The following is a 57,671-nucleotide window of genomic DNA, read 5'->3' on the forward strand; positions in this document are numbered from 1 at the left end:
CGGGAAAACCATCCGGAAATCACCGACACCACCAGAATAGCCCCGCAAAACTACGTCCAGATGAACGCCATCCGAACAACAAACGGCGTGTCGCACACATCGTAAGGCAAAACGCCAAAGCCAACCGACGCCAATCGCAAATGAAAGCAATGAACTCATAAGCGCCGCGAAGCCCGAAACGAGCCTTTTCCGATTACACAAGGCGCAAGGGCGGCGAACGAAGAACTTCCGATATGAAAAAAGCCGGAAGCAACTGCACGAACAGCTGACTTCCGGCTTGATCATTCACTGATCATTCAGTTATGGGATACGGAAACGAGATTACTCGGCCTTATCGGGTTCGACCGTAGCCACGGTCTTCCTGCGGGCCATGTAGCGCTTGATGGTCAGAGCCTCGAGCGCAAGGGCCAGCACCGCGGTCACGCCCCAAGCCACATACATGGCGGTCTTCCAGACCGGGGTCGCCACCTTCGGCTCGCCATCCGCATACTGCCAGCTGTTGGCTGCGGTGTACAGGATGTTGTGAGCAGCCTGACGCATTGCCTTCACGGAAGTCGCGGACTTGTCGGTGATGTGGTTGGTGATCTTAGTGGTGGCGAGCATCGCATCGTTGCCCGCACGCACTTCCTGATCAGCGTTCTGGTAGCCATAACCGCCGAAGTAATCAGTCAGGACGAAGCCCTTGAAACCCCACTCGTCGCGTAGGACGGTCTTCAACAGAGCGGCATCGCCACCGGCATAAGTGTTACCGATGTAGTTGAAGGCGCTCATGACGGCCTGTGCACCGCCTTCCTTCACACTCATCTCGAACGGCTTGAGATAGATCTCACGCATGGCCTGCTCATTGGACCAGGTGCAGAGCATCTCGGTACGCTTAGTCTCCTGATCATTCATGGCGAAGTGCTTCATGAAGGAGTACACACCCTTTTCCTTGGCGCCGGCAATCTGATTGGACGCCATGGCACCGGAGAGCAGGGCATCTTCCGAGAAGTACTCGAAGGTACGACCGGAGAAGGCATTGCGATGGATGTTCATAGCCGGCGCATACCAACCAGCCACATGCATGTCATGAGCCATGTCTCCAATCATCTCTCCGAACTGCTTGGCCAAATCCTTGTTCCAGGTGCAGGCGAATGCAGTGGAGGCAGGGAAACCGATGGAACCGACGCCGGTGAAGTTGTTGTTCAGCGATGCCGGGCCGTCAGCGTCGGTCAGTTGGACCTTGCCGACGGACTTCACAGCCTGAGTGCCATAGCCGCCGTTGGCGATGAGGTTGTCCATATCATCGAAGGTGAGCTGGTCAAGAAGCTTGTCCCAATCGGCATCGTCATAGTCCTTGCCATACATATCGGCTAGCTTCAGACCATTCTTGGCGCCGGTGGTCGGCATTTCGTCGGAATCGTCGTCGAACTTGGTCGGATCGTAATTCGAATTGTTGTAGAAGGTCTCCTTGGCCTTGTCGGACATTTCGAAATTGGTCGGAGCCGCAGTGGCTTCCTTGTAGTTCGCGAAGTGGTTCGCACGACTCAGGTAGGTCACATCGCCCGCGACGTCATCGAACTGGTTCGTGGCCACGGTCTGGTCACCGCTATGCGTGTTCGAATCGGAATCATAGGTGATGGTGTCATCCACGGTGACCTTCTGATCGGCGATCACGGTATGCGAGTCGGACTGGATGGAGATGTCGTAGTCGCCCTTCTCCAGCACGTATGCCTTCGCGTCCTTGTAGTCATAGGAGGCCATGTCGTCACCATCGAATTCGACTTTCACCGTCTCGGAGGCACCAGGCTTGAGTTCCTTGGTCTTCTCGAACGCCACCAGGTTCGTGCTGGCCTTCTCGATGCCGCCATCGGTGTATGGCGGGTTGTAGTAGACCTCGACCACGTCCTTGCCGGCCTTGTCGCCGGTATTGGTCACGGTCACGTCCACGGTGACCTTGCCATCCTTATAGGTCACATCATTGAGCTTCTGCTCGAACGAGGTGTACGACAGACCATAGCCGAACGGGAACGCGACCATGGAATCATAATCGATGGCCCCCTCGGCCGCAGCGGTCTCGTAGAACTTATAGCCCACATAGATGCCCTCGGAATAATTCACGAAAGCCGGGATGGCAGTGATGTCATCGCCAGTGAAGCCCTTATACTTTGCGGCCTTGTCCGCCATGTTGGTGTACTCGAACTTGCCGAAGTTGTTGTACGACACGGAAGTGGCCAGGTCCTTGAGGAAGGTATCGGAGGTCTTTCCGGAAGGATTGGTTTTGCCGGCGAGCACGTCGCCCAAGGCGGAGAAGCCGGTCTGACCTGCCGGCGGACACCATACCACGGACTTGATCTGCGGATAGTTGGACAGGAAGTCAAACTGGAAGGTGTTGGCACCGTTGTAGACAAGCGTGACCTTATCGAAGTTCTTGGTGACCAGGTCGATCATGTCGCGCTCGGTCTGGGAAAGCTGCAGGAAGCTTTCACCATCCTTAAAGTCCTCATAATCCTTGGAATTGTTGATATAGGTGATACCGTCAGCCTTCATGTTCGTGGGAAGATCGGCACCCTCGCCGCCGACGCGGGTGATGGTGATGACGGCTTCATCGGAAAAGCTCTTGGCGTCGGAGATCAGCTTGTCGGAATACTGCTTGGCCGGAACCTCAGGCAGGGTCCAGTCCTGCGCCCACATGCCGACTTCCGGACGATCCGAACGATAATCGGTGTACAGCTTGGACAATTCGGAATTGGTCTCGATTCCGGCTTCCTTCATGCCATCGAGCAGGGAGGTGGTGGCATACTGCTTGCTCATCGAACCGGAGCCGGTGCCGCCATAGACCGGATTGGTGGAGCCCCAGCCGAACACGTTGACCTTCTTGTTGGACAACGGCAGGTTGGAGTCGTCGTTCTTGAGCAGGGTAATCGCTTCCGACTGCACCTCCTTGGCCAGCTCGTTGGCCTTGGATACCGTGGTGTCGGAAAGCTCGTACTTGGTGATGGTCGCATTGTTCAGCAATGTCGACAACGGACCGGACATCATCATGGACACGGCGACGACGATGCCGACCAGTGCCACGATCCAAGATTCGGAATGGATGATTTTACGGGTTGCGATTTCCTTGACCGTCTTCCTGTTGACGGCGAAGGTGATGATCAGCGCGAGCACGAACAACACGCCAATCGCAATCAGATACGACGTCAGCGAACCGAGAACGTTCATGACGTCAGCCATGTTGATCTGCAGCATGGTATGTCTCCTCCTTGATTCTCATAACCAAACGACATGCAGCCTCGATACCGTTGTCGAAGCCAAGCGACTACACGGCACTGCCCCGCGCCGCTGCGTCACCAAGAAGTGAGGACACCTCTTCATGCCGATGTTTTGATTTCATCAAACCCCGTCCGAAAAGGGTCAGTCATTCTCCCAGCCTGTCGATTCGCGTGCATAATCTGCATGTATTCCGTGCATGATTTGCATGGAAAATACACCCTTTCAGCGCGTGAGAGACAAGAATAAGATGCCGCAAAGTACGATGGTTGCCATGAGCGACTTAAGCGCATTGAATCTGGAAGAGGGCAGCCTCGTAGGCGGCTATACGCTGATCGCCCGACTTGGCTCGGGCGCGATGGGATCGGTATGGCGTGTGCGGGACGATGGCGGTCACCAGTATGCGATGAAGATTCTGCGCGACTCCCTGACCGAAGACGGCACCTCGGCGGAGGCCTCCCGCGATCAGATGACGGCCCGCGAACGACTGCGTCGTGAGGCGATGTCGCTGCAGAAAGTACGTCATCCCGGCGTATGCGGCATCGTCGACATGGAACTCGACGACGCCCTGGCATTCATCGTCACCGAGCTGATCGAGGGGAAGAACCTGCGCGAAGACGTACGCATCAACGGCCGTTACGTCGGCGATGATCTGGAGCGACTGTCCCGCAAGCTCATCGCAGCAGTGAAGGCGGTGCATGCGGCCGGCATCGTGCACCGCGACATCAAACCGACGAACGTGATGGTATCCACCACCGGCCCGGTATTGGTGGATTTCGGCATCGCCATGGGCGAGGGTGAAAGCCATGTGACCCGCACTGGCCTAGTGATGGGTACACCGGGCTTCATCGCGCCGGAAATCATTGACGGTACCGAATCGGATGAGATGACCGACTGGTGGTCGGTGGCGTCGGTATTGGCGTTCGCCGCGACCGGCGAGCCGGTATTCGGTACGAAACCGATGATGGCGGTGCTGGAACGTGCGGCCGCCGGTAATGCGAACCTGTCCGGATTGCCTGCCGGCACCATGGCAGCGCTTCGATCGGCGCTCGATCCGGACCGTTCGAAGCGCTGCACACCGGATGCGTTGCTGCAGGCGATTGCGTTGGATGCACTCAACCCGCTGGTTTGGCAACAGGCACAACAGTCTGCACAAACCCCGCCCGCAGGTGACGCGACGGAGATGATGCCCCCTTTTGATGAATCCGCCCAAGGAGACGTCTCCAACCCGCGCGCATTATGGTATTTGCAGGACGACGTCGGAGGAGAAGACGCCATCGGTACGCAGACCATGCCGCGAATCGGAGAGGCCACGCAGGTCATCGCCGCCGACACGGACGCACCTACCAGGACGCTTGGAACCATGGATGCAGGCACCGACGTCATACCGACACAAGGTGGCACGCGACCACTTCCGCGGACTTTGCGGGGCGAACAAACGCAAACGATGCCGACCATGCCGATGCAGGATGCCTGGAATCCGCAAATCGCACCGACGCAGGTTGACCCGACCATCAAACCGGCCTTGCAACGCGTGGTGAATCAATCAACGGCACAGGCCGCACCGCAACCGTTGCCGCCGTCCGTAATTCCGCACGCCGACATCGCGCAAAGCCAACAACTACCGATGCAGCAGCCGTCGCAGCCATACGTAGTCGCCGGCCAGCCATCGCAATTCGCGTCGGCCATGCCGCAGAACGCAATCGACCCGAACGTGCCGCAACCGCCGAATCCCGCGGATGTCAAACGCGGTGAATATCTGTCGCGGGGCGTGCTGCCCTGCGCTCTGCTCTCCATACCGGTGGCGATCTGCGCATTGCTCTCCCCTTGGATGGCGCTCGGCGTGGCCTTGGCACTCAGCTGGGTGCTGTTCACCATCGGATGCAATGTGGAGTCACAGCTTGAACGCGAAGGCCGCCGAGGCGGCGAACGACGGAAATCCGATTGGGCCATCCGCGTGGCCAGCCTGCCTTGGCACATGCTCAAAGGCTTTGGCTACGCCTGTGCCCGCATGCTGATCATGGTGATCATCATGGCATTGGGATTGGCTATATCCACGCTTGCCTTGCATCTGCCATATGCGCTGCTCGATGTCGACCTTTTCGGTCTGACCGTTCCCCTGCCGACATTCACCGAGGGACCGCTTTCGCAAAGTGGACTCGTACAGGCGGGATTCGGCGTAATCGGCTGGCTGGTGGCAGCCATCGCGCCGGGCGCGATGGTGATGCGGCTCGGCGCCGGGTCATTACGCGGCGCACGGTAGACGGCCGAGCATTATCGGGCGAACGCCCTCGAAACCGTGCGACGTACCGCTCCGAATCTCCCTTACGTATCGATAAGGTCTCGCCGTTACTATGGTGCACAGCAACATGGTGCCGCAATCACTGGGAAAGGAATGGGATGGCCCAGAGCAACAAGAACGCGCAGAAGCGCGAGAGCCGCGCCGAGCGGAGGGCCGCCGAAGCCGCGGCCATCAAGGCGCGTGCCGAACAGGCGGAAAAGGAACGCAAGCAGCAGACGATGATCGGCGCCATCGTGGTGGCGGTATTGGTGATTCTCGTCGCCATCGGCGCGTTCACCGTCTATCACAACATACACAAGACAAGCGATGCGCAGGATGAGCTCACGGTCGAGCAGGCCTATGACAAACTGCAGGAAGTCAAGAACACGCCGACTTTGGTCGACAAGAAGGGCGGCCTGCTGATTTCCAAGAACGGTTACGGCAAATCCGTGGAAGGCGCGCCGACCATCGCCATCTATATGGACTTCCTGTGCCCCGGTTGCGGCAATCTGCATCGTCAGCTGGATGAGGATCTGCAGAAAATGATCGATGCGGGTCAGATTAACCTGGATCTGCATTTCATGGCGTTCATGGACCGCTGGTCCACCGACGAATATTCCAGCCGTGCAGCCAACGCCGCCATGTATCTGGCCGAGCATGACAGCAATCCGGAGCATCTGATCTCCTTCTTGGAGAAGATGTATGCCGAAGACTTCCAGCCGGAGGAAGGCTCGAACTACAAGTCGGTGAGCGACGCCAAGATCAAGAAGCAGATGATTGCGGCCGGCGTTTCCAAGGATGTCGCCGACAAGGCGTTCAACCGCGAATATCAGGATTGGCTCGACGCCATTGACACGTATACGCCGAAGCGTTCCGAATTGTGGAATGTAAGCGGCAACTACAAGGGCAGCATGACCACGCCTACGGTGACCATCAACGGCAAGTTCTGGGATATGAACCAGCTGTCGACCGCCAAGATGACCACCGCTGAAGGCCTGCTCGAAGCCATCGGACTCAAGGCGGATCAGGTCGGCGTCGCCGGCGACATGCCGTCCATCGGTTCCAAGAAAGGTCCGATTTCCGTCACCACCGGCGAGTAGTGACCAGCCACCAGCGCGCCCTAAGGCGCACAAGTCGAGTTGACTGCTTTGGGTGCGCTGGTTATGCTATTCAAGCGTTCCACTTTTCGAAAATCCATTTCGGCAGGTGACAACAAGCCTCCTTAGCTCAGATGGCCAGAGCGGCCGCCTTGTAAGCGGCAGGTCGTCGGTTCGATCCCGACAGGAGGCTCGAACCCGATTTCTCTCGGGAATAATTCTTACCATGGGTAAGTAATCCAGAAGCCTTCCCCCAACTTGTGGCTTCTGGAAATCGGGCGAGGCGTCCCCCAACCTGTCTCGCCCGATATAGGGGGCAGGACATCCCCTTCTCTCCTGCCCCCTTTTTCTTTTTCTAATCCCCGAAAATGTGGCGGTATGGCCAATGCGCCGGAAAAACCGGTCTCTCATTCTGCACCGACCATTAGAATGGCGACGTTATATGCCTGTATCGGAAAGAGGAGCTATGGCGAGAAGATGGACCCCTCAGAGGTTTGTGATGCTACGCCGTGTACGTGTTGTCATCTGCGTCACGACGGTCACCCTCGCTTCGGTGCTGGCATTCGGAGTAGGGGCACGCAAGACGGTGGCGTTGACGGTGAACGGCGAGACCACCACCGTGACCACGTATGCGATGAGCGTTGACCGTCTGTTGCAGGAACAGCAGGTGAAGGTGAAGACCCACGATCTGGTGGAATCCACATCATCCGGCACCCTGCAAAACCATTCTGTAGTGACAGTACGCAGCGCCTATCAGACCACCGTCACCATCGACGGCCAAGAAGTGCCGTTCTGGACGGTGGCGACCAGCGCCGATCAGCTGCTTGGATTCTTCGAGGCGAACGAAGCGGAGGCGTCGAAGATCACCGTCAACATCGATAACGTTTATAACAAGCTCACCGGAGGCCTGGTCATCAATCAGAACGGCCCGGTGACCGTCATCGCCGACGGTAAAAGTTCCGTATCGCCCAACGGCAAGCTGCCGGCGGCCTCCATTCTCGATTCCAAAGGAATCATCCTGAACAAGGAGGATCGCGTCAGCGTCGAAAAAAACAATGGCGAGACCATTCTGCGCGTGCAACGCGTAACGCATGACGAGCAGACACGTACGAAAACCGTGCCGCACGGCACCCAGACCATCATCGACGCGAGTCTGCAGCCCGGCGAAGCCGTGGTAAGGCAGGAAGGCGAGGATGGCGAAATCCAGCAGACCTATGACGTCACCTATGTGGACGGCGTTGAGGAAAGCGAAAAGCTGATCAACGAGGTGACCACGAAAATCGCCATCGATCAGATCATCGCCGTCGGTCCGGAAAAGACCGAGAGCTCCGATGCCGACAACGGCCAGGCCGATTCCGGAAGCAACGACAGTGATTCGAGCAAGTCCGACAAGAAAGACGAGTCGGACAAGAAAGATTCGGATTCGACCGACAAGAAGAACGATTCCTCCGAGAAGAACGATTCGACGTCCACTCCGACCACTGAGCCAACGCAAACACCGACCCCAACGCCGACGCCGACACAGCAACAACAACAGCAACAACAACAGCAACAGCAACAGACACAGACGACAACGAACCCTTCGGACGGCTGTCGACTCTACCATCCATCGGCTGCCCAGGCACAGACCTATGCGGCCGGCGCGGCAGCCCAGTATGGCTGGACCGGACAGCATTGGACCAATCTGGTCAAACTATGGAATCGTGAATCCAGCTGGCTGTGGTATTCGGAGAACGCGTCATCCGGAGCGTACGGCATTCCGCAATCCCTGCCAGGCAGCAAGATGGCCTCTTTCGGCGCGAACTGGCGTGATGACGCAGCCGTGCAGATCGATTGGGGCCTGAATTACATTGCGCAACGCTACGGCAATCCGACGAAGGCCTGGGAGCATTCCGAACAATATGGCTGGTACTGATGGAAAACGGAAACAACGAACACATGACTGAACACACGACCAATAACGCCATGCAGGGCCATCTGCTGGGAGCCGCTGACATTCGCCGCATTGCCGACGAGGCCGGCATAAGCCCCACCAAGAAATTCGGGCAGAATTTCGTCATCGACCCCGGTACCGTACGTCGCATCGTGCGCGAAGCCGCAGTGACGGCCGACGATCATGTGCTGGAGGTCGGGCCGGGTCTCGGCTCGCTGACCTTGGCGATTCTGGAAACCGGCGCGTCAATGACCGCCGTGGAGATCGACCCGTCATTGGCCGAGCGTCTGCCGAACACCATCGCCGAATTCATGCCGGATGCCGTGGAACGCTTCCGTGTGATCAATCGTGACGCATTGACCGTCTCACCGGAGAACCTGCCGGATTTCAGCGGCGACGATACCTTCACGTTGGTGGCCAACCTGCCGTATAACGTGGCCACGCCGATTCTGCTCACCTTGTTGGAACGATTTGACAATCTGCATTCCTTCCTGGTGATGGTGCAAAAGGAGGTGGCCGACCGTCTGGCCGCGAAACCGGGGTCGAAGATCTACGGCACCCCAAGCGTGAAGCTCGCCTGGTACGGTACGGCCGAACGTGCGGGCATCATCGGTCGTAACGTGTTCTGGCCGGCACCGAACGTGGATTCCGCATTGGTATTGTTCAAGCGTTACGAAGGCGGGCATACGCCAGCCGCCGATAGCGCCGATGGCCCGGCGGCAAAGCGTGAGACGGTATTCCGCCTGATTGACGCCGCCTTCGGCCAGCGCAGAAAGACCTTACATGCCGCGTTGAGAAGATTCGTGCCCGATGAGGCGTTCGATATGGCCGGCATCGACCCGACCCGTCGTGGCGAAACGCTCACCATCGACGAATTCGTAGCGCTGGCGCGGGCACTTGACGCCATTCCCGGCGAGGTGAACGCAGCATGACCGCCCTGCCTTCAGCCGTGAGCGTCGACTGCCCGGCGAAAACCAATCTGACCTTGCATGTGGGCGCGCCTCGCGCCGAATGGAATGGCCGCCACGAGCTCGACACCATCTATTGCGCAGTCGGCGTATACGATACTGTCACTGTCGCACGTAAGGCGCCAGGAACCGGGTTCTCGCTCAATCTCGAAGGCGCGCATCTGGGTGACCTGGCATCATCCGGCAGCGATATGCGCCGTAATCATGCCGTACTCGCCCTGTTCGCCCTGGCCGAAGCCAGCGGCAATGAACCGGATGTGGCGTTGAGCATCGACAAGCGCATTCCGGTCGGGGCCGGACTTGCCGGCGGTTCTGCCGATGCGGCTGCCACATTGCTGGCGTTGAACAAGCTGTGGAATCTTGATTGGCCGCTGGCCCGACTCCAACAGGTCGCCGCCACCTTGGGCGCCGATATGCCGTTCTGCCTATCGGGAGGGTATGCGCACGGCACGGGATTCGGCGAACGAATCGAGGAGCTGCCATCGGACGGTGATACCGTACGCGATCTGACCGACCGAGGTTTTGCCGGACGCTTGCTGGTGGGTGCCTATCGTGCGGAATTACGCACGCCGGAAGTATATGCGGCATTCGATCGGATCGGCGCCGGAGAAGGTGATGACAATCATCTGCAGCAGGCTGCGATCTCACTGCATCCCCGTAGCGGGCAGGCCATCGAAGTGGCGCTTGAGGCTGGTGCAAGCCACGCATTCGTCTCGGGCTCGGGACCGTCCGTCATCGCTTTCGTACCGGATGACAGGACATCCGAATCCGTAAGTCTCGCATGGCGGGAGCGGCACGCGGTCGACCGCATCATCGCGGCCCAGGCACCGGCCGTCCCGATTGTGCATATCATTGCGTGACAGTAAGGTTGGTACCAATTGACGTTGGAAAAAGGAACTCGCAAATGACTCAAGCTATCGACGAGCGCGAAGCACGCAAACAGTATGTACGCCGCCGTCAGAAGGTGGTGTTCTCCATCATCGGCGCCATCATGGCCGTGGTCATGGTGATCTCCCTGTTGTTCTTCTTCCACGTCGGTGGCCTGGGCACCGTCAAAACGGCCACGGTGCAACCGAATTACGGCCAACAGGTGCCCTGTGCGGTGAACGAGCAGGACGGTTCCAAAGGCAAGTATGTGGAGAACCGCAACATTACGGTCCGCGTGCTTAACGGCACGAAATTCATCGGCTTCGCCAAAGCGGTCAGCGGCGCGCTGGAAAATCGCGAGTTCAATACCCAGACACCTGACAACTACACCAGCTCCAAGGTGGAACGCACGATAATCTTCTTCGGTAAGAACGCCATCAATCAGGCATATACGGTGAATAGCAATTTCACCGATGCCATGATGGTCATGGACGATCGCACCGACCAACTGATCGACATCGTGGTGGGAGCCACCTTCGATAATCTGCAGGACACCAAGAAGGTGCCGGCCGCAGGCAAGCAGATCGAGAGCTTCGAAGGCTGCGTGGCCGCGGATAAGCTGACGGATCTGCCGAAGGCAGATCAACACGATCCGGTGAACCCGCCGGAGGGCTGAGTGCCGACCGCGGCGTGAAATGAATGCCCGCCTTCCCAATCAGGGGAAGGCGGGCATTCATTTCACTGTTCGGCGTACCAACGATTCAGTTCGGCCACAGCGACATCATGCTCGACCGGACCGTTATCAAGACGATATTCAAGCATGTGCTTGTAGGCCCTGCCTACCATCGGACCAGGTTCGATGCCCAACAGCTGCATAATCTCGTCACCATTGAGATCCGGCCTGATCGCGTCGAAATCCTCCTTTTTCTTAAGGTCCCGTACACGCTGTTCCATCTCATCCATGGCCGACGAGAAAATCATGGCCTTGCGGCGGTTCTGTGTGGTCGCATCGGCACGTGTCAGACGATTCAGACGCTCATAAAGCGGGCCGGCGTCCTTGACGTAGCGTCGTACCGCGGAATCGGTCCACGGCTCCTCCACATACCCATGGAAGCGTAGATGCAGATTGACCAACTCGCTGACGTCTTCGATCATATGATGGTCGAAACGTAAGGCTTTCAGACGTTTGCGCGTCATTTTCGCGCCGACGGCATCATGATGATGGAAGCTCACCTTGCCGCCCGGTTCGAAACGTCGGGTCTTCGGCTTGCCGATGTCGTGCATGAGCGCCGCCAGACGCAAGGTGAGGTCCGGGGCCGGCACCGGACCGTCGGGGCCGGTTTCCAACGCCACTGCACGGTCAACAACGATCATGGTGTGCTCGAATACATCCTTATGGCGATGATGTTCGTCGATCTCCAGCTGCAACGCCGGGATTTCCGGAAAGACGATATCGGCAAGACCGGAATCGACCAACGCCTCGATACCCGCACGCGGACGATCTGACAACAGCAGTTTCGTCAGCTCGTCGCGAACACGTTCCGCGGAGACGATATCGATGCGTTCGACCATATCTGAGAGTGCCTCGGCGGTTTCCGGCTCGATGCGGAAGCCGAGTTGCGCCACGAAACGCACCGCGCGCATCATACGCAGCGGATCGTCATCGAATGACTGACGGGGATTGACCGGCGTACGCAGCACACCCTTGACCAAGTCGTTCGCGCCGCCGAACGGATCGACGAATTCCAGATCCGGCACACGCAACGCCATCGCGTTCACCGTGAAATCACGACGGGACAGGTCTCCCTCCAACGTGTCGCCATAATTGACTTCCGGTTTGCGTGAATCCGGATCATAGGTATCAGAACGATAGGTGGTGACCTCCACCTTCACCTCGGTGCCATCCTCACGGCGGCGCATTGCGCCCAGCGTGCCGAACTTGCGGCCCATGTCCCAGAATCCGTCACGGCCAAAACGTCGCAGGATGTGCTCGAATTGTTCGGGACGCGCCGACGTGCAGAAATCAAGATCATGTGATTTGCGGTGCAGCAGCAGGTCACGCACAGGACCTCCCACCAATGCCAATTCATAACCCTCTTCGGCAAACATACGCCCTAATTCAACGGCTTCAGGCCATACTTCGAAGTTCACGCCATCCCTTTCCGGCAACCACAAGTCCCTGTGTACTTTCTGCGTACCAGCATAGCGTGGGCGCGGTATGGGCTCCCGTGAAGCAGAATGCAACTTCACGCGAATACGACCCTGGCACACCGAGACGCGATGGGAGATCCAACGGACTGATGCCGAGACCGGCATTCGGTCACGCATGCATTTCCCCATTCCCTGCATGCCAGCATCTTGTCGCCGGCTTGCGTAGGTTTCGCAACACTGCCTCTAGGAATAAGGTGTCGGGTTTCTGTTTTCAACATTGGGTGAGTATGGTTAAAACCATGATTACGCCCGCAGACCTTGCACGCATGCTTGCCCATGCTGCGGACGAGCATACCCAAAATCCGATGGAACCGGACGAATTGCTCTACACGTCACAGTCCGTTTCCTTGGAACGGCAGACCATCATCACGCCCAGCACGCCCACACCGGCGATGATGCCGCAGCGACGGACCGGCGACGGACCGACCACCTTCGCCTCGCTGGATGCGCAGGAACTCCCGGTGGTGCGAGAATACTCCGCAGGCGGACTGGTCTTCGATGACCGTGGGCGCGTGGCCATCATCGCCAGACATTCGCGCAGCGGACATTTGGAGTGGTGTCTGCCGAAGGGCCATATCGAAAAAGGCGAGACCCCGCAGCAGACCGCAGTGCGCGAAGTGCATGAGGAGACCGGAATCCTAGGCGAAGTGGTCGATTCCATTGCCACCATCGACTATTGGTTCACCGGTACCAGCCAGCGCGTGCATAAGCTCGTGCACCATTTTGCGCTGCGCCAAATCGGCGGTGAACTGACGGTGGAAGGCGACCCCGACCATGAGGCCGAGGATGCCATCTGGGTGGATTTCAATGATTTGGATGACGTGCTGAGCTATCCGAACGAACGGAAGATCGCATGGCTGTACGCAAGGAAACTCAACAGACAGGCTTAATGGTGAATCACTCCGCATATCGGAACGTTTCGCGTGCCCTGCGCGCGCTATCGGCAATCCTCGCCATGGTGCTGACCATGGCGTTACTGCTGTTATACGTTCCCACGCATACGGCCTTCGCCGAGGACGGGCAACAGGATACGCTGACCATCGACTCCTCGACGGCAGTGATGACGGATTCCTCCGGATACCACGTGACGGCCACGGTGACCAACACCACTGACCATGACCTGCCTGAGGGCACGCTCACGTTGGCGTTGAACGCCTTTTACACATTCGTGTCGCGCAATGACATTCAGGAATGGTCCGAAGGCACCGCGCGCATCCCCACGCCGAATACCGTCGGACAGGTACAGGTGCCCGCCCTGCAGCCGGGCGCATCAGCAAGCGTCTCCATCGACGCGGATGCCACGCAGCAATCGTTGCAGGCCATCAACACGTGGGGCCCGAAGCCCGTTCTGCTCAGCTATCAGGCCGACAACACACCAATTGATGAAGTGCACACGTTCGTGACCCGTTCCGGCACCGGACTCAATACGCCCTCCACCCCGGCGATGAACATCACCGTGGTCCAGCCACTTTCATCGGACGGGTGGACCACGGATACCAATGTGCTGGAACAGCTGGTCGATAAGGGCGGTCTCAAGTCGGGTACCGTAGCGAAAATCGTGACGCTCGGCAAGGATGACGCCAAACCCAAGGAGCTGGAGCAGGTCATCGCCAAGCATGACGGCCTGCAGACAATCGCCGATCCCACCTATCTCCAAGCCATGACGATGCCAACGCAAGTGGACGGCATCATGCAACCGGCATCGTTCGACATCACCGCATATTCGTCCATGGACAATGCGGAAGGCTACAGCAGGGCCGGTGTGAAACGATCCTCCTGGAATGCCAAAAAGGCCGTTTCAACTTATCGTTCGGCATTGGGAGACGCACGTGCGCAGGCTCGCATCTATGCTTGGCAAGGAACGGGCAATTGGACCAGTAAGGCACTGACGCAGGCCAAACAGCAGGGATACGATACGGTCATCGCCACTCACGACTTCGATGAAAGCGACGCCGCCACCGTGGAAACCGGCAAAACCGTAGTTTCCACCGATGCAGGCGATGTCACGGTACTGTCGGCGCAAAACGTGTTGACCGATCTGGCGCAAGGCAAGGCAACCAGCACACAGGCCGAGGCCGACGGCGAAGGCTCCTCAGCAGGCAGACTGGCCCGTTTCGCCGCACAAAGCGCGTTCTACCAGATGGAACAGCCGTATTCGGACCGTAACCTTTTGGTCTGCCTGTCCGCCAACGGCAATCCTGCCGATGTGGACGCCCTGATGTCCGTCATCGAACAATCCTCTTGGCTGAATATCACCGACCTCAACACGTTGGCCGACGCCGACGCACATCTGACCGGTGACGATGCGACCGCAGCGGTACCCGACACCGACGGTTTGAGCGCCGACAGGCGCACCGGCATCGAGCAGACGCTGAACACCCTGACCGACACGTCCAATGACGTCGCCAGATTCAATGCGTTCATCCTGACGGATGATGACAAACTCAACGACAACGACGCTATCGTCGAATGGCGCAAGCAACTCGTCCGCGCGCAATCCACGCTGGCCCTGCATGCCTTGAGCAACGACTCCGCTCACAGCGACACGATGGTCAAGGGCGCCCAACAGCTCGCTTCGCTACTGACCGACGGCGTGGCCATTACTCCGACGGACAACGTGACCGTGGTGAGCGAAACGGCGAAAATGCCGGTGACCATCAGCAACAGCCACCCTTACCCGGTGACGGTAAAGGTTTCATCGAGGACCAATTCCATGGAAATCGTCACGTCGCGCATGGATACCGTAGAGGTGCCGGCCCATGGTGAAGCCCAGGTCGCGTTCACCATTCGCGTGGCCACTTCCGGCAACGCCGACGCCACACTGTCTCTGATGGACCGACAGGGCACCGTGTTCGGTGCGGTGCAGACTACGCATATCACCAGCGCCCTGCAGATCAGCGACAAAAGCGGTTTCGTAATCATCGGCATTGCCGTGCTGCTTGCAGCGCTGGGCCTTTGGCGACAATTCAACCGTAAGAAGGATCCCGACGAATGAGTTCTTCCGTTGGCCGTAATTCACTGATCATGGCCTCCGGCACCGCGGCTTCCCGCGTGACCGGGCAGATTCGCACCATTTTGCTGGCGTGGGCGCTTGGCACCACCGGCTACGCCGCGAACGCCTACCAAGCCGGATCGATGATTCCGCAGGTCATCTACACGCTGGTTTCCGGTGGCATCTTCAACGCGGTACTCGTACCTCAGATCGTGCGCACGCTGAAGGACAAGGACGCTGAGACCAAACTCAACAAGCTGATCACGTTGTCCATCACCATGCTGCTCGGCGTGACGCTGCTGATGGCCGTCTGCACACCGTTGCTGACGAAGCTGTATGTGAACGGCGGTCCGGACACGATGGCTCTCGCCAACGCATTTACGTTATGGTGCATGCCGCAGATTTTCTTCTATGGCCTTTATACGGTGATCGGGCAGATTCTGGCGGCCAAGGACCATTTCGTCACCTACGCATGGAGCTCGGTGGGTGCGAATGTCATCAGCTGCATCGGCTTCGGCGCGTTCATCGCGCTGTTCGGCCGCGCTTCGGAACAGCCCGTCGGTTTCTGGTCCTCCGATAAGATTCTGCTTACCGCCGGTACATGGACGATCGGCGTAGCATTCCAAGCGTTGATCCTGTTCGTTCCGTTGACTCGTATCGGATTGCGATACCGCCCGAAATTCGGCATTCGCGGCATCGGATTGCGTTCGATGGGACCGGTGGCCGCCTGGAGTCTTGGCATCGTAGGCGTCGATCAGATCGTCAACGTGATCCTTACGCGCATCGCCACCAGCGCCCCATATCGCGCCCATCAGCTTTATGGCATGAATCAGCTCGATGTCGCCGGCAACGCGACCTATCAGAACGCCTATACGATCTACATGCTGCCTTACTCACTGATCGCGGTATCGATCGCTACGGCCATCTTCCCGAAGATTTCCAAGGCCGTTGCAGACGGCAATATCGGTGAGGCCCGCAACGATCTGAGCTCCGCATTGCGCAATCTCAACCTCATCATGTGCTTTCTGGCGACGGCATTCATCGTGCTGCCGCTGCCGATCGTGCTTGCGCTGCTGCCTTCCGTATCCGTACGTGAGGCATTGCTGATCAGCGCACCGTTGATGGCATTGGGCATCGGCCTGCCCTATGCCAGCTCATACCTAGTGATCCAGCGCACGTTCTACGCCTTCGAAGACGGCAAACATCCGTTCATCTTCATGGCGATCACCATGGGCTTTCAAGCACTCGCCCTGATCGTCGGAGCCGCATTGCTGCCTCCCACGCAATGGATCGTTCTGATCGGCGCGGTCATCACGGTGAGTTTCATCCTCCCCTACCCTCTGCTGATGCGCATGCTGCGAACCCGTTTCGCCGGCAATATCGATGGCTCGCGTATTCTGCGCGCCTATGCCAAGGCAACATTGGCGGAAATCGTCGCGGCGGCCGTCGGCCTGCTGTGCCGTAACGCCGTCTATACGCTGGTCGGCGCGCATATCGGACGGGATGATGGTTCCATGAACTGGGGGCAGGCCGTACTTGCGGCGATACTGCTGACCATCATCATCACCGTGGTCTATCTGGCCGCGCTGTGGGCGTTGCGTTCCGAGGAACTGACCTCTGTCATCGCCATGGTGACAAGCCGTATTCCGGGAATGCGCACGACCAGCCCGGACGGTAGAATATCCCCAGTGCCGGCAACTGGCAGCACTCGAACGAACACACCTATTACAGAGCCGAAGGAACCTATGAAACCTCAGCTGGGAGATACCGTCAGCAACCGTTATGTGCTGGTCTCGCCGCTTCGCGAAGAAACGGGTCTACAGGTATGGAAAGCCAGCGACCACGTGCTCGCACGAGACTGCCAGCTTTTCATCGTCAATAGCAAGAAGGCGCTGGCCGACGTCAATGCGGCCGCCTCCATGCTGGCCATCTCGCATGATTCGCATTTCACGCCGGTGCTGCAACTGCAGCATGTCGATGACGTCGCTCTGGTGATCACACAGCTTGATTCCGGCATCTCACTTAGCGATTACCTGTCCAGTCCCGCAGTGCAGCCGTTGAGCTATGAAGCGATGCGATCCATACTGGGCGAAGTGCTGGAGGCTCTGCGTGTATTGCAGCAGAACAATCTCACGCATTTCTCCATCAGCACCGACACCGTGCGTCTGACTCGCAACGGCGTGCAGATTGCCGACGCTCCCGTCAGCATCATGCTCGCCGACATGTCCCGCGTCCAATCCGCGGATGGCAGGGAGCAGCTTGCGATTCGCCAAATCGCCGCACTGTTGTATGCCATGCTGACCCGTAAGCCGTCGACGCTTGCCACTGATTTCAATCTATCGGCACTGTCACAGGACACTCCCATGGAATTCCGCGTCATCTGCAAGCGCGGCCTTGAGTTGCAGGAAGAGGACGGAGTCCCGACCATTCCGATGGCAACGCTTGCCGAGCTGGATGCGTTGCTCGACCACTATCAGCCGCTGCAGGAGCTGACGGGATCCGACATCGCGTTGCCTTCCACGGATTCGCAGTGTTCCATCGTCAACGTTCCGGTGTTGCAGATCCTCGACGAAGACACCATTGCACTGCCGGATAAGCTGGTCAGTTCCGGCAGTATTCCCGAACTGAATTTCGAAGCTCCGGAACCACACACCGATCTGTCCGACAGCAAGGAGGCCATCGCCAAGGGCATGGCCGCGACCAGCGGTGCCGTCAAAGCGCTATGGGCCAACAGCAAAGCCGTACTCAGCGAAGAGGACATCGACGGCGTAGTGGATGACGCCGCGACCCAATTCTCATTCCCCATCACGGTGACCGCCGATTCCATATCAGATGACACCGATGCGGAATCCCAATTGGAAAAGACCGGGCGCATTCCGGTCATCGGCGCCGACGGTCAGATCATTCAACCCGGCGAGGAATCCCAACGCGCATTGGAAGCCGAACGTGCCGCCATTGACGCGGCCTACGCAGCCGGCAACGCACCGGTACCACCAAGTTTCGCACCGAAGAATCCGCCGACTGAAGATGATTCCTCCGACGTGGCGGATGCCACATTGTTCGGCAAGGTCAAGACCAAGGTCGTGGCCATCATCATCGCCGTCATCGTTGTGGCGGTAGCCTTGGGATTCGCCATCCACGGACTGACCAAGAACACTTCCACGGGCACTTCCGCCGGCACTTCCGCAAGCGCCTGGCCGGAGATGAATCTTGACGATGTCCCGTTCGGCACCGAGACTACGCAGCCCTCCGATGACTCCAGCTCGGCGGCGAACGCCGACGCCAGCCCCTCCGCTACGAAGAAGGCCACCAAGCAGGCGGAAGATAATGTCATTACCACTGATAAGAAGGCCAAGAAGGTACCGGACCCGAAGCAGCCGGAGAACAACACCCCGTATGAGATCGACAATCGTCAGTTCGTGTCCAATCCCGACGGGCAGCAGGGCTACGGCTACTATGTGCATCTGAGTCAGCCGCATGATGTCTACCGTCTGGTCATCAAGATCCGCTCTTCGGGCGGTCAGGGCTATGTGCGTGTCAATACCACGTCGAACCCCACTCAAGGAGAGCAGGTGGCACAGTTCGAGTTCGATGCCAGCGGCACCACCGATGTGAAGTTCGATAGGACCGTGAACACGCAGGACATCCTGCTGTGGGTGCCTTTGGACAGTCTGCCGGGCAACCAGCTGTATATCGACAGCTTCCAAGTGTTCTAAGCGCCGTATTTCTTGTTGGTGTTCCTCCGGGCCCCGTATTACTCGACGAAGAACGAATGATACGGGGCCTTCGCATGTTTTCGTTTGCATGGCGGTGCGGAACGTTACCGCATTCGTTACATGACACTCGTTAGTATGTGACCTCGTGAACCAAGAGAACACCGTTGAAATCACTATCGAAAACGCTTCGGAACATACTCCGGAGGCCACCCACCACGAACATGTGCGCAATGTCGCAGACCTGTTCGTCGAATGCCTGGTCAACGAAGGCGTACACGTCATTTATGGCATTCCCGGCGAAGAGAACATCCCGCTGATGGAAGCCCTGGAACGCGATGGACGCATACGTTTCGTATTGACCCGCCATGAGCAGGGAGCGGGCTTCATGGCCTCCACGCAAGGCCATCTCACCGGCAAACCGGGTGTCTGCCTGGCCACGCTCGGACCGGGCGCATTGAATCTCACCCTGCCGGTGGCGCAAGCCAACGCCAGTACCATTCCGATGGTCGCCATCTGCGCACAAGGCAATGTGAGCCGTCTATACAAGGAATCACATCAGATCGTGGATCTGGTGTCGGTGTTCCGCCCACTGACGCAATGGACCAGTATGATCGCCACACCAAGTTCGGTGCCGGAAATCATCCGTAAGGCCTTCTCCGTAGCACAGCGGAAACGCCCCGGTGCAACCTGTCTGATTCTGCCCGAAGACGTGGCCGAGATGCCCGTTCCAGCCGGAATCAGGCCACTGCCGTTGCCGGATACTATGCATATCCGCCCGACGGACGGTACCATCGCCCGCGCGGCTGACATCATCAGTCAGGCGCAGCATCCGATCATTCTGGCCGGTAACGGCGTGGCCCGCGCCCATGCTGAGAATCGTCTGCTGGCACTGGCCGAACAGCTGAATGTGCCGGTGGCCACCACCTTCGAAGGCAAGGGCGTGATTTCGGATCATATTCCGAACGCACTTGGCGTAGTCGGTTTCATGAAACATGATTATGAAAATTTTGCTTTTGATGAAGCTGATTTAATTATCTCTGTCGGCTTTTCCATTCAACAGTTCGACCCAAAGAAAATTAACCCAAATGATGATAAGACTATCATTCATATCAATACCTTTATTGAAGATACCGATGCGCACTATTCAACCGCATTGAATATCATGGGTGACATCGACCAGACTTTGGAGGCGTTGATCACCCGTCTTCAAGTGAAAGGCATTCGCTTCGACGAATCGCACCCGTTGATTCACGAGTTGTTGAATTCGGAATTCCGCTCGTATGCAAGCGATGATTCTTTCCCGATGAAACCGCAACGTATCGTATATGACACCCGTCGCGCCATGGCGGATGACGATATCACGCTGGTAGACACCGGCGCATTGAAGATGTGGATGGCCCGCCTGTACCCGACGTACTATTCCAACACCTGCGTGATCGACAATTCGTTGTCTACCATGGCATGGACATTGCCCGGCGCCGTGGCCGCATCACTGGAAAATCCTGGCCGACCAGTATTGGCGGTAATGGGCGATGGCAGTTTCCTGATGAACGTGCAGGAAATAGAGACGGCCGTTCGCGTAGGTGCGCGTATGGTGGTGCTGGTGTGGGTCGACAAGGCCTATGGCCTGATCAAATGGAAGATGAACATTCACAATGGCTCGTACGAGGATGTCGATTTCGATAATCCGGATGTGCTGGAGTTGGCCCATAGTTTTGGAGCGTGTGGTCATGTGATAGAGGCGGCCGACGAGCTCTACCCCACCCTATGCGAGGCGTTAAAGAACCAGTCCGGCGTCGACATCATCGCCTGCCCTGTCGATTACAGTGAGAACATGAAGCTCATCGAAAAACTCGGCGAAGTCGATTTCGGCAACTGATTTTCACTGATGTGCCAACGATATGATGCTGGCTGTTTCACGTGAAACAGCCAGCATCCGTCATGTTCATTCCCTCTTCCAACCTTCGTGATGACCGGTTATCGCAAAATACGATAACGGGTGGAATACGCCCTGAGCTCATACGGCATGGCTCGGCGGAAGTGCTCGTATGGTGGGACCATGAGCGATTTGCGAGATGTAGTTATTATCGGATCCGGCCCGGCAGGATACACTGCAGCCATCTATCTAGGCCGTGCGGGATACAGACCACTGGTCATCGCCGGGGCACTGACTCCCGGCGGACAGCTGGTCAACACCACTGAGGTGGAAAATTTTCCGGGATTTCCCGATGGCATTCTCGGTCCCGACCTTATGGACAACATGAGGAAGCAGGCTGAAAAGTTCGGCGCCGAAATCATCTGGGACGATGTCATATCCGTTACCGTCGATGTCGAATCCGATACGAAGACCGTAACCCTTGACCAAGGCGACATATATCAGACTAGGGCCGTGGTAGTAGCCACCGGTTCCCAGTATCGCAAACTCGGCGTACCAGGCGAATCCGAATTCTCCGGCAAGGGCGTCTCCTACTGCGCAACCTGCGATGGATTCTTCTTCCGAGATAAGCCGATTGTTGTAATAGGTGGCGGAGATAGCGCCTTCGAAGAAGCCGATTTCCTATCCCGTTTTGGATCCTCCGTTACGCTGATTCATCGCCGTGATTCGTTCCGCGCCTCTCAAATTATGGTTGAACGAGCCAAGAACAATCCGAAGATTGATTTCGTTCTTAATTCCGTAATTGAAGAGATTAATGGAAATGATAATGGAGTTAATTCAATTTCTATACGTAACTTGAAAAACGAATCTGTGGAAGTTATTTCTGCAAATGGGGTTTTTGTCGCTATTGGACACACTCCCGCCACCACTTTCCTTGATGGTGTGGTAGATCGTGATGAGGCCGGATATATCCGAGTGGAAGGTGCCAGTACCAGAACCAGCACTCCGGGAATTTTCGCCGCCGGCGACTGCGTCGATAGTGTTTATCGCCAGGCCATCAGCGCCGCCGGAATGGGTTGCCGCGCCGCTCTCGACGCCCAATCCTATCTGCAGTAGTCTGCCCGGTTTTCTGCCGCATTCCCGCAGCAAGTCCCGTATTACGCGCTTGTTTTTGTCATGTGTCCACAGAGGGGGGAGGTGTGGCATATCCTATTTAAGACCGTAGAGACTCGGCCTGAGCGGCCCGGAGTGCGCCGTAATAGGATATGTCATTCCCTCCCACGGACATATCGATGAAGCGGACATATCAATCACTGCTGCTGCATGAGCAGATCGACGATTCGGTTCATGTCGTCTTCGGATTTGAACACGATTTCGATGCGGCCATGCTTCTTGGATCCCTTGATTGACACCTTGGTACCGAAACGTTGTTCAAGACCCATTTGCACCGGAGTACCAGCCCAGGGATTCAGCTTATTCGCCTTGGGTTTCTTCGGCTGATCGCTTTCGGAAACCTTCATCGACACGATTTCTTCGGTGCTACGCACTGACAATCCTTCGGAAATAATGCGAGTCGCCAGCTGTTCCATGTCAGATTCGGCAGGCAGGCCCAACAATGCGCGGGCATGTCCGGCGGAAAGCAGTCCCGAAGCGACTTTTTTCTGTACGACCGCCGGCAGATGCAGCAACCGCAGGGTATTGGCAATCTGCGGGCGTGACTTCGAAACAGATTTGGAAAGCTGCGCCTGCGTTAAACCGAAATCATCGATCATCTGCTGATATGCGGCCGCCTCTTCCAGTGGATTCAATGCAACACGATGCAGATTCTCCAGCAAAGCATCGCGCAGCATATCGTCATCCGCAGTGGTTTTGACGATTGCCGGTATCGTCTTCAGACCGGCAATCTGCGAAGCGCGCCAACGACGCTCACCCATGATGAGCTCGTACATGCTGTCCATGCGGCCCTCGAACATATTATGGGCCTCAGACGCATTCTTTGCGCTCTCCTGCGCCTGTTCAGGCTGTTCCTTACGTGCGGCCTCGATCTGCTCGCTTGGGCGCTTACGCACAACGATTGGCTGAAGCACGCCGACTTCCTGAATGGAGTCAGCCAACTCACGCAAATCATCCTCATCAAAGATGGTACGTGGCTGATGCAGATTCGGACCAACGTCACTGAGTCGTAATTCGACAAGATAGCCGCCTTGAACCGGCAACAATTCCAGCTCTTCGCTCTTCTTGTCAGATGATTCGGTTTCACGTGAAACACTTGTTTGTTTCTCAACCGACTGTTGCGACGATTCCACCCCCAGACCGGAACCACCGAAGAACATATCCGCAGGATGGGCGGTTTCATTCAAGGCAATGGAGGGCATTGCATTCCGTCGACTTGAAGTTTTTTTCACAGTTTCACGTGAAACACTCTTTTTGCCGGACTGTTTCATGCCATGCACGGCATCGACGGAGGCCTGTGCAGTAGCAACGGAAGTCTTGCTATCCTGCGGTTTCTCGGCAGTGGCTTGAGGCTCCTGCACAACATCTTCGTGCTTCTGGCTCTCCCCCGGCAAAGCGGGGAACAACGCTCCAAGACCCTTGCCCAAACGCGACTTCGTAGCCATAATCAGTTCTCGTTTCTTCTCGCATCAATAGCCTGCAGCACCGTCGGGGAACGACGTGCGATTTCCAATGCAGCCTCGCAATAGGAAATCGCTCCCATACCTTTCGGATCGTAGGCGATCACACTCTGATTGAAACTCGGAGCTTCGGAGATTTTCACCGTACGCGGAATGGTGGTGTCAAGCACGATGGTCGGATAGTGCTTTTTGACCTCCTCATGCACTTCACGGCTCAACAGCGTACGCTTATCAAACATCGTAACCAGCATGGTGGATACCAGCAGGGCGGGATTGAAATGCTCCTGCACCAAACCGATGGTGTTAATCAGTTGTCCAAGTCCCTCCAGTGCGTAATACTCCGCCTGAATTGGGATCAACATCTCCGTAACCGCGCACATGGCATTGATGACCAACAGTCCCAAACTCGGAGGGCAGTCGATGATCACATAGTCATAGTGCTGTTCGCTGGTGTTCAGGAATTCATCGACCGCACGTTTGAGCAATACATTGCGGTCAGTCATATCGGCGACTTCCAGCTCGGCACCACTCAAATCGATGGAGGCCGGCACCACGTCGAGCAATTCACAATCAGGACAGGTCTGCTTGACTTCGGCAATGCTCATACGCCCTTCAAGCACGTCATACACGGAAGGTTCCCCCGAGGTATGCCGCGCTCCAAGAGCGGTGGAAGCGTTTCCTTGCGGATCCATATCAATCAGTAATACTCGGGCACCATACTGTGCCAGCGCGGAGGAAACGTTCACCGCGGTCGTCGTTTTGCCGACGCCACCTTTCTGATTGGCTACGGCAATCATGCGAGTACGTTCCGGTTTAGGGAACGTCACCTTCTGCAGAGCACGATATCGCGATGATTCATCAGCTATCTGTGCGCCTAACGGGGAGGAGCTTCCTCCGAAAATACGTTTAATGGTATCCGTGGCGGATTCCATAGACGTCAGGTTGTCTGGTCCTTCAGGTCCAGTCATGAACTAGCCCTCCTCGATTACTTACAGTATGTTCAAGTTTCTTCATTTGGGTGGACATGTAGTACATTGTGCATAAATGTGGATAACTGTGTATAGTTGGTGGATAACTTACATGGCGCTTAAAAAATTATCCACAGGATAAACGTTGCAATATAGCGAAAATTTTTTCATCCCAAATCATAACGTCTACAAGTGTGGACAAAGTGGATAACTTCGCCAAATTGTGGATAACTTATCTCTTGTCGACCATCAGAATATGCGTTGATTCCAGTCCCGGCCCCACCTCGGCATCAACCACCCGAGGACGGACTCCCCCGCTCTTGGCAATCTCCTTCGAGGCCTTATCGATCTCATCTTGTGCAGATTGTCCTTTCAAGGCGACTAGACGACCTCCCGTCTCAAGCAAGGGCAACGTCCATCCGGAAAGTTTGGTCATAGGTGCTACGGCACGGCAGGTCACCACGGCAAACGGATGACTTATGGCAATTGGATTACCATCCAGGTCGAGTACGGGAGTGGTATGCGATATTGCTCCCCTGTTCTTCCTGCTGGTTTTGGAACCGCGGATGGCATCGATCATTGCATTGGCGCGTGACCGTACCACCGTGACATTGTCAAGGCCCATGTCGTTGACACATTCATTGAGCCATTCGACGCGACGTTCCATGGGCTCCACCAACGTGAACCGATGATCCGGCAGACATGCGGCCGCGACGATTCCAGGGAATCCACCGCCACTACCAATATCAGCCACCGTCTTGAATTGCCTGCGTACCGTTGCTTCACGTACAAATGGCACGATCGCCGCAGAATTCAGGATATGTCGTTCCCAGATAATACCGACGTCACGCGGTCCGATAAGTCCGCGGGGCTCTCCCTCCTGTGCTAGTTTGTCATGAAAAATACGCAACTTCACGAGCGCATCCCCAAGTACTTCTTCCAAAATCGGCGAATTATCAAGTTCGTCAGTCACTTCAGTCATGCTCTCTATCCTATAACCACAGGGATATCAACCACCTCCATGAATAACACGACGGCAGTGTCGTAGTAGAGAGAGGGGACGATGTTCTTCCGTGATGCACTCACAGGTCTAAGACGCAACCGGAATATTGACCTTCGAAGCTGTCACACATAAAAAAACGCCGCACAATAGCGGCGTTATGTTTCACGTGAAACGAATCAGATTTCGACGATATCTTCGAAATCATCCTCTTCGGTGGTCGTTCCGGTAGATCCCGACTTGAGGTACACCGTCACATAACGATGCGGCTCTTCACCGTGGGAGCGGGACTTCAGTCCTTCCTCACGAACTACATCATGCACGATCTTGCGCTCAAAAGAATTCATCGGCTTGAGATCCACCGGCTCACCGGTTTCACGCGCTTCGTCGATGGCATCCAATGCGATATCATGCAGACGCTGACGCTTATGCTTAAGATAGCCGTCAACGTCCACGATGAGGTGAGACCGTTCGCCAGTCTTCTGCTGAACCGCCAAACGGGTGAGTTGCTGCAAGGCATCCACCACTTCCCCATTGCGGCCAATCAGATGCTTGATATCAGTGTCATCATCGGCAACAATCTGTACGGTCGGGCGATTGTTGCGTACGCCCATCTCAATATCGCCTTCATAGTCGACGATATCCAGCAATTCTTCAAGATAATCGGCAGCGATATCAGCTTCTTCATTGAGCTGATCGATGGTCTTTTCATCATCTTGCGCCATGGTTGTGTACTCCTTTGAGCGGGGTGTCTGTTCTCAGTCTAAGTCCTGTTTATCACTTCGGTAATAACCCTGAAGGAAGGGCGTGTCCCGTGTTTCACGTGAAACACGGGACACCTTGCTCACTTCTTTTTCTTCTTGCGAGATGGCTGCTGCCGCTGATACCCGTTCTTCGTTTTGCTCTCGGCTGCAATCTTGGCCTTCTCCAACTCCTCTTCTTCGAGAGACGGAAGGCCGGCCTTGACGCGGCGGGCATTCTCATGTTCGTGATCGCGAACGGTCTTGGCTTCCGCCGCCGGGGAACCCGGAGTCGGGAAGGCGTAGACCTGCCATAGTGAACGACAAAGATTCAGAATGTTGTTGGCAAGCCAGTACACCAGCACAGCGAACGGCATGGTGGCACCGGAGAAGATGTACATGATCGGGAACATCCAAAGCATCATCTTCTGCATCATCTCGGTCTGCTTGGTTTGCGGACCATTCTGAGGCATGTTGCGCTTCATGTTGTTGTACTGCATGAACCACAGGCAGAAGCACATCAGCGCCACGAAGATGGCGATGACGACCTTACCGCCGATGTTGGCCGTCATGAAGTTATCGGTGACATTGGTATTGAACACCGTGGTCTTGGTGAACTGCAACGCGGTGGCCTGATCAAAAGCGCCCAGCGCGGCACGTTTGCCGCGGGCGATGTATGGAATGGCCGACAGCGTGTAGAACATGCACATGAATATAGGGCCCTGAATCAGCATCGGCAGACACGAGCCCATCGGGTTCGCGTCGTTGTCCTGATACAGCTTCATCATTTCACGCTGCATGGCCTCTTTGCTGGCCTGATCGTTTTTGCCCTTGTATTTGTTCTGGATGCGCGCCATCTTCGGCTGGATTTCCTGCATTTTGCTCATCGACTTCATGGTCTTGTAGTACAGCGGGAACACGCACGCATGCACCACGAGCACCAGGAAGATGATGGATAGCACCCACGAGAAGCCGACTGGGTGCATACCCAACAGAGTCAGAAACTTATGGAAAATGGCCATGATCTGCGTCATGAGCCACTCGATTGGCGTCAGGAGCTTATACAACCAGCCCCAGAAACCGCTATCGAGGAGAAATTGATTTTGATTCAGCATTGCAGGCCCGTCTCCTTATCGTCTGCGGCCAGTGGTGTGAGTCGTGGCTCTTCATGAGCCTTTGACCACGAAAATCTATAGCAAATGGAATAGCGCTGCGGAACATCGTCGATTCCCCCGCGACTCCAAGGCCTGCAGCGCAGGATACGCAAAAAGGCAAGAAGGCCGCCTCTGAGGCAGCCAAAACGTGTCACAGCCTGAATCGCGTAATTGGAACAACTTGGATAGTATCTGCAACAGGGCGGGGTTTTCGCGGAAATGTGACGCTGATACCAACGTATGGCACGAATCATCCAATCACCGCTACGCCCCATCCTCGTCATTGATGTGCTGCCTTACGGCTTATCGCCTCGAAGCAGACTGCCATCTGATGATCCAAGGATGAAAAATCGGCATGCGCCGCGCTAGGCTTCGCACGCAAAACGATGTCGCAGGATTCAGGCAGTAAGAATTCGTGCTTTCGCGCGAGCACACGGAAACGACGTTTGACGGTATTACGCGTTACTGCGTTACCGACAGCCTTGGAAACGGCCAGACCGACACGTCGGCCACTCCTCGCCGAGGAATCGGATATGAAGACATCGTCATGCATTGCATAATGTACGACGATGTCTTCACGCGATACCCTACGACGGCGTTTGAGCACCGCGACGAAATCGCGATGGCTTTTCAGCCGTTCCACCGCTATGCCACTAAATACAATCAGGCAGCGAGGGACTTGCGGCCCTTGGCGCGGCGACGATTGATCAGAGCGCGACCTGCGCGGGTGCGCATGCGATGGCGGAAACCGTGCTTCATGTGACGACGACGGTTGTTCGGCTGGAATGTCCTCTTCATAATTAATGCTCCCGGTGTTTTAGCCATGCCAAGGCACGGCTCCTCATGAGTCAAGCTCTACTAAATTACTCTGACCCCTGAACACAGTCAAAAATCATGCGTCGTCCTTCACTGGATAAGCGGGGAATCTCCCCCGTGCAATATCCACAAAATCGTTGGAACAACGCCGAATTCCCCACGAAAGTTATCCACAAACTACACTTATGTTATTCACATTTCAGACGTTTCAACACGCTAGACGGTGGATAACTTGGGGAAAAGGGAGTAAAAAGAAACAGTTGCACATCCGTAGGCCTTCTATTGGGAAAGGGAATCCATGGTCGATACTCCCCATGATCCTCTTGATCAGGCTCGCGGTGTATGGTCCGACGCACTGGCGTTGCTGCGCCAGAATCCCAAGCTCTCCGCCCGCGACAAGGGCTGGCTGGAGAATGTGGTGCCCGAAGGCATGTGGGGCCCGACCATCGTATTGTGCGTGCCCAGTGCGGCCACCCAGCAGGCGTTGCAGACCGAACTGAACCAACCGCTGATGGAGGCGCTGAAGGATTCCGCCGAACAGGATATCTTCCCCGCATTCAAAATCGTGCCAATGCAGCAGACCGTCGAACCGGACATCGAGGAATATCCGCACTTCGACCGCAAACCGCGCACCCAACGCGAGGAATCGACCCAAGGCCAGCTTCCCATCCCCGCAAGCATGCCGGAACAGCCGTTCCGACCCACAGAGCAGGGAACGTTCACCAGCGGCCAGAACAGGCCTTTGCTGGACCCACAGACGCATCTGAACAAGAATGCCACCTTCGATACGTTCGTACCAGGCGACTCCAACAGGTTCGCACGTACCGTCGCCCTTGCCGTAGCCGAAGGTTCGGGACACGACTTCAACCCGTTATGTATCTATGGCGGCTCCGGTCTGGGCAAGACGCACTTGTTGAACGCCATCGGCAATTACGCCCTGGTCAAGGATCCGAATCTGAAGGTCCGCTACGTAACCAGCGAGGAATTCACCAACGAATTCATCGAAGCGTTGGGCGATACCAACCAGAATTCCGGCCAGATCAAGGAATTCAACCGCCGTTACCGCGAGGTCGACGTGCTGCTGATCGACGACATCCAGTTCTTGAGCGGCAAGGAAGCTACACTCGAACAGTTCTTCCATACGTTCAACACGTTGCATCAGGCCAATAAGCGCATTGTGATCGCCTCCGACGTACCGCCAAAAGACCTCAAGGGGTTCCAGGCACGCCTGATCTCCCGCTTTGAATCCGGCCTGACCGTCGACGTCAAGCCGCCGGATCTGGAGACCCGAATCGCCATCCTGCGCATGATGGCCACCATGAACGGCTCCAACATTCCCAACGATGTGCTCAATCTCATCGCAGAACGCTTTACCGAAAACATCCGCGAGTTGGAAGGTGCGCTGAACCGCGTGACCGCCATGGCCTCGCTCAGCAACCAACCGGTCACCCGTGCGTTGGCAGAGCATACCCTGCAAGATTTCTTCACCTCCGATGTGGAAATCAAGCCGGCTGACATCATCAGTCAGGTAGCCAAGTACTTCCATCTGACCTTCGACGATATCGTCGGGCGCTCCCGCACCAAGAACATCGCCTTGGCTCGTCAGGTGGCCATGTATCTGGTGCGTGAGCTCACCAGCATGAGCCTGAACGACATCGGCCTGGTATTCGGCGGCAAGGACCACACCACCGTCATGCATGCCTATACCCGTATCAGCGATGAGATGCAGGAAAAGCAGGAAATCTACAACTATGTGATGGAACTGACGGTTCGTCTGAAGCAACATTCCTCTGAAAAATAAGGTCTCACCGGCATTGTCATTATCTAGTAAAATATTTTACTGAAGTAAATATTTACCGAAGTTGACACGCCGTGCTGTGCACAATAATCGTCGAATTTATCCACATGGTTATGCACAAATGTGGGAAAATCCCGTGGGTAAGCCGTTGAAAACACCTAATTCGTCCGTGGGCAACTCGTGGATGCATCATCGTAGGTTGTGGATAAGCCGCAGACTTGATTCTGTCTGTGGATAAGTCGTCATTTTTTCCACAAGTCATCCCAATGTTATCCACAATCGAGTTATCCACCTTTGCCCTTGCAAATAATGTGGTCCCGGAACTTACCCACATTATCCACAGGCCTTATTATGACGAAGAGAGTTGGTTATTGAAAGATCATCGTCATCGCCATAAGTGGGGAATTCCCCATGATGCGCAAACACCGCGCACTTCGCTAGAATGACTTGTAGCCTGAACGAAATGAGGAATCCGTCATGAAAGTCGAAATCAACTCCCAAGCGCTTGCCGACGCAGTAGCCTGGACCACCCGCGTTATCGACGCCCGTCCTGCAACGCCGATTCTGGCAGGCGTCCGTCTTGAAGCCATCGATGGCATTTTGCAGCTCTCCGCCTTCAACTATGCGATTTCCGCACGTCACCATATCGAAGCGGGCATCGATGAAGCCGGTACGGCCTTGGTACTTGGCAAACTCCTTGCCGATATCACCAAGTCGCTCCCCTCCGAGAAGACCTACCTATCAACCGACGGCTCGACCATGACCATCACTTCCGGCAAGTCCACCTTCACCATGCAGCTGATGCCGGATAACGAATATCCGGATCTCCCCGTGGTTCCGGCCAAGCTCGGCCAAGTGGACTCCCCCACGTTCATGCAGGCCGTCAACCAAGCTTCCGTAGCCGTCTCCCGTGAAGAGAACCGCCCGGTACTGACCGGCATTCGCGTGCAGTTCCAAGGCGATAAGGTCATCATGAGCTCCACCGACCGCTTCCGCCTGTCCCGCTCGAGCTTCACCTGGACTCCGGAAAATCCCGACATCAACACCACTGCCCTAGTACGTGGAGCGCTCCTCCGTGACGTGGCCCGTTCGCTCGACGAGCATCAGAACATCGTGCTCGATTTCGATCCGGAGAGCCCTTCTCTGCTTGGCTTCGAAAACGCCGGCCGCATATCCACTTCGCAGCTGATTGACGGGGAATTCCCCGCCGTCGACCGCCTATATGCCGACGAATACCCGATTCACGCGATTATCGACAAGCAATCCCTGATCGGTGCCATCAAGCGCGTCTCCCTGGTCGCCGAACGCAATGCCCCGATTCGCATGGCCTTCGCCGGACAAGAGCTGACGCTGTCCGCAGGCACCGCCGATGAGGCGCAGGCCAAGGAGATCATTGATATCGACATGGACGGCGATGACATCACCGTGGCCTTCAACCCGTCCTACCTGATCGAAGGTCTGAGCGCCATCAGCGAACCATTCGTCCGCATGAAGATGACCACGGCGGTCAAGCCGGTGGAATTCAACGGCCAGCAGGAAGCGGATTCCGACGAATCCATGGACTACCGTTACCTGCTCGTGCCGATGCGCTTCAACAGCTGACGGCATTCACCGACATCAGGGCTGAATATCGCCTAAACGGGCATATTCAGCCCGTACTTATATATGATTCGAGGGTTCCCATCCATGCACATCTCACGGCTCGCGCTCGACCACTACCGTTCCTGGGAGCGTTGCGTGCTCGATTTCGAGCCGGGAGTGAACATCCTGCAAGGGGCGAACGGACTGGGCAAAACCAACATCGTGGAAGCCGTGGAGGTGCTGTCCACCGGTTCCAGTCATCGCACCTCATCCTCACTACCGCTTATCGAGAGAGGCTGCGCCTCGGCAACCATCCGCGCAAACGTGGAAGATGACCGGAACCGGCATTCCTATGAGGTGACCATCGCGGCGCGAGGCGCCAACCGAGCACGTATCGACGGTGGCAATTCCCTGTACATGAGGGATGTCATCGGCAAGATTCCGTCCGTATCGTTCACCCCTGAAGATCAGCGTCTGGTATCGGGAGATCCGGCCACCAGACGCAATTTCATCAATCAGGCCGGTGCCCTGCTGATACCGCACTATATGGAGCGGCTGCAACAGTTCACGCATGTGGCCAAACAGCGTACGGCCCTGCTTAAGCAGCTCGGGGACCGTGGTGACTTCGATCCTCAGTATGGTCGGCAGGCCGCCCTGAGCGGGCTGGAGATATGGACCGGCCAATTCATCGACATCGGCATGGCCTTGACCCGTGACCGTGCCATGCTGATCGAACGGCTTTCCGAACCGTTCAGCCGTGTATATGCGTCTCTGGCGGGAATCGACCAGCAGGCATTGTTGCATTATGAGCCTTCTTTCGACGAAGTGATGCTCTACGATGGTCCTGCCGCGGAAATCAGTCGGCATTTCCAGCGCATCTACCCCGGCGAAGTGGCACGTGGACAGAACCTGATTGGTCCGCATCGCGATGATCTGACGTTGACGTTGCATGGCATGCCGGCTCGCGAATTCGCCTCGAATGGTGAAATGTGGACGATGGCGTTGGCTCTGAAGATGGCATTGTATGAAACGGTCTGCGCCGACCAGCAGACCAAGCCGATCGTGATTCTCGATGATGTGTTCGCCCAGCTTGACGAGTCCCGGCGCGAGCAGATTATGGATTTCGCCAGACGGCAGGATCAGGTGCTGATCACCGTCGCCGCGGCCAGCGACATTCCCGCAACGCAGGCGCATGTGATCGACGTGGCCGCATTACGCGATCATGCCGACGATGACGGTGCGCTGGGTGCGCTGATGGCCACACTGGCGGCAGGACGGAAGGCGGAAGAGCGCTGATGACGAATCCTCCCGTATGCGACATACTCAAGCTGGACCAACGCAAGTTGCCTGCGGAGGTGTTCGAACGCGTCTCACATCGTGCGGGACTGCTGAAGGAACGTGAACGCAAGGCGAGACTGGCGTGGGAGAATTTCGGCAAACCCGGGCGGGATCCGCAGAAAGTAGGCAACATCTTCGGCTTGATCGCAACCCAGGGCAAGTGGACGCCACATCTGAAAATCGCGCAGATGCAGAATCATTGGGACCAGGTGGTCGGTCGGGAGAACGCCATGCACACCTATCCGGTATCCCTGCGTGACGGCATCCTGACGATTCGCTGCGACAGTCCGGCGTGGACTACCACGATGAACTATATGATTCCCGAGCTCACGCGCATCATCCGCGAAAAACTCGAAGGACTGACCATCAACGAGGTGCGGGTGACGGGCCCACAGCAGCAGTCATTCAGCCGTGGGCGGATTTCTCGGCGTACCCGCTACTGAATCTCCGTTGGTTTCACGCGCATCGGGGCGGTGCCTTCCTCGCTTTCCATGAACAAGCGGCGAAATCGGCTCTATTCCGAGGAATACTGCCTCTATTGAGGTGTCCCCCTCCATGAGTAGAATATCAAGCAGTGTATGTAAACGCCTAGAAGGGGCCTTTATTTGCGTTCTAGGTGGTATCGCCCGCGCAAATGACCTTCATCGGCGGGAAAAATGCAGGAAGGAATCTCTGTGGCAGACCTTGACGCGGATTCGCTGAACGAATCAGCTGAAAACACGCAGGAAGATCAGATTCAGAACGATCAGCTCGAAGATGCGCAGCTCGACGACTCATTGTCGCCCGAACACTATGACGCCTCCGATCTGAGGGTGCTGGAAGGCCTTGAGGCGGTGCGTATCCGTCCGGGCATGTATATCGGCTCCACCGGCCCACGCGGCCTGCACCATCTGGTCTATGAGATCGTCGACAACTCCGTCGATGAGGCTTTGGCCGGCTATGCGTCGCATATCGAGGTGACGATTCTGCCGGACGGTGGCGTACGCGTGGTCGACGATGGACGAGGCATCCCGGTCGACGAAGTGCCTGGCGAGGGCGTTTCCGGCGTGGAGACCGTGATGACCAAGCTGCACGCAGGCGGCAAGTTCGGCGGCGGCGGATATGCGGTCTCCGGCGGTCTGCACGGCGTGGGCATCTCCGTGGTGAATGCGCTGTCCACCCGCGTCGATATCGAAGTGCGTCGTCAGGGCTTCCACTGGACACAGACCTACGTCGACCAGAAGCCGACCGCCCGTCTGGCCAAGGGCGAGCCGATGACCGAAGGTGAATCCACCGGTACCTCCGTGACCTTCTGGGCCGACGGCAAGATTTTCGAAACCACCACCTACGATTTCGAAACCCTGCGCAATCGTTTCCAGCAGATGGCCTTCCTGAACAAGGGACTGAAGCTCTCCCTGACCGATCTGCGCGAGCCTGATCAGGCGGGCGACGAGGTCGCCGGTGAGCTTGACGAGACCGAAACCAAGCATCAGACCGTCACCTACCAGTACAACGAAGGCATCAAGGACTACGTCGACTATCTGGTCAAGTCCCGCAAGGCGACGCCGGTCGAAGAGGACGTCATCGATTTCGAGGCGGAAGATCTGAAAATCGGCATTTCCGCGGAAATCGCCATGCAGTGGACCACCGCCTATTCAGAAGCCGTGCACACCTTCGCCAACACCATCTCCACCACCGAAGGCGGCACCCACGAGGAAGGTTTCCGAGCGGCGTTGACCTCGCTGATCAACCGGTACGCCCGAGAGAAGAACATTCTCAAGGACAAGGATGAGAACCTCTCCGGCGACGATGTGCGCGAAGGCCTGACCGCAGTAGTGTCCGTCAAGCTCACAACCCCGCAGTTCGAAGGCCAGACCAAGACCAAGCTCGGCAATTCCGAGGCCAAGACCTTCGTGCAGCGTGTGATGACCGATAAGCTTGGCGATTGGTTCGACGCCCACCCGAGCGAAGCCAAGAACATCATCCAGAAGGCCATCGAGGCCTCCCGTGCGCGCATCGCGGCCAAGAAGGCACGTGAGAACACACGTCGCAAGTCGATTTTCGAATCGGCCGGCATGCCCGACAAGCTTAAGGACTGCCAATCCAACAATCCTGAGGAATGCGAGCTGTTCATCGTGGAGGGTGATTCCGCAGGCGGCTCCGCAATCCAAGGGCGCAACCCGATCACGCAGGCCATTCTGCCGCTGCGAGGAAAGATCCTCAATACCGAGCGCGCCAGCCTGGACCGTATGATGAAGTCCGAAACCATCGAATCGCTGATCACCGCCGTCGGCGGCGGATATGGCGAGGATTTCGATCTGAGCAAGGTACGGTATCACAAGGTCATCATCATGGCCGATGCCGATGTGGATGGCGCACATATCGCCACCCTGAATCTGACACTGTTCTTCCGCTACATGCGGCCGATGATCACCGCCGGCTACGTGTACGTGGCCATGCCGCCGCTGTACCGTCTGAAGTGGACCAAGGGTGCGCACGACTTTGTGTACACCGACGCCGAACGTGACCGTGTGCTCGCCGAAGGCAAGGCCGCCGGCCGTCAGCTGCCGAAGGGTGAGGGCATCCAGCGCTATAAGGGTCTGGGTGAGATGAGCTATCAGGAACTGTGGGAAACCACCATGGATCCGGAACATCGCATCCTGAAGCAGGTGCAGATTGAGGATGCGGCCGCGGCCGACGAAACCTTCTCCATGCTCATGGGAGACGAAGTCGAACCACGCCGTCTGTTCATCCAGCGCAATGCCAACAAGGTCAGTTGGATCGACGCATAAGGGACTTCAAGGCAAGGATTAGAAATTGGCAGACGAAAACAACAACAACGAAGAGGGCCAGTTCGTGCCTGACGGCTCCATGGAACCGCTAAGCCCGCAAGAGGCCGACAACACCGATTACGGCCTGATGACCGGCGAACGCATCCAGAAGAAGGACCTGCGTCAGGAAATGCGCGACTCCTATCTGTCGTACGCCATGTCGGTGATCGTGGACCGTGCATTGCCGGACGTACGCGATGGCCTGAAGCCGGTGCATCGTCGCGTGATCTACGCGATGTACGACGGCGGATACCGCCCCGATCGTGGCTATTCCAAGTGCGCCCGCGTGGTCGGCGAGGTCATGGGTAAGTACCATCCGCACGGCGATTCCGCCATCTACGACACCTTGGTGCGTATGGCGCAGTCCTGGTCGATGCGCTACATGCTCGTCGATGGACAAGGCAACTTCGGCTCCCCCGGCGACGATCCGGCAGCGGCAATGCGTTACACCGAATGCCGTATGGCGCCTCTTGCCATGGAGATGGTGCGCGATATCGACAAGGACACCGTCGACTTCCTACCGAACTACGATGGCAAGACCCAGGAGCCGACCGTGCTGCCGGCCCGCTTCCCGAACCTGCTCTGCAATGGATCGTCCGGCATCGCCGTCGGCATGGCCACCAATATCCCGCCGCACAACATGCGTGAGGTGGCCGAAGGCGTGCATTGGGCACTGGACCATCCGGAAGCCAGCCGCGAAGAACTGCTCGACAATCTGATCCGCATTATCAAGGGGCCGGATTTCCCTACCGGTGCGACGATTCTCGGTCACAAGGGCATCGAACAGGCCTACCGTACCGGTCGAGGCCTGATCACCATGCGTGCGGTCGTAAACACCGAGGAAATCAAGGGCCGCATGTGCCTGGTGATCACCGAACTGCCATATCAGGTGAACCCGGATCGACTGGTCGTATCCATCCGTGAAGCGGTGCGTGACGGCAAAATCCAAGGCATTGCCGATATGCGTGACGAAACCTCCGGACGTACCGGTCAGCGACTCGTGCTCGTACTCAAGCGTGACGCCGTGCCGAAGGTGGTTCTCAACAATCTGTATAAGCACTCGCAGCTGCAGCAGACTTTCGGTGCCAACATGCTGGCACTGGTCGACGGCGTGCCGCGTACATTGAGCTTGGACGCGTTCATCCGCCACTGGGTGAGCCATCAGCTTGACGTGATCGCACGTCGTACCGCATACCTCAAGCGTGAGGCCGAGGAGCGCGACCACATCCTGCAGGGCTATCTGAAGGCCCTTGACATGATCGATGAGGTGATCGCCCTCATTCGCGCCTCCGAATCCGCTGAGACCGCCCGTACGGGCCTTATGGATCTGCTTGATGTGGATGAGGTGCAGGCCGACGCCATTCTGGCCATGCAGCTACGCCGACTGGCCGCATTGGAACGTCAGAAGATCCTCGACGAGCACAATGAGCTCATGCGCAAGATCGCCGACTACAACGACATCCTCGCCAAGCCGGAACGCCAGCGCAAGATCGTGGGTGACGAACTCGACGAAATCGTCGCCAAGTACGGCGATGAACGCCGCACCCGGATTCTGCCATACTCCGGTGAAATGAACGTCGAAGACCTGATCGCTGAAGAGAACGTGGTCGTGACCGTGACCCATTCCGGCTTCATCAAGCGCACCAAGGCCGACGAGTACCGTGCGCAGCACCGTGGCGGTAAGGGCATCAAGGGCGCCAAGCTGCGTGAGGATGACGTGGTCGATCACTTCTTCCTGACCAGTACGCACAACTGGCTGCTGTTCTTCACCAACAAGGGTCGCGTATACCGGCTGAAGGCCTACGAGCTGCCGGAGGGATCGCGTGATTCCAAGGGTCAACATGTGGCCAACCTGCTGCAGTTCGGTCCGGATGAGGCCATTCAGACCGTATTGTCGATTCCGAACTACGAGGTGGCCAAGTATCTTGTGCTTGCCACCCGTTCCGGCAAGGTCAAGAAGACCGCGCTTGCCGAATACGACTCCCCTCGTCAAGGTGGTCTGATTGCAGTGCGATTGATGACCGACGAGAACGGTGAGAACGCCGACGAGCTGATTGGCGCTGCACTGTGCAACGCCGAAGACGACATCATCCTCGTCTCCAAGCTGGGCATGAGCCTGAAGTTCCAGGCCGATGACGAGCAGCTGCGTCCAATGGGCCGCCAGACCGCAGGTGTGCAGGGCATGAAGTTCCGCGAAGGCGACGAGCTGCTGGCCATGGACGTGGTCTGGGGCGATTCCGACAAGGATCTGCTCGTGGTCACCAATGAAGGCTTCGCCAAGCGTACGGCCATCAGCGAATATCGTTTGCAAGGCCGTAACGGCTACGGCGTCAAGGCCGTGCAGTTAGCCGAAGGCCGTGGCTCCCTGGTGGGCGCCGTGATCGTGGAGGAAGATGACCAGGTCATGGCCATCATGAAGTCCGGCAAGGTCATCCGTTCCAACGTCGCCGAAGTCAAGCGCACGGGCCGCAACACCCAAGGCGTAACGCTCGCGAAGCCCGACAAGAACGACGAAATCATCTCCATCGCCCGTAATGAGGAGAAGGAGAACGAAGACGATGAGCCAGCCGAAGGAGCCCCTGCGGAAGCGGTGGATGGGCAGGCCGTCACCACTCAATCAGGCGAGAATGTAGAGGCCTCGGCCAAGACCGAGTAATCGTCGGCAAACACTGGTAGCCTCAGCCTAAGAAGCTGGGCATAACCTTGCAAGGAGCAACGATGAGCGAGAACATGGAAGAACAAGAGCCGAGCGCACAGTCTCCGGCATCCGAAGCTCAGGAAACCGAAAACCACGCCCCTCGCGTGGCCCGTTCCGCTTCGAGCCAGCCGCTGATCGGCGCCGAGCAGGTGCGTGCCCATGAAGGTGCGGTCAAATCGGTGCAGGGCAAGAGCCGTCGTGGTGCGCCTCGTGCGCGCCGCATGAGTCTGTCCCTGACGCGTATCGATGCATGGTCGGCGGCGAAGGTGGCATTCATGCTTTCCATCGCCGGAGGCATCATTCAGATCGTTGCCGCGGCACTGCTGTGGATGATGCTGAATGTGGTCGGCGTGTTCGACCAGGTGACGCAGATTGTGTCTTCCACTGGCTTGGATGCCGGCGGATTCGATCTGGCCAACGTGCTGTCACTGAGCACGGTGCTGAGTGCGGTCACCATCTTCTCGATCATCGAGGTGATACTGATTACCGTGCTGGTGACCATCGTCACGTTGCTGTACAACGTGGTGAGCACACTGGTGGGCGGCATCCACGTGACTTTGGGTGATGACTGATCCGGACGCACGCCAACAAGCGTAAGAAGGCGGCACTTCCTTTCGGAGGTGCCGCCTTCTTCGCATTCACATATGCCCCGCCGGTGTTTGCCGCCGTGTTTGTCCGATTCTGGAGAATCGGACAATGAGAGCGTGAAAAGCACCCCACGGATGTCCGATTCTGGAGAATCGGACATGTAAGGCATCAACAAATGGTCTTAAGTGTCCGAAAATCCAGAATCGGACATCTTGGACAGATAACACAATGCCGATCCACGCGGATAGAGAGGAATCGATCCGCGTGAACCGGCAAGTTCGGTTGAGTGGGCTATCGGACTAGAGCACGCCCTGAGCGACCATGGCGTTGGCTACCTTGACGAAGCCGGCCGCGTTGGCTCCGAGCATCAGATCGCCTTCATGGCCGTATTCCTTGGCTGCGGCCAAGGAACTGGCGACGATGTTCTCCATGATGGACTTCAGCTTGTCATCCACCTCTTCAAAGCTCCATGAGAGACGGTAGGAGTTCTGGCTCATCTCGAGACCGGAAACTGCCACACCTCCAGCGTTAGCGGCCTTGGCGGGGCCATAGAGCACGTTATTGGACTGGTAGACGGCAATCGCCTCTGGAGTGGACGGCATATTCGCGCCTTCGCATACCACGGTGCAGCCATTGGCCACGAGTGTCTTGGCGGATTCCTCATCAATCTCGTTCTGAGTGGCACATGGCAATGCGATGTCGCACGGAACCGTCCACACACCTTTGCAGCCCTCGTGATATTCGGAGCCCGGCACACGCTTGGCGTATTCCTTGATACGGCCACGATGACCCAGCTTGATGTCCTTGACCACATCAAGCTGAATGCCATTCGGATCGTAGATGTAGCCGTTAGAGTCGGATGCGGTCACGACCTTCGCACCGAGAGCCTGAGCTTTCTCCGTGGCGAAGATGGCCACATTGCCCGATCCGGAAATGGCTACGGTCTTGCCTTCGAAGGAATCATTCTTCAGCACTCGCAGGGCCTCTGCGGTGTAGTAGCACAGACCGTATCCGGTGGCCTCGGTGCGTGCCAGAGACCCGCCGAACTCGAGGCCCTTGCCCGTGAGTACGCCGGAGTATTCGTCGCGGATACGCTTGTATTGGCCGAACAGGTAGCCGATCTCACGGCCGCCGACGTTGATATCGCCTGCCGGAACATCGGTGAACTGGCCGATATGGCGGCATAGTTCGGTCATAAAGGCCTGACAGAAACGCATGACTTCGGCATCGGACTTGCCCTTCGGATCGAAGTCGGAACCGCCCTTGCCGCCGCCCATCGGCAGGGTGGTCAGGGAATTCTTGAGGATCTGTTCGAAGCCGAGGAACTTGATCACGCCTTCGTTCACGCTCGGATGGAATCGCAGACCGCCCTTATACGGTCCGATTGCGGAATTGAACTGGACGCGATAGCCGCGGTTGACCTGCACCTTGCCTTCATCATCGGTCCAAGCGACACGGAATTTGACCACGCGCTCCGGCTCGACAAGGCGTTCAAGCACGCCTGCCTTCTCATATTCCGGATGCTTCGCAACTACTGGTTCAAGGCTTTCGAAAACCTCAAGAACGGCCTGCAGGAATTCCGGCTGGTCGCCATCACGTTGTTCGACCTGTGTGTATACGCGCTTGACGTACTCGTCAGTGAGCATATTCTTCCCCTTCGGGATAGTTGGGTTATCAATAAGACGGTCTCATTCTAGGTATGCAAGGTTGGACGTCACAAGATATTGCTCAGGATTTGGCTGAGAGTTTGATGTCCGATTCTCCAGAATCGGACATCCAGACACGGTCCGGGGGCCTGTGAATGTCCGATTCTGGAGAATCGAACAGATTGAGTTTGGCGTATAAACGGACACGGTAAGGTTGATAGCAGGACGATTGATATGAAACGCAAGGGGTTATGGGTCGGATGAGTGCGAACAAAGCGGGCCGAAAGGCAAGCATGGGAGACGTGGCCGCAGCGGCCGGCGTTTCCAAAACCACCATCTCACGGTATCTGCATGGCGAATTCGGTTACATGTCGGAACAAACCAAAGCGAAAATCGAGGGTGTCATCAAAGAGCTTGGATACCGTCCGAACAAAATGGCCCAAAGTCTCAAGGCTACGGTCAGCCATATGGTCGGTGTGAGCATAGCGGATATGGGCAACCCTTTCAGTTCCCTGCTGATCAAAGGAATCCAGGAAGAATGCCGAGCGCGCGATGTGCAGTTGCTGGTCAGCGATTCCAACAATCAACCCACATTGGAGCGGGCCAATATCGAATCGTTGCTCGATGCGCAGGTTGACGGACTGATTGTCAATACGGTCGGTAATAACGATGACTGGTTGGTGCGATTTCATGATCGTGCGAATCGCAAACCGGTGGTGATGCTTGATCGCATTGTGCTGCCGTTGATTTATGACAGCGTTACCAATAACAATGACGCTGCGGTGCGTGAGATGCTGGAATACCTGAAAGGGCAAGGATTCGCATATGTCGTGTTCGTAATGCGTCCTGGCGAGGGCATCAGTACTCGTACCGCGCGTCGTCAGGCAGTGGAACGGTATTGCGATGATTTGGGCCTTGGCGGTGAAGTGCTGGTCTATGACGACGGGATTGATGGACTGCGTTCGAGAATCGCCAACCTGTTGGAATTGTGTGGAGATCGGAAGGCATGTCTGTTCGCCAACAACGACGAAAGCATGCGGGACATACTGGAAGCTACCTCAGCGGGACTGCGAAGGCGTGTGGGTGTGTGCTCGTTTGCCGATGAACATTGGGCCAAATACAGCGGTCCCGGCATCACGTGTCTGGATCAAGAGCCCATGCTGATGGGCCGCAGAGCTGCGCAAAAGCTGTTCGCACGTATCTATGACGGGTCGGAGGAACCGTGTTCCTTGGATGAGGTACCGGCCAGACTATGCATCTTCGCATCGACTGAAATCTAATTGATCGGATTCCTTTTCAGCGGGAAGGGAATGTGCTGTAAATAAGCGGAACACGCCGTAGTTAACCGGTAAACAAAATCTGCTGTATGCTCATAGTTAACCGGTAAACGAAACCGATAAACTAAAACGGTGCACTATCCTATCTGATGCATTGACCCCATCCATTACCAGCTCAAGGAGGAGCGGAACATGATCATATGGATCATGGGCATATTGCTGATTGCCTCATTCATCTGCTTTGTCATCTACGCGATGAAAGGCGGTAATCTCACCATTGGATTCTTCATTCTCACCATTGTGTGGACCCTCGTTTATTTCCTGGGAATACCATTCGGCATAGGAAAGCCGTTCGATGTCATCGAGGAGACCTTCGCTCAGCCGGCGTTGACCTACGGTTCCACCATCATCCAGATCATTTGCGGTGCATGGTTCGGACGTGTGCTGGTCGACACCGGCATCGCGGCCTCCATCTCATACCGCACAGCCAAGGTCGGTGAGAAGAGTCCGGTGCTGGCCACCATCTGCATGGCTCTGGTCACCTGTCTGATTTTTACCAGTGCGTATGGGGTGGGGTCCGCCATAGCCATCGGCGTGATCCTGTTCCCGATTCTTGGTCGTCTCGGTGTCCCCAAACGTATCGCGGTACCGGTATTCACCCTCTCCATCGGTGCGGCAATGTGGATCAATAGCGTGTTGTTCGTACAATTTGCGGCCTTCTATCAGGACTACAAGTCTCCTGACGGGCAGATCGTGGAATGGGGAAACCACTACCTGCGCTTCGGTATCTCGGCCATGGTCGTGCAGATGATCGGCGTAATCATTTTCATCCTGATCAATACCAAATCCATCAAAAACGGCAAGCCATATGAAGTGGGGGACCCTGCCGACCAGGCCGCTGAAATCCCCCAGGTGCCGATTTGGACCTATGTGTTGCCTATAGTACCGGTCGCCCTGAGCATCATCTTCGAATGGGATGCTGTTCCGGCGCTATTCCTGGCTTCCATTGCCGCCTTCTTGGGAACCGGACATATGAAAACCTACAGAGGATTCGTACGCATCCTCAATTCCACTGCGAAAACTGCCATTGGCGACATCGGTAGCCTGATCATCATGTTGCTCGTGCTGCGTTTCTTCCAACATGCAGCGGTTACCGTCATGGCCGACTTCGGTCCGGCACTGACTTCCGTAGTGCCCAACAACGAATTGATTCTTGCCGTCACGGTGTGCATTCTTGCACCGCTTGCCCTTTTCCGCGGTCCTCTGGAACTGTATGGCGCTGGTTCGGCCGTTATCAGCATTCTGATGGGCATGGGCATCTTTAACGCATGGTTCCTGTTCGCACTGCTCGTGGTACCGTCCATGACCTGCATCTCCAGCTGTGTGATGCAGTCGTGGAATATGTGGGCGGTCGAATACAACGAACTCGAACCCAAAACCTTCCTCAAGAACGGCGTGCCGGTGTACTGGCTATGCACATTCCCCATCATGGGGCTCGCCTCCCTGCTGCTGTTCTGAATGCACATAACCTCGCCGGTTGTTCGAATCATCCTGTGACGGATGACCGGCACCACCACATGAGAATCAAGGATTTCAATCATGAACATTATCGGTATCAACACCCTCGTCTACATGGATGCACTGCGTGACGGTGCCACACAATCCGAGCTGCTCGGCAGCATCGCGGAACTTGGCGTCACCCTTGCTGAAGTCCGCCGTGAATACATCGCCGGAGACGACGAATTCAACGCCATCGCAAACGCTGCGCGGATCAACGGTCTGCGGCTGTTCTATTCCGTTCCGGAGTCCATCACGGTCAACGGTGACGTCAATCCCAGATTCGAAGAGTTCCTTGATGAAGCGCAACGTATGGGCGCATCCAATGTGAAATTCAATCAGGGAGACATCAACAATGTGGATTTGGAAGTGTTGCGGCGTATCGATGAGTCATCGGCTGCGCACGGCGTGACTTTGACCATCGAAAATGATCAGACGCCGGAAAACGGTACCTTCGCATGTACCAGCGCATCACTCGACCATATCGTCGCCAATGGTGGCAAGGTGGGCTACACCTTCGATCTGGGCAACTGGTATTGGCGCGACGAAGATGCCGTCCGAGCCTTCGACAGGCTGTTGCCCTACATCACCGTCTTCCATTTGAAGAATGTCAACGGGGCTTCCGACAAGACACAACTTGCGACGACCATGCTCGAAGACGGCGTGATCGACTGGAAGAAGATGCTGCAACGTCTACCGGAAACGGTGCCGGTCTTCCTGGAATTCCCGATTCCATCGGATCGACTCGCCGAGCAGCTATCCATCGTACGCAATGCCGTCAATCAAGCATCGCACTGAACCCCTTATGAAATTTTCCGTACAACTTCCATAGAACCGCGAAATGAAGGAACTGCAATGTCTGAAGTCATGACCATCGGCGAACCCATGGTAAATCTCATCGTCGATTCGCAAGAAACCTATCTGGAAGCCCGTACACTCCCACGGGAGATGGCAGGCGCGGAATTCAACGTGGCCATCGGCGTAACGCGCCAAGGGCATTCCATACGCTATGTGACCACGCTCGGCAACGATTGGCAGGGCGATCTCATCCTCGACTATATGAATGGCATCGGTATTGATACGCGTAACATTCGCCGCGTATCCGAATCCGCAACAGGATACCAGCTGAAGGTGCGATCCAGTGATGGCGAGCCGAAAGTCATTTATTTCCGTTCCGGTTCGGCTGCTTCGCGGACCACGCCGGATATTGTTGATGACATTGATTTCGACGGCATCAAGATTCTGCATATCACAGGCATATTCTCAGCGTTGGCGCCGAACACGTACGACACGGTGACCCGACTGGTGGATACGGCGAAACAGCATGGCGTGACCGTGCTATTCGACCCGAATCCCCGGCCTACACTATGGCCCAGCGAAGAGGCCATGATTGATGCCACTAACAAGCTGGCTGCAAAATCCGATGTGTTCATGCCTGGGTTGGAGGAAGGTCGGCTATTCTCCGGCAAGACCGGACCACGCGACATTGCCGAGTGGTACCTCGATATGGGCATAGGCAAGGTCATCATCAAATTGGGCGATGTCGGCTCCGTACTGTTTGAAAGGACCTCGGACGGCGACTTGAGTGAAACGGTCGTACCTAGTTTCGTCGTAAACGTCGTCGATACCGTCGGCGCGGGAGATGGGTTCGCATCGGGCGTCATCACGGCTTTGCTGGAAGGGCTCGACAATGAGCGGTTGTTGGAACGAGCCAATGCGGTCGGGGCCATTCAGGTCACCAGCGTTTCCGATTCCGAAGGTCTGCCGACATCCGAGGAATTGCGCGAATTCATCGCATTGACCCCGCGTAAGGAAATCTCGTTGTAAGTGTCCCGACACTCACAATGCAACATGCAACATATGTGGCATGGCCAATGGAAGGATCATCATGAAACTACAGGTTGCCATCGATCGCGTTCCCGTGGAACGTGCCATGGAAATCGTGAAGAACATCACCTCTGAAGCGAACATCATCGAAATCAGTACTTCTCTTACCAAGGAATTCGGTATGCGTGCTCTACGGCCCGTTATTGAGGCCGCGGAAGGTGTCGCCGTGCTCGGAGACATCAAGACCTGCGACGAGGGCAAATATGAATTCGATCTCGGCTACCGATGCGGATTTTCGTATCTGACGGTCATGGGGTCCGCCTCAATGGGAACGTTGGAGGCATGCGCCCGCTCCGCTGCGGAACATGATGGCCTGATGATGATTGATCTGCTGGAATGCGATGAGGCGCGCATTGAGCGCATTAGCGGCTTTACGGACGCGATCTACTGCTTGCACACCTCCACTGATGAGGGCTCTACTGCAGATCCCGTCGCACAGGTGCGTGCGTTCAAGGCACGGTTCCCTCAGATTCAGCATCTCGCGATTGCCGGAGGTATCAAGAAACATCATCTTGCCGCCTTGTCGCAGGAAAACATCGACATCGTCATCATGGGTTCGGCCATCACCAAGGCCGACGATATTGCAATGGCATGCCGAGCATGCAGGAAGGAAATGAAATGATCGACAACAATCGCGTTCTCGAACGGATCGTCGAAGAAATCCAAGGCGTGATAGCCAGAATGGATGAAAATGACCTTGAACGGGCCATGGCATTGATTACCAAAGGTTCACGCATCTATGCGGCAGGGGAGGGACGCTCCGGTTTTCAGGCTCGCAGTTTCGCGATGCGCATGATGCATATCGGCTATACGAGCTACATGATGGGGGAAACCATCTGTCCGTCCATGCGTGAGGGTGACGTATTGCTGGCCATCTCCGGTTCCGGTAAAACCCGGCGTACCGTGGAAGACGCCGAAGCCGCCAAAAAACTTGGCGTACGAGTGATAGCAGTAACCTCCAAATCGGATTCTCCTCTTGCTTCCGTGGCGGATGCCGTAATTGTGGTGCCGGGGCGGGTAAAGGGCGAATCCAGTGGTTCCATCCAGCTGTTGAGCTCGCTATTCGACCAGTCCGTGCATATCGCGCTCGATGCGCTATGTCTGATGTTGTCTCGCCGAGATGACGTGTCCGATGCCGACGCCAATGCCAACCATGCCAATGTGGAGTGAATGCATGCGTTGAGTGAGGCATTGACACCGCATGGGAAACGTGACGATGTTCCGCTGTGAAACAAGCAGGTATACAACGGCGGAGCATCGTCATTTTTGTTATGTCTGGATGTCCGATTCTCCAGAATCGGACATCCAGACACGGTCCGGGGGCCTGTGGATGTCCGATTCTGGAGAATCGGACAGATTGCCTTAGCGTATGTTTCCTATAGGATTGGGGGATGGAAGACTGCGGAGGGGTTAATGAAGGTGTCTTCCGAAAATAAGAAGAACAATAACGGGAAACCCGGGAGGAATCATGATTGAAGGATTCAAGAAGTTCATTGCGCGCGGCAACATGATCGACATGGCGGTCGGCGTCGTTATGGGCGGTGCCGTCACCACTGTGGTCAACGCGATTGTGGACAGCGTCATCAACCCATTCATCGCCATGATCTTCGGCAAACCGAATATGGACGGTTTGCTGGCGATCACGTTCAACGGTGCGACCGTGTCGTTCGGCGCGGTGCTCGGCGCGATCCTGAACTTCCTGATCATCGCCGTCGCCGTGTATTTCTGCATTCTGGTACCCATCAATAAGTTCCGTGATGTGACCGAGGCGCTGCTGGCCAAGACCAAGCTTGCCGAAGACAAGAAGGCCGAAGAAGAGGCTGCCGCCGAAACGACCGCCGAAGAGCAGACGGTGCAACTGCTTCAGCAGATTCGCGACGAACTCGCCAAGCAAAACGCGGCTCATATCTGACGATAGACCGGCCTTCTCCACCTCAAACGACACCTAAACGGGTACCGATTCAGGTACCCGATACGGCCAATCCGGCTACGTTCGTAGCGATGCCGGTCGTTGGAGAAAAACAACGCAAAACGTTGGGACTACAGGGACTCATGTCGGGCCGATAGGAAATGAAAAAGGCTTCCGATTGCTCGGAAGCCTTATCTGTGGAGCTAAGGGGATTCGAACCCCTGACCCTCTCCATGCCATGGAGATGCGCTACCAGCTGCGCCATAGCCCCGTGGAGCTAGCCGGGTTCGAACCGGCGACCCTCTGCTTGCAAAGCAGATGCGCTACCAGCTGCGCCATAGCCCCATAGGTGAAAAAAGCGGCTATGCCGCTTCGTTCCCATCTACGTGGGCCCGGGAGGACTTGAACCTCCGACCTCATCCTTATCAGGGATGCGCTCTAACCACCTGAGCTACGGGCCCAACTCGCTGTACCCTCAAGCACAACGAGTTGAAATATTACCCGAAGCATTTTGAAAGTCAACTCAGGGGTGTATTTCGGCGTGTCGCAAGATGGCGTATCGGCGAACTGGAAGAATCGATCCGAAAGAGAAACCTATCTGAAAGATGATGTATGACCCGGGCATGCGACACAATGGCAGGCATGTCATACAGCCGTCAGCCTCATGCCCGAAGTGATAGCGGAAGGGTACGCAACCGCAATCGGATACTCTCCGAGAAGAATGCAGAAATAGCGGGAATGACGGTACATATCATCCGCAAACCAATCAAGAATATGTATCTGCGGATCAAACCGCCGAATGCCGACGTCGAGATTTCGGCACCGCAACGGATGTCTGCAGATACCATCGAACGATTCGTGATCGAACGAAGATCCTGGATCGAACGGGCACGGCAGAAGATGCTGCTGGCGCGGGAGATGGAAATCCGACGTGGGAAGGCGTTATCGGAGCAACGCGGCTTATCGGACGGCAATCCCGGCGGTCCGCTGACCTTCGTCTGGAATGATGAGAACAAGGCACAGGCGCGGCACAACATCGATGCTCGACTGCCGGCCCTGCTTGCGATATGGGGGCCGATTATCGGTCGCGAGCCTACACATATCACTTTGCGTATCATGACATCCCGCTGGGGCTCATGCACGCCCCGAACCGGTCGTATCCGGCTGAATCTGCAGCTAGGCCTGATGAATCCGAAATTTTTGGAATACGTACTGGTGCATGAGATGACCCATCTATGGGAGAACGGGCACGGAGCCGGCTTCCAGCGACGTATGGATGCCTATCTGCCGCAGTGGCGCCAACTGCGACGAGACATCAACCGGCATGTAGTGCTGTAGGCGCATCGCATGCCGTGAAACACGATGCGGAACACCTCGTGAAAAACCGAAGGTGCCGCCGACCGCAAATCGGTCGCCGGCACCTTCATCACGGGCGTGAAAACTCAATCAGGCCAAATGGCTACGCATGAACCACTGGAACTTCTCAAGCTCCTGCACATGGTCCTGCATGATGTTGGAGCTGATGACATCCAACTCGTCCAGTTCGGTGATGGCTGTACGGCTCGCCTTGATGAACTCGCTGTAATAGGCGTCAAGGGCCTTGAGATAGTCAAGGGTGTTGACCCGGCCCTCCAACTCGAATTTCGGCCAAGTGCGGAAGCGGGTGATCGCATCCGCGCGTCCATCGGGTGAGCCTCCCAAAGTGGCGATGCGCTCGGCGGTCTCGTCGGCCATGTTGAGTACGGCCTCAACCTGCGGATCGATCATTTCATGTACGGCGATGAAATTCTCCCCAGTCACGTTCCAATGCGCATGCTTCAACACCAGTGCGGCTTCCTGCTCCTGGCTCAGGCGGTTCTGCAGAATGCCGATGATCTTTTCCGAGGCGGCCTCGTCGAGCCCCGGAACAATGAATGTCAATGCCATGATCGCTGTCCTTCCGTTCAATGGGATTGCGTGCATACGGTGTGCGCAATTCAAGTCTAGAAAAGGCGGAAGGTGCTGGATAGTCTGTAAGCCGAAGGCAGAGGGACGGCCTACTCGTTGTCGGTATGACGGCGTACCTCGATGGTTTCGATGCGTCGGCCGTCCACATTGGTGATGGTCATGTCGTAGCCGTCATCGGAGGTGAGTACGTCGCCGACCTCGCCCATTTTGCCGGTATGTGCGAGAAAATAGCCGGCTACCGTCTCATAGGGGCCATCTTCCAGTTCGATGCCGGTCAGATCGGCGAAATCCTCAATCGTCATACCGCCCTCGATGGTGGCCACGCCGTTCACGAATGCGGTGCGTTCGGTGCGTTCGCCGCCCTTCTCCTCGGGCAGATCGTATTCGTCGCGGATGTCGCCGACAAGCTCCTCGGTCATGTCTTCCAGCGTGACGATGCCGTCGGTGCCGCCATATTCGTCGATGACGACCGCCAGATGGATACCGCGCTTGCGTAGCAGTTCGAGACTTGGCAGCAGTTTGGAAGTGCCCGGCAGGGAGATGCCCTCGCGCGTCACGTCGGCTACGATCTTCGCTTCCGGATCGCGGATGTCGAGCAGGTCGCGCACATGCACGAAACCGAGTACGTCGTCGAAATCCTTGCCGGTCACGGGGTAGCGGGAATACGGCATTTCGCGTACATAGGCGGCTGCTTCGCCAATCGGCATGCTGCCGTCCAGGAAGACCACGTCGGCACGAGGACGCATGACTTCGGCCACAATCGTTTCGGAAGCATCGAATACGTCGTCGAGAATGGTGCGTTCGTCCTTGCTGAGATTGGTGTTGGTGTTGACGAGCACGCGCAGCTCCTCATCGGAAACCTCGCTGTCGGTCTCATTCGGGTCGAAGCCGAGCAATCGCACGATGCCGTTCGTATTCTTGCCAATCAGCCAGATGATCGGCTTGCAGACCTTTGCGAACACATGGATGGCCGGCACCACGGCCCGTGCGATCTGTTCGTTGCGTTGCATGGCGATGCGTTTCGGCACCAGTTCGGAGATGACGATCGAACAATATGAGATGATCAGCGTCAGCACGATGGTGGTCAGGGGAGCGGCCACGCTTTTCGGCACGCCCCAACCTTCGACGACCGGTACGATATACGGCGCTATCGAGGATTCGCCGAACGATGCGGACAGAAAGCCGGACAGCGTCACGCCGATCTGTACGGTCGACAGAAACGTGTTCGGATCGCGTGCGATCTGCGCCACCCGCTTGCCTCGAGCGTCTTCCTGTTCCATCTGGTCGATCTGCGACCCACGCAGGCTCACCAACGCAAGTTCGGTGCCGGCGAATACGGATCCAAGCAGTAGGAAGATGAAGATCAGCAGGATGTTCAAGCCAAGTGACATGCTTCCAATCTAAAGCAACGGCATGTCAAACGTCATTTCAGAAGCTCAGCACCTCCACCTTGCCGGAGTCCAGCTGATAGCGGGCGCCGACGATCATGAGTCGGTCGGAGGCGAGTGCCTGCTGAATCGATTCGGAGTGCTCGACCAACTGTTCGATGGTGCGTGCAATGTGTACGCGTTCGAAATCCTCATTGGATTCGAGCTCCGATTCGTGCGCCTGCCAGATGGAGAAGCCGACGGTGCGCAGCATAATCGAATCGGCATTCATGATGCGTTCGTCAAGATCGGCGACGCTGTCGGCTGCCATGAGCGAATCCTCGGCACTGGCGGTCAGATTGTGCAACAGGGCGTCGTATTCCTTGACGGCCTGTTTGATCGCACCGCAATTCTGGTGGCCGAGCACTACCAGCAGACGTACGCCGAGTACGTCCACCGCGTAGTCCAAGGAAGCGATCACAGCGTTGTCGATGACTTGGCCCGCGGTGCGTACGGTGAACAGATCGCCGATACCTGCGTCGAAGATGATATCGGGACTTACGCGTGCGTCGGAGCAACATAGCACGGCCGCGTCTGGCTCATGCGTGTCGATGAGCGCCTCACGCGCCTCGGCGCTGCGGTTTGGATGTTCCGGCCTGCCTTCCGCGAATCTGCGATTGCCGGCCAGCATGCGGCTCCATACGCCGCTTGCCGTGCCCTCGACGTCATTCTGGTCCACAAACAGTTCGTCATCCGCCATTGATGTGACCTCCATTGTTTAGGCTAGGAACATCATACGGTTCGGACTGGCCGTTTGTTTGCCATATGCGTTATTTCACCTTGATGACGTCGATAAGGTTGTTGGTGAGCCATGTGTCTATGGGGAAGAGGCCTTCAACGTCACGCATGTCGGTTGATACCAGTCTGTCCTTGACGCTGGCGTAGTCCACCGTGCCTCCGGACTGCAGGTCGGTGAGATCCGCATACTTCGCATCTGTTTGCGGTGAAATGTCGCTGCCTGGCGATGCCGCGATGACCGGATACCGGTATGCCCACACTTCGATATGCTGGGCGGACGTCATCGGTACCCAACCGATGGCGGAGCTACCTATATCGCCCATAGCTATCGGTTTCTCGCCATTGGCGACGCGGATATTGCAGATCGGATGATCCATGTCCGGATAGGCCTTGGACAGCAGCGTTACGGTATCGCCGTCCACATGCGCCGTGACACGGTCCCGCCAGTACTCCGGCATGTCGAATTCGTATGATTGCGCCTCCACATGCAACGCTGGTTCCGGTGACGGCGATTCGGTCTCGGATGGTGTGGCCTGCTTGTTCGTCTGCTCTTGCGATTGCGAGGATTGCTTTGCCTGTGGCTGTGATGTCTTGGTCTTCGTGCTCGCAGACGTTGCCACAGTTGCGGGTTTCGTGCCCCACATACCCAGACCGTGAGTGATTGCAGCACCCGTCACCGCCAGTGCGGATATGAGAATGATTGCGATGATTGTGGTTGTACGTTTTCCCGCCTGCGCCGCGGGATGCACACGTTTCATGGAAACCTCCTTGTCTCCATCTCAATGCTACCCCGGGAAGCGAGTCATGCCCCCGAATGCAAGAAGCCCTCGTCCGGTTGGATGGGCGAGGGCTTCCAAGGGATCTGGAGCGTGAATCAGCCGGTGTTCTGCAGGCCTGCAGCAACGCCCGAAACAGTGCACAGGATCAAGTAGGTGTAATTCTCCTGCTGACCGTGGGTCAGTTCTTCCTTGTCCACCTGCTTGCGCAGCGAGCCGAGGGCGAGCACCTGGGTAACGGATAGCGCGTCCACATACGGCGAGCGGATGCGGATGGCCTGACCGAGCACGTGGCGGTGCTGCAACGGCCACTCATCGCCGACGATCTTGAGCACCCATTCGCGGGTGAGCTCCATCTCGTCAAGCACCTTCTTATTGAGGTCTTCACGGTCGCCGAGAGCCAGATACATCTTGGCGATGCGTTCGTCGGTCTTGGCCAGCGACATCTCGATGTTGTCGATGAACGTCGAGAACAGCGGCCATTCCTCGTATGCCCGACGCAGGGTCTTAAGGTCGCCGAACTGCTCGCATGCGGTGCCGAGACCATACCATGCGGCCAAATTGATGCGTGCCTGCGCCCAAGAGAAGATCCACGGAATGGTGCGCAAATCATCGAGGGACTTGGCACCGAGACCACGCTTGGCAGGGCGGGAACCGATTGGTAGCAGGCCGATTTCGGTAAGCGGCGTGACGGTGGAGAACCACGGGGCGAAATCCGGCGTATTGAGCAGGTCGAGGAAGCGGTTATGCGCGGCCTCGTCGAGCTTGTTCGCCATGTCCGCATACTTCTCGGTCATGTCGGTGTTGCGCTTCTCCACGCTCGGAGCGGACTGCAGCAACGTCGCAGCTGCGACGGATTCCACGTGGCGGATGGCCAGCGCCGGGTTGCCGTAGCGTGCGAAGATGACCTCGCCTTGTTCGGTGAGCTTGAAACGGCACTTTACGGAGCCGACCGGCTGTGCGAGCACGGCACGGTTGGCCGGGCCGCCACCACGGCCGACGGCGCCGCCGCGGCCGTGGAACAGGGTCAGGTCGATGTCGTGCGATTCCGCCCACTTGGCGATACGCTCCTGTGCGGAGTGCAGGGCCAGCGTCGCAGAGGTCGGGCCGGCGTCCTTCGAGGAGTCGGAGTAGCCGAGCATGACTTCGAGCTTGCCGCCGGTGGCCTTCAGACGGGCCTGTACCTCCGGGATCTTGATCATGTCTTCGAGCACGTCCACCGAGTTCTGCAGATCCTCGAGCTGTTCGAACAGCGGAATCACGTCGATGGTCGGAACATCCTCGGGATGGGAGAACGCAAGGCGGTTCAGCTCATACACGTCCTTGATGTTCTGGGCGCTCTTGGTGAAGGAGATGATGTAACGGCGGGCGGCCTTGATGCCATTGCGCTTCTGGATGGCGCCGAGCGCACGGAAGGTGTCGAGCACCTCGTGGGTCATCGGCTGCAGCGGTCCACGTTCGCCGTGCAGACCATGCTCGCGGATGTCTTCCAGCGCGCGCGAATGCACCACGGAATGCTGACGGAACTCCATCTCGACCATATGGAAGCCGAAGGTTTCCGTCTGCCAGATCAGATCCTGCACCGGGCCGTAAGCGGAACGCTTGGCGTTGGCCGCAGCCAGGGAACGCTGGACGATCTTCAGATCCTCCAGGAATTCATCGCAGGAGTGGTACATCAGGTCGGCGTCCCGCTCGATGGTGTAGTGCAGACGGTCGGCCATGACCAGCATGACGGCGCGATGCATTTCCTTGGTGGAAATCAGGGCGGCCTTGTCGGTGAGCCTCTCGCTCATCTCCTTCTGGTGGTTCCACAGGCTCTTGAGCTCGTCGCTTGGCGGAGTGGTGCCGGCCTCCATCGTCAGGTTCTTGCCGACGGTGCGGGTCTCAATCTCCAGTGCGCCCAGCACATGATCGCTGAACTTGCGGGCCACCTGACGGCTTACCTTGGCGGTGACATTCGGGTTGCCGTCGCGGTCGGAACCGATCCAGCTTCCCGGATGGAAGAACGCCGGGCACATCGGCGGAACCAAGCCGGCCTTGTCGCCAAGCACCCAATCGTCGAAACGACGGTAGACCTGGGGAATGGTATAGAACAGCGTGTTGTCGAAGATGTCGAGAATCGTATCCGCTTCCTCGACAGGGGTCGGCTTCTTCAGCGCGATCGGGGAAGTGCGGAACAAGGCGTCGATCTCATTGAACAGACGGCGGGAATTTTCCTTCTTGTCCGAGCCGCCGAGCAGCTTATGCGCCTCAAGCAGGCGGGAGATGCGGCGGATCTTGCCTTCCACGGCCTTACGGCGCGCCTCGGTCGGATGTGCGGTGAACACCGGGTGGAACTCGAGCTTGTCAAGCAGATCCCTGGCCTTGGCCGGACCCAGCTCGTTGATGAGCTGATGATAGGCGCCGGTCATTTCGTTCACCGGATCGACGGCCTGGTTCTCGTCCACGGCGGTTTCGCGCTTGTGCAGTACGGAGACTCGGTAGTTCTCCTCACACAGGTTGGCCAGATGGAAATATGTTGCGAATGCACGAGCCAGCAGCTGGGCGTCATGCATGTCCAGCTTGTCGACGGTGTTGACCACGTTCTGCAGATCGTCCTGATCGGGGTTGGTGTCCGTCAGAATGCCGGCGAAGCGTTCGGCGCTGGCGTTCAGGGCATAGCCACGAACTTCATCGAAGCTTGCCAACAGCTGTTCGTCGAATTCGCCGAGGACTTCGCGAAGAATCTGCAGGCACAGATCCATTTCCTCTTTGAGAGATGCTGGAAGATCGCGCTCTTCGGGACCCTTGGTTCCGGTGCCGGACGAGACGATGGCCGCGTCCGCTGGCGTGATCTGTTGATCGTTGGTTGTCATCAGACCTCCTTCTCCAAACCATCGGGTTGCTCGGTCTGTCGGTCCTTCGCGGCTCCTCCGCGATTGTTTTGGCCGTCTGTTGCGAGCCCACAGCCCTAAGTTTGGTTAAGTAATGCGTGAACATTGTAGGCGTGCGTAATCGACACTTGTATTACGAACCCGTGTGATCTGTCCGTATTCCGGGCAATGAATGTCCGAAAAATGAAATCGGGGGAGCGAAAGAAAAACCTGCGGCCAGTCCCCGCGCTAGACCTGAATGGTGTGAGCTCAGAACATCAACATGACGAGAACGCTGAAAACAGTGCGAAGGCCGTCAGCAAATTCCATACTCATTCCATTCCTCTCGACATGGAGGACATCGAACGTGACTGGGACAAGCCGGTTACCGAAGCCGGCATCGCAGCCAAGGCAAGTGTGATCGTACGCGTCGGCATGCTCGATCTGGGCGCAGGTACGGGAAGCTTCCGCGTGCGCGAAATGATGCATCGCATCGCCTATCCGCTCGGCGTTCACGTACGGGCGGACGTGAATCTCACCGACATCGAAGCCTCCTGCACCGATGGCAAGGACCGCATCACGGAAGTCATCGACCTGCCGACCACCGGCGTCAACACCGAACGCATCTGGCTGCTTGAACACTTCGCCGACTGGTTCAACGTCAATCTCGGCAAGGGTTCCATGTATCACAGCCAATCCGGTGTTTCCGAAGGGCTGATGCAACATCTCGACAAGAAGGACGCCTCGCAGGTCTCCGCGGAACTGTCGAAGAAACTCAAGGAACAGCAGAAGGCCGAACAGAATCAGGAAGGTTCCGACGATCCGGTACTCGACGCGCTGGAGATGGTGACGGAACGTGCCAAGGACGAAGAATCGCTCGCGCACCCGTTGCACCTACGCGACATCGAAGAGGCCGAATATCGTTCCGACCACGCCAATTCGGCACAGTGGCAGGATGCGGCACACGGACGATTCAAGGACCGCCATCACAAACCGCCGAAAGGCCAGTACGCACAGCATTTCGACCATGTAGGCAAGGCCGAGGACGACCAGGCAGGCATCACCGTGCGCCAGGCGCACGAGCGACTCGACATGATCGAACATCGCAAGCCGCTTTATTCCCCGGCATTCGCCGGATTCGCCTCGGCCTGCGCCTGCGCATCCTTCGTGTTTTTGCTCGGCGGCGGCCCCTTCGACATGGTCGGCGCCTTCATCGGTGCCGGTCTCGGCCATTGGCTGCGTCGGCGTCTGTTCGCCCATCATCTCAACCAATTCTTCGTGACCTTCGTATGCGTGGCCGTCGCGGCGCTCGCCTGCACCGGCACATTGCGACTGATCGGGCTGTTCAACCCGATAGCGCTGCAGCACGACACCGCCTACATAGGTGCCATGCTGTTCGTGATCCCAGGCTTCCCACTGATTACCGGCGGCCTTGATATGGCGAAGATCGACTTCCCGTCAGGCGTGCAGCGCATCACCTATGTGTTCTGCATCATTCTGATGGCCACATTGGCGGGATGGATGGTCGCCTCCATCGTGCATCTGAATCCGCAGGGATTCGAGCCTCTCGGCCTCGATCCCATAATCAACTGCCTGCTACGCATGGTGTTCGCGTTCATCGGCGTATGGGGATTCTCCGTAATGTTCAACTCCCCGCAGCGTATGTGTCTGGTCGCCGCGACCATCGGCATGATCACCGACACCCTGCGTCTGGAAATCGTCGACATGGGCATTCCCGCCGAAGCCGGCGCCTTCATCGGTGCGCTGCTTGCCGGTCTGCTGGCCTCCGCATGGCGCTCCGCAGTGCATCATGGCCTGCTGGCCCCGCATCTTGGCTATCCGCGCATCTGCCTGACTGTACCGTCCATCGTGATCATGGTGCCCGGCCTATACATGTATCAGGCCATGTTCCATCTCGGCCAGTTCGATACGCTGAATGCGTTGGATTGGGCATTCAGGGCCTTCATGGTGATTCTCTGCCTGCCGATCGGACTTGCGATGGCACGAGTGATAACCGACAAGTCCTGGCGTTACGACATCTGAGGTCCTGCCATCGGAGGATCACGCATTAATGCTCTCGCTCTGGGATGCAATGTTGCGGCGGCGTGTGATACTCAGTCAAGAGGTTACCAAAAGCACACATTGTTAAGAGGGAGAGGCACGTGGTCTCCAAAGATTTCTGGGTACTGCTGGCCATGGTCATCTATTTCGTGGCCATGCTCATCATCGGATTCGTCTATTCCAAGCGGTCCAACTCATCCACACGCCAGTACTTCGCGGGTGGTCGTGGCGTCGGTCCGTGGCTGACGGCTCTAAGCGCCGAAGCCTCCGATATGAGCGG

44 protein-coding genes and 4 tRNA genes (1 of these 48 running past the window's edge) are annotated in these 57,671 nt (G+C 56.8%); 29 read left to right on the plus strand and 19 right to left on the minus strand.

The window, feature by feature from the left end; genetic code table 11:
• Nucleotides 1-321: 321 nt before the first annotated feature.
• On the minus strand, nucleotides 322-3,228 hold the full coding sequence (locus HMPREF1494_RS10600) for a glycoside hydrolase family 3 N-terminal domain-containing protein (protein ID WP_034522868.1): 2,907 nt from the start codon (nucleotides 3,226-3,228) through the stop codon (nucleotides 322-324).
• A gap of 286 nt (nucleotides 3,229-3,514) precedes the next feature.
• On the opposite strand from HMPREF1494_RS10600, the gene HMPREF1494_RS10605 reads away from it, so the two are divergent.
• From HMPREF1494_RS10605 to HMPREF1494_RS10635, 7 genes are all read left to right on the plus strand, one after another.
• Entirely contained in the window at nucleotides 3,515-5,512 is a 1,998-nt protein-coding gene (locus HMPREF1494_RS10605; protein WP_231495421.1) for a serine/threonine-protein kinase, read from the plus strand.
• A gap of 137 nt (nucleotides 5,513-5,649) precedes the next feature.
• Nucleotides 5,650-6,630 (plus strand): DsbA family protein, encoded by a 981-nt coding sequence (locus HMPREF1494_RS10610; protein WP_003843041.1) that lies wholly within the window; start codon nucleotides 5,650-5,652, stop codon nucleotides 6,628-6,630.
• A 116-nt stretch (nucleotides 6,631-6,746) separates the two neighbouring features.
• A tRNA-Thr gene (locus HMPREF1494_RS10615) sits at nucleotides 6,747-6,820 on the plus strand.
• A gap of 273 nt (nucleotides 6,821-7,093) precedes the next feature.
• The gene (locus HMPREF1494_RS10620; protein ID WP_034522886.1) at nucleotides 7,094-8,542 is read left to right on the plus strand and encodes a G5 domain-containing protein; all 1,449 of its coding nucleotides are present in this window, start codon (nucleotides 7,094-7,096) and stop codon (nucleotides 8,540-8,542) included.
• Nucleotides 8,542-9,492, plus strand: coding sequence for a 16S rRNA (adenine(1518)-N(6)/adenine(1519)-N(6))-dimethyltransferase RsmA (gene rsmA, locus HMPREF1494_RS10625; RefSeq protein WP_003838150.1), 951 nt, complete (start codon nucleotides 8,542-8,544; stop codon nucleotides 9,490-9,492). The genes HMPREF1494_RS10620 and rsmA overlap by 1 nt, the downstream gene beginning before the upstream one ends.
• On the plus strand, nucleotides 9,489-10,388 hold the full coding sequence (locus HMPREF1494_RS10630) for a 4-(cytidine 5'-diphospho)-2-C-methyl-D-erythritol kinase (RefSeq protein ID WP_034522890.1): 900 nt from the start codon (nucleotides 9,489-9,491) through the stop codon (nucleotides 10,386-10,388). The genes rsmA and HMPREF1494_RS10630 overlap by 4 nt, the downstream gene beginning before the upstream one ends.
• A gap of 44 nt (nucleotides 10,389-10,432) precedes the next feature.
• Nucleotides 10,433-11,071, plus strand: coding sequence for a LytR C-terminal domain-containing protein (locus HMPREF1494_RS10635; RefSeq protein WP_003843036.1), 639 nt, complete (start codon nucleotides 10,433-10,435; stop codon nucleotides 11,069-11,071).
• Between the two features lie 62 nt (nucleotides 11,072-11,133).
• Here the strand turns inward: HMPREF1494_RS10635 and HMPREF1494_RS10640 are convergent, their stop codons facing one another.
• Nucleotides 11,134-12,546, minus strand: a complete 1,413-nt coding sequence (locus HMPREF1494_RS10640) for a CCA tRNA nucleotidyltransferase (protein WP_034522893.1) — start codon at nucleotides 12,544-12,546, stop codon at nucleotides 11,134-11,136.
• A gap of 299 nt (nucleotides 12,547-12,845) precedes the next feature.
• Between HMPREF1494_RS10640 and HMPREF1494_RS10645 the strand changes: the two genes are divergently transcribed.
• From HMPREF1494_RS10645 to trxB, 5 genes are all read left to right on the plus strand, one after another.
• Nucleotides 12,846-13,496: an NUDIX hydrolase gene (locus HMPREF1494_RS10645; protein WP_003844443.1), complete on the plus strand. Its 651-nt coding sequence runs from the start codon at nucleotides 12,846-12,848 to the stop codon at nucleotides 13,494-13,496.
• Nucleotides 13,496-15,601: a DUF6049 family protein gene (locus HMPREF1494_RS10650; protein WP_034522896.1), complete on the plus strand. Its 2,106-nt coding sequence runs from the start codon at nucleotides 13,496-13,498 to the stop codon at nucleotides 15,599-15,601. Before HMPREF1494_RS10645 ends, HMPREF1494_RS10650 begins: the two co-directional genes overlap by 1 nt.
• Nucleotides 15,598-19,314: a murein biosynthesis integral membrane protein MurJ gene (locus HMPREF1494_RS10655; RefSeq protein ID WP_034522899.1), complete on the plus strand. Its 3,717-nt coding sequence runs from the start codon at nucleotides 15,598-15,600 to the stop codon at nucleotides 19,312-19,314. The genes HMPREF1494_RS10650 and HMPREF1494_RS10655 overlap by 4 nt, the downstream gene beginning before the upstream one ends.
• Nucleotides 19,315-19,489: 175 nt before the next feature.
• Nucleotides 19,490-21,193 (plus strand): acetolactate synthase large subunit, encoded by a 1,704-nt coding sequence (locus HMPREF1494_RS10660; protein ID WP_196336292.1) that lies wholly within the window; start codon nucleotides 19,490-19,492, stop codon nucleotides 21,191-21,193.
• A gap of 180 nt (nucleotides 21,194-21,373) precedes the next feature.
• Nucleotides 21,374-22,306: a thioredoxin-disulfide reductase gene (gene trxB, locus HMPREF1494_RS10665; RefSeq protein WP_034522905.1), complete on the plus strand. Its 933-nt coding sequence runs from the start codon at nucleotides 21,374-21,376 to the stop codon at nucleotides 22,304-22,306.
• 194 nt (nucleotides 22,307-22,500) lie between these two features.
• Here trxB and HMPREF1494_RS10670 read toward each other — a convergent pair whose 3' ends face one another.
• The 8 genes from HMPREF1494_RS10670 to rpmH form a co-directional block, all read right to left on the minus strand.
• On the minus strand, nucleotides 22,501-23,808 hold the full coding sequence (locus HMPREF1494_RS10670; RefSeq protein WP_034522907.1) for a ParB/RepB/Spo0J family partition protein: 1,308 nt from the start codon (nucleotides 23,806-23,808) through the stop codon (nucleotides 22,501-22,503).
• 2 nt (nucleotides 23,809-23,810) lie between these two features.
• Entirely contained in the window at nucleotides 23,811-24,755 is a 945-nt protein-coding gene (locus HMPREF1494_RS10675) for a ParA family protein (RefSeq protein ID WP_034522911.1), read from the minus strand.
• Between the two features lie 268 nt (nucleotides 24,756-25,023).
• Nucleotides 25,024-25,773, minus strand: a complete 750-nt coding sequence (gene rsmG, locus HMPREF1494_RS10680) for a 16S rRNA (guanine(527)-N(7))-methyltransferase RsmG (RefSeq protein WP_034522914.1) — start codon at nucleotides 25,771-25,773, stop codon at nucleotides 25,024-25,026.
• A 197-nt stretch (nucleotides 25,774-25,970) separates the two neighbouring features.
• Nucleotides 25,971-26,516: a Jag family protein gene (locus HMPREF1494_RS10685; protein ID WP_003843026.1), complete on the minus strand. Its 546-nt coding sequence runs from the start codon at nucleotides 26,514-26,516 to the stop codon at nucleotides 25,971-25,973.
• A gap of 119 nt (nucleotides 26,517-26,635) precedes the next feature.
• Nucleotides 26,636-27,646, minus strand: a complete 1,011-nt coding sequence (yidC, locus tag HMPREF1494_RS10690; RefSeq protein ID WP_034522919.1) for a membrane protein insertase YidC — start codon at nucleotides 27,644-27,646, stop codon at nucleotides 26,636-26,638.
• Entirely contained in the window at nucleotides 27,640-27,939 is a 300-nt protein-coding gene (gene yidD, locus HMPREF1494_RS11400; protein WP_074696013.1) for a membrane protein insertion efficiency factor YidD, read from the minus strand. Before yidD ends, yidC begins: the two co-directional genes overlap by 7 nt.
• Before the next feature lie 26 nt (nucleotides 27,940-27,965).
• Nucleotides 27,966-28,328 carry a ribonuclease P protein component gene (gene rnpA / locus HMPREF1494_RS10695; RefSeq protein WP_034522923.1) on the minus strand — a complete coding sequence of 121 codons (363 nt, stop codon included), beginning with the start codon at nucleotides 28,326-28,328 and terminating at the stop codon, nucleotides 27,966-27,968.
• A 20-nt stretch (nucleotides 28,329-28,348) separates the two neighbouring features.
• On the minus strand, nucleotides 28,349-28,483 hold the full coding sequence (rpmH, locus tag HMPREF1494_RS10700; RefSeq protein WP_003843024.1) for a 50S ribosomal protein L34: 135 nt from the start codon (nucleotides 28,481-28,483) through the stop codon (nucleotides 28,349-28,351).
• Nucleotides 28,484-28,799: 316 nt separating this feature from the next.
• Between rpmH and dnaA the strand changes: the two genes are divergently transcribed.
• The 7 genes from dnaA to HMPREF1494_RS10735 all read left to right on the plus strand — a co-directional run bounded on the left by dnaA (nucleotide 28,800) and on the right by HMPREF1494_RS10735 (nucleotide 39,298).
• Nucleotides 28,800-30,302, plus strand: a complete 1,503-nt coding sequence (gene dnaA / locus HMPREF1494_RS10705) for a chromosomal replication initiator protein DnaA (protein ID WP_003838119.1) — start codon at nucleotides 28,800-28,802, stop codon at nucleotides 30,300-30,302.
• Between the two features lie 474 nt (nucleotides 30,303-30,776).
• Nucleotides 30,777-31,901, plus strand: a complete 1,125-nt coding sequence (dnaN, locus tag HMPREF1494_RS10710; RefSeq protein WP_003843023.1) for a DNA polymerase III subunit beta — start codon at nucleotides 30,777-30,779, stop codon at nucleotides 31,899-31,901.
• Between the two features lie 84 nt (nucleotides 31,902-31,985).
• Complete coding sequence (recF, locus tag HMPREF1494_RS10715) at nucleotides 31,986-33,176, plus strand: DNA replication/repair protein RecF (RefSeq protein ID WP_034522926.1); 1,191 nt, start codon at nucleotides 31,986-31,988, stop codon at nucleotides 33,174-33,176.
• A complete protein-coding gene (locus tag HMPREF1494_RS10720) occupies nucleotides 33,176-33,661 on the plus strand; it encodes a DUF721 domain-containing protein (protein WP_003838112.1) in 486 nt (161 codons plus the stop codon). Before recF ends, HMPREF1494_RS10720 begins: the two co-directional genes overlap by 1 nt.
• Before the next feature lie 213 nt (nucleotides 33,662-33,874).
• Nucleotides 33,875-35,989, plus strand: a complete 2,115-nt coding sequence (gene gyrB, locus HMPREF1494_RS10725) for a DNA topoisomerase (ATP-hydrolyzing) subunit B (RefSeq protein WP_034522929.1) — start codon at nucleotides 33,875-33,877, stop codon at nucleotides 35,987-35,989.
• 25 nt (nucleotides 35,990-36,014) lie between these two features.
• Nucleotides 36,015-38,684: a DNA gyrase subunit A gene (gene gyrA, locus HMPREF1494_RS10730; RefSeq protein ID WP_003838108.1), complete on the plus strand. Its 2,670-nt coding sequence runs from the start codon at nucleotides 36,015-36,017 to the stop codon at nucleotides 38,682-38,684.
• 62 nt (nucleotides 38,685-38,746) lie between these two features.
• Nucleotides 38,747-39,298 carry a DUF3566 domain-containing protein gene (locus HMPREF1494_RS10735; RefSeq protein ID WP_003838106.1) on the plus strand — a complete coding sequence of 184 codons (552 nt, stop codon included), beginning with the start codon at nucleotides 38,747-38,749 and terminating at the stop codon, nucleotides 39,296-39,298.
• A gap of 315 nt (nucleotides 39,299-39,613) precedes the next feature.
• On the opposite strand, the gene gdhA is transcribed toward HMPREF1494_RS10735, so the two are convergent.
• On the minus strand, nucleotides 39,614-40,960 hold the full coding sequence (gene gdhA, locus HMPREF1494_RS10740) for an NADP-specific glutamate dehydrogenase (protein WP_034522941.1): 1,347 nt from the start codon (nucleotides 40,958-40,960) through the stop codon (nucleotides 39,614-39,616).
• Nucleotides 40,961-41,220: 260 nt separating this feature from the next.
• On the opposite strand from gdhA, the gene HMPREF1494_RS10745 reads away from it, so the two are divergent.
• The 7 genes from HMPREF1494_RS10745 (at nucleotide 41,221) to HMPREF1494_RS10775 (ending at nucleotide 47,593) form a co-directional block, all read left to right on the plus strand.
• The gene (locus tag HMPREF1494_RS10745) at nucleotides 41,221-42,240 is read left to right on the plus strand and encodes a LacI family DNA-binding transcriptional regulator (RefSeq protein WP_229088444.1); all 1,020 of its coding nucleotides are present in this window, start codon (nucleotides 41,221-41,223) and stop codon (nucleotides 42,238-42,240) included.
• Between the two features lie 189 nt (nucleotides 42,241-42,429).
• Complete coding sequence (locus HMPREF1494_RS10750; protein ID WP_034522948.1) at nucleotides 42,430-43,755, plus strand: hypothetical protein; 1,326 nt, start codon at nucleotides 42,430-42,432, stop codon at nucleotides 43,753-43,755.
• 81 nt (nucleotides 43,756-43,836) lie between these two features.
• Entirely contained in the window at nucleotides 43,837-44,592 is a 756-nt protein-coding gene (locus tag HMPREF1494_RS10755) for a sugar phosphate isomerase/epimerase family protein (protein ID WP_003843015.1), read from the plus strand.
• 57 nt (nucleotides 44,593-44,649) lie between these two features.
• Nucleotides 44,650-45,621 carry a sugar kinase gene (locus tag HMPREF1494_RS10760; protein ID WP_003838097.1) on the plus strand — a complete coding sequence of 324 codons (972 nt, stop codon included), beginning with the start codon at nucleotides 44,650-44,652 and terminating at the stop codon, nucleotides 45,619-45,621.
• A gap of 61 nt (nucleotides 45,622-45,682) precedes the next feature.
• Entirely contained in the window at nucleotides 45,683-46,303 is a 621-nt protein-coding gene (locus tag HMPREF1494_RS10765; RefSeq protein ID WP_034522952.1) for an orotidine 5'-phosphate decarboxylase / HUMPS family protein, read from the plus strand.
• The gene (gene hxlB / locus HMPREF1494_RS10770; protein WP_003843012.1) at nucleotides 46,300-46,851 is read left to right on the plus strand and encodes a 6-phospho-3-hexuloisomerase; all 552 of its coding nucleotides are present in this window, start codon (nucleotides 46,300-46,302) and stop codon (nucleotides 46,849-46,851) included. Before HMPREF1494_RS10765 ends, hxlB begins: the two co-directional genes overlap by 4 nt.
• 298 nt (nucleotides 46,852-47,149) lie before the next feature.
• Nucleotides 47,150-47,593 carry an MscL family protein gene (locus tag HMPREF1494_RS10775; protein WP_003838091.1) on the plus strand — a complete coding sequence of 148 codons (444 nt, stop codon included), beginning with the start codon at nucleotides 47,150-47,152 and terminating at the stop codon, nucleotides 47,591-47,593.
• A 195-nt stretch (nucleotides 47,594-47,788) separates the two neighbouring features.
• On the opposite strand, the gene HMPREF1494_RS10780 is transcribed toward HMPREF1494_RS10775, so the two are convergent.
• The 3 genes from HMPREF1494_RS10780 to HMPREF1494_RS10790 form a co-directional block, all read right to left on the minus strand.
• A tRNA-Ala gene (locus tag HMPREF1494_RS10780) sits at nucleotides 47,789-47,861 on the minus strand.
• A gap of 1 nt (nucleotide 47,862) precedes the next feature.
• A tRNA-Ala gene (locus HMPREF1494_RS10785) sits at nucleotides 47,863-47,935 on the minus strand.
• 42 nt (nucleotides 47,936-47,977) lie between these two features.
• Nucleotides 47,978-48,051 (minus strand) — tRNA-Ile (locus HMPREF1494_RS10790).
• A 181-nt stretch (nucleotides 48,052-48,232) separates the two neighbouring features.
• Between HMPREF1494_RS10790 and HMPREF1494_RS10795 the strand changes: the two genes are divergently transcribed.
• A complete protein-coding gene (locus HMPREF1494_RS10795) occupies nucleotides 48,233-48,928 on the plus strand; it encodes a M48 family metallopeptidase (RefSeq protein WP_411161216.1) in 696 nt (231 codons plus the stop codon).
• A 108-nt stretch (nucleotides 48,929-49,036) separates the two neighbouring features.
• On the opposite strand, the gene HMPREF1494_RS10800 is transcribed toward HMPREF1494_RS10795, so the two are convergent.
• The 5 genes from HMPREF1494_RS10800 to HMPREF1494_RS10820 all read right to left on the minus strand — a co-directional run bounded on the left by HMPREF1494_RS10800 (nucleotide 49,037) and on the right by HMPREF1494_RS10820 (nucleotide 55,333).
• Nucleotides 49,037-49,516, minus strand: coding sequence for a Dps family protein (locus tag HMPREF1494_RS10800; RefSeq protein WP_012901766.1), 480 nt, complete (start codon nucleotides 49,514-49,516; stop codon nucleotides 49,037-49,039).
• Between the two features lie 110 nt (nucleotides 49,517-49,626).
• Nucleotides 49,627-50,928 carry a hemolysin family protein gene (locus HMPREF1494_RS10805; protein WP_034522958.1) on the minus strand — a complete coding sequence of 434 codons (1,302 nt, stop codon included), beginning with the start codon at nucleotides 50,926-50,928 and terminating at the stop codon, nucleotides 49,627-49,629.
• Between the two features lie 37 nt (nucleotides 50,929-50,965).
• Entirely contained in the window at nucleotides 50,966-51,664 is a 699-nt protein-coding gene (locus HMPREF1494_RS10810) for a carbonic anhydrase (protein WP_012901767.1), read from the minus strand.
• 70 nt (nucleotides 51,665-51,734) lie between these two features.
• Entirely contained in the window at nucleotides 51,735-52,460 is a 726-nt protein-coding gene (locus tag HMPREF1494_RS10815) for a hypothetical protein (RefSeq protein WP_034522961.1), read from the minus strand.
• A gap of 116 nt (nucleotides 52,461-52,576) precedes the next feature.
• Nucleotides 52,577-55,333 carry a phosphoenolpyruvate carboxylase gene (locus HMPREF1494_RS10820; RefSeq protein ID WP_034522966.1) on the minus strand — a complete coding sequence of 919 codons (2,757 nt, stop codon included), beginning with the start codon at nucleotides 55,331-55,333 and terminating at the stop codon, nucleotides 52,577-52,579.
• A 186-nt stretch (nucleotides 55,334-55,519) separates the two neighbouring features.
• On the opposite strand from HMPREF1494_RS10820, the gene HMPREF1494_RS10825 reads away from it, so the two are divergent.
• Both HMPREF1494_RS10825 and HMPREF1494_RS10830 read left to right on the plus strand, forming a co-directional pair.
• Nucleotides 55,520-57,373 carry a threonine/serine ThrE exporter family protein gene (locus tag HMPREF1494_RS10825; protein ID WP_034522969.1) on the plus strand — a complete coding sequence of 618 codons (1,854 nt, stop codon included), beginning with the start codon at nucleotides 55,520-55,522 and terminating at the stop codon, nucleotides 57,371-57,373.
• A 152-nt stretch (nucleotides 57,374-57,525) separates the two neighbouring features.
• Nucleotides 57,526-57,671 carry the 5' end (the start) of a sodium/proline symporter gene (locus tag HMPREF1494_RS10830; protein WP_155807196.1) on the plus strand. Its footprint extends 1,450 nt past the window's final position, so only the first 146 of its 1,596 coding nucleotides appear in the window; its start codon is at nucleotides 57,526-57,528; its stop codon lies beyond the right edge, outside the window.

Origin of the sequence: Bifidobacterium sp. MSTE12, from assembly GCF_000513015.1 — a bacterium.
In the GTDB taxonomy this organism is placed as follows: Bacteria; Actinomycetota; Actinomycetes; order Actinomycetales; family Bifidobacteriaceae; genus Bifidobacterium; species Bifidobacterium dentium.

What these genes read in the sequence shown, in the direction of transcription:
- HMPREF1494_RS10600 (WP_034522868.1), bottom strand. Translation starts at nt 3,228, where the DNA reads ATGCTGCAGATCAACATGGCTGACGTCATGAACGTTCTCGGTTCGCTG.
- HMPREF1494_RS10605 (WP_231495421.1), top strand. Translation starts at nt 3,515, where the DNA reads ATGGTTGCCATGAGCGACTTAAGCGCATTGAATCTGGAAGAGGGCAGC.
- HMPREF1494_RS10610 (WP_003843041.1), top strand. Translation starts at nt 5,650, where the DNA reads ATGGCCCAGAGCAACAAGAACGCGCAGAAGCGCGAGAGCCGCGCCGAG.
- HMPREF1494_RS10620 (WP_034522886.1), top strand. Translation starts at nt 7,094, where the DNA reads ATGGCGAGAAGATGGACCCCTCAGAGGTTTGTGATGCTACGCCGTGTA.
- rsmA (WP_003838150.1), top strand. Translation starts at nt 8,542, where the DNA reads ATGGAAAACGGAAACAACGAACACATGACTGAACACACGACCAATAAC.
- HMPREF1494_RS10630 (WP_034522890.1), top strand. Translation starts at nt 9,489, where the DNA reads ATGACCGCCCTGCCTTCAGCCGTGAGCGTCGACTGCCCGGCGAAAACC.
- HMPREF1494_RS10635 (WP_003843036.1), top strand. Translation starts at nt 10,433, where the DNA reads ATGACTCAAGCTATCGACGAGCGCGAAGCACGCAAACAGTATGTACGC.
- HMPREF1494_RS10645 (WP_003844443.1), top strand. Translation starts at nt 12,846, where the DNA reads ATGATTACGCCCGCAGACCTTGCACGCATGCTTGCCCATGCTGCGGAC.
- HMPREF1494_RS10650 (WP_034522896.1), top strand. Translation starts at nt 13,496, where the DNA reads ATGGTGAATCACTCCGCATATCGGAACGTTTCGCGTGCCCTGCGCGCG.
- HMPREF1494_RS10655 (WP_034522899.1), top strand. Translation starts at nt 15,598, where the DNA reads ATGAGTTCTTCCGTTGGCCGTAATTCACTGATCATGGCCTCCGGCACC.
- trxB (WP_034522905.1), top strand. Translation starts at nt 21,374, where the DNA reads ATGAGCGATTTGCGAGATGTAGTTATTATCGGATCCGGCCCGGCAGGA.
- HMPREF1494_RS10670 (WP_034522907.1), bottom strand. Translation starts at nt 23,808, where the DNA reads ATGGCTACGAAGTCGCGTTTGGGCAAGGGTCTTGGAGCGTTGTTCCCC.
- HMPREF1494_RS10675 (WP_034522911.1), bottom strand. Translation starts at nt 24,755, where the DNA reads ATGGAATCCGCCACGGATACCATTAAACGTATTTTCGGAGGAAGCTCC.
- rsmG (WP_034522914.1), bottom strand. Translation starts at nt 25,773, where the DNA reads ATGACTGAAGTGACTGACGAACTTGATAATTCGCCGATTTTGGAAGAA.
- HMPREF1494_RS10685 (WP_003843026.1), bottom strand. Translation starts at nt 26,516, where the DNA reads ATGGCGCAAGATGATGAAAAGACCATCGATCAGCTCAATGAAGAAGCT.
- yidC (WP_034522919.1), bottom strand. Translation starts at nt 27,646, where the DNA reads ATGCTGAATCAAAATCAATTTCTCCTCGATAGCGGTTTCTGGGGCTGG.
- yidD (WP_074696013.1), bottom strand. Translation starts at nt 27,939, where the DNA reads ATGATTCGTGCCATACGTTGGTATCAGCGTCACATTTCCGCGAAAACC.
- rpmH (WP_003843024.1), bottom strand. Translation starts at nt 28,483, where the DNA reads ATGAAGAGGACATTCCAGCCGAACAACCGTCGTCGTCACATGAAGCAC.
- dnaA (WP_003838119.1), top strand. Translation starts at nt 28,800, where the DNA reads ATGGTCGATACTCCCCATGATCCTCTTGATCAGGCTCGCGGTGTATGG.
- dnaN (WP_003843023.1), top strand. Translation starts at nt 30,777, where the DNA reads ATGAAAGTCGAAATCAACTCCCAAGCGCTTGCCGACGCAGTAGCCTGG.
- recF (WP_034522926.1), top strand. Translation starts at nt 31,986, where the DNA reads ATGCACATCTCACGGCTCGCGCTCGACCACTACCGTTCCTGGGAGCGT.
- HMPREF1494_RS10720 (WP_003838112.1), top strand. Translation starts at nt 33,176, where the DNA reads ATGACGAATCCTCCCGTATGCGACATACTCAAGCTGGACCAACGCAAG.
- gyrB (WP_034522929.1), top strand. Translation starts at nt 33,875, where the DNA reads ATGCAGGAAGGAATCTCTGTGGCAGACCTTGACGCGGATTCGCTGAAC.
- HMPREF1494_RS10735 (WP_003838106.1), top strand. Translation starts at nt 38,747, where the DNA reads ATGAGCGAGAACATGGAAGAACAAGAGCCGAGCGCACAGTCTCCGGCA.
- gdhA (WP_034522941.1), bottom strand. Translation starts at nt 40,960, where the DNA reads ATGCTCACTGACGAGTACGTCAAGCGCGTATACACACAGGTCGAACAA.
- HMPREF1494_RS10745 (WP_229088444.1), top strand. Translation starts at nt 41,221, where the DNA reads ATGAGTGCGAACAAAGCGGGCCGAAAGGCAAGCATGGGAGACGTGGCC.
- HMPREF1494_RS10750 (WP_034522948.1), top strand. Translation starts at nt 42,430, where the DNA reads ATGATCATATGGATCATGGGCATATTGCTGATTGCCTCATTCATCTGC.
- HMPREF1494_RS10755 (WP_003843015.1), top strand. Translation starts at nt 43,837, where the DNA reads ATGAACATTATCGGTATCAACACCCTCGTCTACATGGATGCACTGCGT.
- HMPREF1494_RS10760 (WP_003838097.1), top strand. Translation starts at nt 44,650, where the DNA reads ATGTCTGAAGTCATGACCATCGGCGAACCCATGGTAAATCTCATCGTC.
- HMPREF1494_RS10765 (WP_034522952.1), top strand. Translation starts at nt 45,683, where the DNA reads ATGAAACTACAGGTTGCCATCGATCGCGTTCCCGTGGAACGTGCCATG.
- hxlB (WP_003843012.1), top strand. Translation starts at nt 46,300, where the DNA reads ATGATCGACAACAATCGCGTTCTCGAACGGATCGTCGAAGAAATCCAA.
- HMPREF1494_RS10775 (WP_003838091.1), top strand. Translation starts at nt 47,150, where the DNA reads ATGATTGAAGGATTCAAGAAGTTCATTGCGCGCGGCAACATGATCGAC.
- HMPREF1494_RS10795 (WP_411161216.1), top strand. Translation starts at nt 48,233, where the DNA reads ATGTCATACAGCCGTCAGCCTCATGCCCGAAGTGATAGCGGAAGGGTA.
- HMPREF1494_RS10800 (WP_012901766.1), bottom strand. Translation starts at nt 49,516, where the DNA reads ATGGCATTGACATTCATTGTTCCGGGGCTCGACGAGGCCGCCTCGGAA.
- HMPREF1494_RS10805 (WP_034522958.1), bottom strand. Translation starts at nt 50,928, where the DNA reads ATGTCACTTGGCTTGAACATCCTGCTGATCTTCATCTTCCTACTGCTT.
- HMPREF1494_RS10810 (WP_012901767.1), bottom strand. Translation starts at nt 51,664, where the DNA reads ATGGCGGATGACGAACTGTTTGTGGACCAGAATGACGTCGAGGGCACG.
- HMPREF1494_RS10815 (WP_034522961.1), bottom strand. Translation starts at nt 52,460, where the DNA reads ATGAAACGTGTGCATCCCGCGGCGCAGGCGGGAAAACGTACAACCACA.
- HMPREF1494_RS10820 (WP_034522966.1), bottom strand. Translation starts at nt 55,333, where the DNA reads ATGACAACCAACGATCAACAGATCACGCCAGCGGACGCGGCCATCGTC.
- HMPREF1494_RS10825 (WP_034522969.1), top strand. Translation starts at nt 55,520, where the DNA reads ATGAATGTCCGAAAAATGAAATCGGGGGAGCGAAAGAAAAACCTGCGG.